This window comes from Mesorhizobium sp. M0751, assembly GCF_040320265.1.
GTDB lineage: Bacteria > Pseudomonadota > Alphaproteobacteria > Rhizobiales > Rhizobiaceae > Mesorhizobium.
In genome coordinates this window covers 56,331-111,158 of sequence record NZ_JAMYPH010000021.1, presented here as the reverse complement: position 1 = coordinate 111,158, position 54,828 = coordinate 56,331, and the positions used below count along the sequence as shown (strand labels likewise).

58 protein-coding genes (1 of these 58 cut by a window edge) are annotated in these 54,828 nt (G+C 63.4%); 26 read left to right on the top strand and 32 right to left on the bottom strand.

Annotation, left to right across the window (positions count from 1 at the left end):
- Positions 1 to 4, bottom strand: the beginning of a protein-coding gene (locus tag NKI19_RS26755) for a transporter substrate-binding domain-containing protein (protein WP_352468079.1). Its footprint begins 794 nt before the window's first position; 4 of the gene's 798 nt are visible here — the first part of the coding sequence; its start codon is at positions 2 to 4; the stop codon falls past the left edge of the window.
- Positions 5 to 269: 265 nt separating this feature from the next.
- Complete coding sequence (gene rplS, locus NKI19_RS26750; protein ID WP_254817835.1) at positions 270 to 809, bottom strand: 50S ribosomal protein L19; 540 nt, start codon at positions 807 to 809, stop codon at positions 270 to 272.
- Positions 810 to 1,164: 355 nt separating this feature from the next.
- Between rplS and NKI19_RS26745 the strand changes: the two genes are divergently transcribed.
- On the top strand, positions 1,165 to 1,917 hold the full coding sequence (locus NKI19_RS26745; protein WP_352493212.1) for a sulfite exporter TauE/SafE family protein: 753 nt from the start codon (positions 1,165 to 1,167) through the stop codon (positions 1,915 to 1,917).
- Here NKI19_RS26745 and trmD read toward each other — a convergent pair.
- Together trmD and rimM are read right to left on the bottom strand one after the other, a co-directional pair.
- On the bottom strand, positions 1,899 to 2,597 hold the full coding sequence (gene trmD / locus NKI19_RS26740; protein WP_352493211.1) for a tRNA (guanosine(37)-N1)-methyltransferase TrmD: 699 nt from the start codon (positions 2,595 to 2,597) through the stop codon (positions 1,899 to 1,901). The genes NKI19_RS26745 and trmD overlap by 19 nt on opposite strands.
- Positions 2,594 to 3,193, bottom strand: coding sequence for a ribosome maturation factor RimM (gene rimM, locus NKI19_RS26735; protein WP_352493210.1), 600 nt, complete (start codon positions 3,191 to 3,193; stop codon positions 2,594 to 2,596). Before rimM ends, trmD begins: the two co-directional genes overlap by 4 nt.
- Positions 3,194 to 3,322: 129 nt before the next feature.
- Here rimM and NKI19_RS26730 point away from each other — a divergent pair, with 129 nt between their 5' ends.
- Both NKI19_RS26730 and NKI19_RS26725 read left to right on the top strand, forming a co-directional pair.
- The gene (locus NKI19_RS26730) at positions 3,323 to 4,261 is read left to right on the top strand and encodes a tyrosine recombinase XerC (RefSeq protein WP_254817838.1); all 939 of its coding nucleotides are present in this window, start codon (positions 3,323 to 3,325) and stop codon (positions 4,259 to 4,261) included.
- A gap of 85 nt (positions 4,262 to 4,346) precedes the next feature.
- Complete coding sequence (locus NKI19_RS26725) at positions 4,347 to 5,414, top strand: TraB/GumN family protein (RefSeq protein WP_352493209.1); 1,068 nt, start codon at positions 4,347 to 4,349, stop codon at positions 5,412 to 5,414.
- 754 nt (positions 5,415 to 6,168) lie between these two features.
- On the opposite strand, the gene lpdA is transcribed toward NKI19_RS26725, so the two are convergent.
- From lpdA to mdh, 11 genes are all read right to left on the bottom strand, one after another.
- On the bottom strand, positions 6,169 to 7,575 hold the full coding sequence (gene lpdA / locus NKI19_RS26720) for a dihydrolipoyl dehydrogenase (RefSeq protein WP_352493208.1): 1,407 nt from the start codon (positions 7,573 to 7,575) through the stop codon (positions 6,169 to 6,171).
- A gap of 18 nt (positions 7,576 to 7,593) precedes the next feature.
- Positions 7,594 to 8,349, bottom strand: coding sequence for an SDR family oxidoreductase (locus NKI19_RS26715; RefSeq protein WP_352493207.1), 756 nt, complete (start codon positions 8,347 to 8,349; stop codon positions 7,594 to 7,596).
- Positions 8,346 to 8,855: a hypothetical protein gene (locus NKI19_RS26710; protein WP_352493216.1), complete on the bottom strand. Its 510-nt coding sequence runs from the start codon at positions 8,853 to 8,855 to the stop codon at positions 8,346 to 8,348. The genes NKI19_RS26715 and NKI19_RS26710 overlap by 4 nt, the downstream gene beginning before the upstream one ends.
- A gap of 41 nt (positions 8,856 to 8,896) precedes the next feature.
- Positions 8,897 to 10,192: a 2-oxoglutarate dehydrogenase complex dihydrolipoyllysine-residue succinyltransferase gene (gene odhB / locus NKI19_RS26705; protein ID WP_352493206.1), complete on the bottom strand. Its 1,296-nt coding sequence runs from the start codon at positions 10,190 to 10,192 to the stop codon at positions 8,897 to 8,899.
- Between the two features lie 29 nt (positions 10,193 to 10,221).
- Entirely contained in the window at positions 10,222 to 13,209 is a 2,988-nt protein-coding gene (locus NKI19_RS26700) for a 2-oxoglutarate dehydrogenase E1 component (protein ID WP_352493205.1), read from the bottom strand.
- Between the two features lie 150 nt (positions 13,210 to 13,359).
- Positions 13,360 to 14,262 carry a succinate--CoA ligase subunit alpha gene (gene sucD / locus NKI19_RS26695; protein ID WP_352493204.1) on the bottom strand — a complete coding sequence of 301 codons (903 nt, stop codon included), beginning with the start codon at positions 14,260 to 14,262 and terminating at the stop codon, positions 13,360 to 13,362.
- Between the two features lie 12 nt (positions 14,263 to 14,274).
- Positions 14,275 to 14,772: a DUF1579 family protein gene (locus NKI19_RS26690; protein ID WP_352493203.1), complete on the bottom strand. Its 498-nt coding sequence runs from the start codon at positions 14,770 to 14,772 to the stop codon at positions 14,275 to 14,277.
- Positions 14,773 to 14,774: 2 nt separating this feature from the next.
- Positions 14,775 to 15,146 carry a cupin domain-containing protein gene (locus NKI19_RS26685; protein WP_352493202.1) on the bottom strand — a complete coding sequence of 124 codons (372 nt, stop codon included), beginning with the start codon at positions 15,144 to 15,146 and terminating at the stop codon, positions 14,775 to 14,777.
- A gap of 4 nt (positions 15,147 to 15,150) precedes the next feature.
- Complete coding sequence (locus tag NKI19_RS26680) at positions 15,151 to 15,705, bottom strand: hypothetical protein (RefSeq protein WP_352493201.1); 555 nt, start codon at positions 15,703 to 15,705, stop codon at positions 15,151 to 15,153.
- A 10-nt stretch (positions 15,706 to 15,715) separates the two neighbouring features.
- Positions 15,716 to 16,909 (bottom strand): ADP-forming succinate--CoA ligase subunit beta, encoded by a 1,194-nt coding sequence (sucC, locus tag NKI19_RS26675; RefSeq protein ID WP_352493200.1) that lies wholly within the window; start codon positions 16,907 to 16,909, stop codon positions 15,716 to 15,718.
- Positions 16,910 to 16,950: 41 nt separating this feature from the next.
- Complete coding sequence (gene mdh, locus NKI19_RS26670) at positions 16,951 to 17,919, bottom strand: malate dehydrogenase (protein WP_292660644.1); 969 nt, start codon at positions 17,917 to 17,919, stop codon at positions 16,951 to 16,953.
- Between the two features lie 232 nt (positions 17,920 to 18,151).
- Here mdh and NKI19_RS26665 point away from each other — a divergent pair, with 232 nt between their 5' ends.
- Positions 18,152 to 18,580: a GNAT family N-acetyltransferase gene (locus NKI19_RS26665; protein WP_352493199.1), complete on the top strand. Its 429-nt coding sequence runs from the start codon at positions 18,152 to 18,154 to the stop codon at positions 18,578 to 18,580.
- A 31-nt stretch (positions 18,581 to 18,611) separates the two neighbouring features.
- On the opposite strand, the gene zapE is transcribed toward NKI19_RS26665, so the two are convergent.
- Together zapE and NKI19_RS26655 are read right to left on the bottom strand one after the other, a co-directional pair.
- Positions 18,612 to 19,814 (bottom strand): cell division protein ZapE, encoded by a 1,203-nt coding sequence (zapE, locus tag NKI19_RS26660; RefSeq protein WP_352493198.1) that lies wholly within the window; start codon positions 19,812 to 19,814, stop codon positions 18,612 to 18,614.
- A 144-nt stretch (positions 19,815 to 19,958) separates the two neighbouring features.
- Positions 19,959 to 20,498, bottom strand: a complete 540-nt coding sequence (locus tag NKI19_RS26655; RefSeq protein ID WP_352493197.1) for a protease inhibitor Inh/omp19 family protein — start codon at positions 20,496 to 20,498, stop codon at positions 19,959 to 19,961.
- Positions 20,499 to 20,801: 303 nt separating this feature from the next.
- On the opposite strand from NKI19_RS26655, the gene NKI19_RS26650 reads away from it, so the two are divergent.
- The 8 genes from NKI19_RS26650 (at position 20,802) to NKI19_RS26615 (ending at position 28,287) form a co-directional block, all read left to right on the top strand.
- Complete coding sequence (locus NKI19_RS26650; RefSeq protein WP_352567358.1) at positions 20,802 to 21,812, top strand: MBL fold metallo-hydrolase; 1,011 nt, start codon at positions 20,802 to 20,804, stop codon at positions 21,810 to 21,812.
- A gap of 64 nt (positions 21,813 to 21,876) precedes the next feature.
- Entirely contained in the window at positions 21,877 to 22,038 is a 162-nt protein-coding gene (locus NKI19_RS26645) for a DUF1328 family protein (protein ID WP_031195454.1), read from the top strand.
- Between the two features lie 282 nt (positions 22,039 to 22,320).
- Positions 22,321 to 23,205: a diaminopimelate epimerase gene (gene dapF, locus NKI19_RS26640; RefSeq protein WP_352567356.1), complete on the top strand. Its 885-nt coding sequence runs from the start codon at positions 22,321 to 22,323 to the stop codon at positions 23,203 to 23,205.
- Complete coding sequence (gene mtaB / locus NKI19_RS26635; RefSeq protein ID WP_352567354.1) at positions 23,205 to 24,506, top strand: tRNA (N(6)-L-threonylcarbamoyladenosine(37)-C(2))-methylthiotransferase MtaB; 1,302 nt, start codon at positions 23,205 to 23,207, stop codon at positions 24,504 to 24,506. Before dapF ends, mtaB begins: the two co-directional genes overlap by 1 nt.
- Before the next feature lie 11 nt (positions 24,507 to 24,517).
- Positions 24,518 to 26,284 carry a signal recognition particle-docking protein FtsY gene (ftsY, locus tag NKI19_RS26630; protein WP_352567352.1) on the top strand — a complete coding sequence of 589 codons (1,767 nt, stop codon included), beginning with the start codon at positions 24,518 to 24,520 and terminating at the stop codon, positions 26,282 to 26,284.
- A 60-nt stretch (positions 26,285 to 26,344) separates the two neighbouring features.
- Entirely contained in the window at positions 26,345 to 27,010 is a 666-nt protein-coding gene (locus NKI19_RS26625; protein ID WP_352567364.1) for a septation protein A, read from the top strand.
- A gap of 82 nt (positions 27,011 to 27,092) precedes the next feature.
- Positions 27,093 to 27,713, top strand: coding sequence for a pyridoxamine 5'-phosphate oxidase family protein (locus NKI19_RS26620; RefSeq protein WP_352567350.1), 621 nt, complete (start codon positions 27,093 to 27,095; stop codon positions 27,711 to 27,713).
- Between the two features lie 40 nt (positions 27,714 to 27,753).
- On the top strand, positions 27,754 to 28,287 hold the full coding sequence (locus tag NKI19_RS26615) for an NADPH-dependent FMN reductase (RefSeq protein WP_352567362.1): 534 nt from the start codon (positions 27,754 to 27,756) through the stop codon (positions 28,285 to 28,287).
- Between the two features lie 282 nt (positions 28,288 to 28,569).
- Here the strand turns inward: NKI19_RS26615 and NKI19_RS26610 are convergent, their stop codons facing one another.
- Positions 28,570 to 28,779: a tautomerase family protein gene (locus NKI19_RS26610; RefSeq protein ID WP_254817859.1), complete on the bottom strand. Its 210-nt coding sequence runs from the start codon at positions 28,777 to 28,779 to the stop codon at positions 28,570 to 28,572.
- Between the two features lie 32 nt (positions 28,780 to 28,811).
- On the bottom strand, positions 28,812 to 29,729 hold the full coding sequence (locus NKI19_RS26605; protein WP_352567348.1) for an SMP-30/gluconolactonase/LRE family protein: 918 nt from the start codon (positions 29,727 to 29,729) through the stop codon (positions 28,812 to 28,814).
- Between the two features lie 264 nt (positions 29,730 to 29,993).
- Between NKI19_RS26605 and NKI19_RS26600 the strand changes: the two genes are divergently transcribed.
- Complete coding sequence (locus NKI19_RS26600; RefSeq protein WP_023721879.1) at positions 29,994 to 30,161, top strand: hypothetical protein; 168 nt, start codon at positions 29,994 to 29,996, stop codon at positions 30,159 to 30,161.
- Positions 30,162 to 30,177: 16 nt separating this feature from the next.
- Here NKI19_RS26600 and NKI19_RS26595 read toward each other — a convergent pair whose 3' ends face one another.
- The 5 genes from NKI19_RS26595 to ccmA all read right to left on the bottom strand — a co-directional run bounded on the left by NKI19_RS26595 (position 30,178) and on the right by ccmA (position 33,423).
- The gene (locus NKI19_RS26595) at positions 30,178 to 31,221 is read right to left on the bottom strand and encodes a DUF2332 domain-containing protein (RefSeq protein ID WP_352567346.1); all 1,044 of its coding nucleotides are present in this window, start codon (positions 31,219 to 31,221) and stop codon (positions 30,178 to 30,180) included.
- Between the two features lie 15 nt (positions 31,222 to 31,236).
- Positions 31,237 to 31,812, bottom strand: coding sequence for a DsbE family thiol:disulfide interchange protein (locus NKI19_RS26590; protein WP_352567344.1), 576 nt, complete (start codon positions 31,810 to 31,812; stop codon positions 31,237 to 31,239).
- The gene (ccmD, locus tag NKI19_RS26585) at positions 31,809 to 31,976 is read right to left on the bottom strand and encodes a heme exporter protein CcmD (RefSeq protein ID WP_352567342.1); all 168 of its coding nucleotides are present in this window, start codon (positions 31,974 to 31,976) and stop codon (positions 31,809 to 31,811) included. The genes NKI19_RS26590 and ccmD overlap by 4 nt, the downstream gene beginning before the upstream one ends.
- 126 nt (positions 31,977 to 32,102) lie before the next feature.
- A complete protein-coding gene (gene ccmB / locus NKI19_RS26580) occupies positions 32,103 to 32,768 on the bottom strand; it encodes a heme exporter protein CcmB (RefSeq protein ID WP_352567340.1) in 666 nt (221 codons plus the stop codon).
- Positions 32,769 to 32,814: 46 nt separating this feature from the next.
- On the bottom strand, positions 32,815 to 33,423 hold the full coding sequence (gene ccmA, locus NKI19_RS26575; protein WP_352567338.1) for a heme ABC exporter ATP-binding protein CcmA: 609 nt from the start codon (positions 33,421 to 33,423) through the stop codon (positions 32,815 to 32,817).
- A gap of 282 nt (positions 33,424 to 33,705) precedes the next feature.
- Between ccmA and acnA the strand changes: the two genes are divergently transcribed.
- Entirely contained in the window at positions 33,706 to 36,396 is a 2,691-nt protein-coding gene (gene acnA / locus NKI19_RS26570; protein ID WP_352567336.1) for an aconitate hydratase AcnA, read from the top strand.
- Positions 36,397 to 36,507: 111 nt separating this feature from the next.
- On the opposite strand, the gene NKI19_RS26565 is transcribed toward acnA, so the two are convergent.
- Positions 36,508 to 37,170: a ceramidase domain-containing protein gene (locus NKI19_RS26565; RefSeq protein WP_352491651.1), complete on the bottom strand. Its 663-nt coding sequence runs from the start codon at positions 37,168 to 37,170 to the stop codon at positions 36,508 to 36,510.
- Positions 37,171 to 37,345: 175 nt separating this feature from the next.
- Between NKI19_RS26565 and NKI19_RS26560 the strand changes: the two genes are divergently transcribed.
- Together NKI19_RS26560 and NKI19_RS26555 are read left to right on the top strand one after the other, a co-directional pair.
- Entirely contained in the window at positions 37,346 to 38,095 is a 750-nt protein-coding gene (locus NKI19_RS26560) for a DUF1223 domain-containing protein (RefSeq protein WP_352491652.1), read from the top strand.
- Between the two features lie 602 nt (positions 38,096 to 38,697).
- Positions 38,698 to 39,084, top strand: coding sequence for a DUF2794 domain-containing protein (locus NKI19_RS26555; protein ID WP_031212724.1), 387 nt, complete (start codon positions 38,698 to 38,700; stop codon positions 39,082 to 39,084).
- 4 nt (positions 39,085 to 39,088) lie between these two features.
- On the opposite strand, the gene NKI19_RS26550 is transcribed toward NKI19_RS26555, so the two are convergent.
- The 4 genes from NKI19_RS26550 to NKI19_RS26535 form a co-directional block, all read right to left on the bottom strand.
- Positions 39,089 to 39,658: a GNAT family N-acetyltransferase gene (locus NKI19_RS26550; RefSeq protein ID WP_352491653.1), complete on the bottom strand. Its 570-nt coding sequence runs from the start codon at positions 39,656 to 39,658 to the stop codon at positions 39,089 to 39,091.
- 167 nt (positions 39,659 to 39,825) lie between these two features.
- Entirely contained in the window at positions 39,826 to 40,605 is a 780-nt protein-coding gene (locus NKI19_RS26545; protein ID WP_352491654.1) for a Bax inhibitor-1/YccA family protein, read from the bottom strand.
- A 219-nt stretch (positions 40,606 to 40,824) separates the two neighbouring features.
- Entirely contained in the window at positions 40,825 to 43,374 is a 2,550-nt protein-coding gene (locus NKI19_RS26540; RefSeq protein WP_352491655.1) for an ABC transporter permease, read from the bottom strand.
- The gene (locus NKI19_RS26535; RefSeq protein ID WP_352491656.1) at positions 43,374 to 44,084 is read right to left on the bottom strand and encodes an ABC transporter ATP-binding protein; all 711 of its coding nucleotides are present in this window, start codon (positions 44,082 to 44,084) and stop codon (positions 43,374 to 43,376) included. The genes NKI19_RS26540 and NKI19_RS26535 overlap by 1 nt, the downstream gene beginning before the upstream one ends.
- Positions 44,085 to 44,191: 107 nt before the next feature.
- Here NKI19_RS26535 and NKI19_RS26530 point away from each other — a divergent pair, with 107 nt between their 5' ends.
- The 4 genes from NKI19_RS26530 to NKI19_RS26515 all read left to right on the top strand — a co-directional run bounded on the left by NKI19_RS26530 (position 44,192) and on the right by NKI19_RS26515 (position 46,328).
- The gene (locus NKI19_RS26530) at positions 44,192 to 44,836 is read left to right on the top strand and encodes an arylesterase (protein ID WP_352566660.1); all 645 of its coding nucleotides are present in this window, start codon (positions 44,192 to 44,194) and stop codon (positions 44,834 to 44,836) included.
- A 137-nt stretch (positions 44,837 to 44,973) separates the two neighbouring features.
- Positions 44,974 to 45,570, top strand: a complete 597-nt coding sequence (gene thpR / locus NKI19_RS26525) for an RNA 2',3'-cyclic phosphodiesterase (protein ID WP_352566662.1) — start codon at positions 44,974 to 44,976, stop codon at positions 45,568 to 45,570.
- A gap of 6 nt (positions 45,571 to 45,576) precedes the next feature.
- Complete coding sequence (locus tag NKI19_RS26520; RefSeq protein WP_352491659.1) at positions 45,577 to 45,873, top strand: 4a-hydroxytetrahydrobiopterin dehydratase; 297 nt, start codon at positions 45,577 to 45,579, stop codon at positions 45,871 to 45,873.
- A gap of 92 nt (positions 45,874 to 45,965) precedes the next feature.
- Positions 45,966 to 46,328, top strand: coding sequence for a YkvA family protein (locus NKI19_RS26515; RefSeq protein ID WP_352491660.1), 363 nt, complete (start codon positions 45,966 to 45,968; stop codon positions 46,326 to 46,328).
- 45 nt (positions 46,329 to 46,373) lie between these two features.
- On the opposite strand, the gene NKI19_RS26510 is transcribed toward NKI19_RS26515, so the two are convergent.
- Positions 46,374 to 46,982, bottom strand: a complete 609-nt coding sequence (locus NKI19_RS26510) for a methyltransferase family protein (protein WP_352491661.1) — start codon at positions 46,980 to 46,982, stop codon at positions 46,374 to 46,376.
- A gap of 363 nt (positions 46,983 to 47,345) precedes the next feature.
- Between NKI19_RS26510 and NKI19_RS26505 the strand changes: the two genes are divergently transcribed.
- From NKI19_RS26505 to NKI19_RS26495, 3 genes are all read left to right on the top strand, one after another.
- Positions 47,346 to 47,852 (top strand): invasion associated locus B family protein, encoded by a 507-nt coding sequence (locus NKI19_RS26505; protein ID WP_023721899.1) that lies wholly within the window; start codon positions 47,346 to 47,348, stop codon positions 47,850 to 47,852.
- A gap of 340 nt (positions 47,853 to 48,192) precedes the next feature.
- Positions 48,193 to 49,425: a dual-specificity RNA methyltransferase RlmN gene (rlmN, locus tag NKI19_RS26500; RefSeq protein ID WP_352491662.1), complete on the top strand. Its 1,233-nt coding sequence runs from the start codon at positions 48,193 to 48,195 to the stop codon at positions 49,423 to 49,425.
- Positions 49,422 to 49,874 carry a hypothetical protein gene (locus NKI19_RS26495; RefSeq protein WP_352491663.1) on the top strand — a complete coding sequence of 151 codons (453 nt, stop codon included), beginning with the start codon at positions 49,422 to 49,424 and terminating at the stop codon, positions 49,872 to 49,874. The genes rlmN and NKI19_RS26495 overlap by 4 nt, the downstream gene beginning before the upstream one ends.
- A 46-nt stretch (positions 49,875 to 49,920) precedes the next feature.
- Here the strand turns inward: NKI19_RS26495 and NKI19_RS26490 are convergent, their stop codons facing one another.
- Positions 49,921 to 50,562, bottom strand: a complete 642-nt coding sequence (locus tag NKI19_RS26490; RefSeq protein ID WP_352491664.1) for a LysE family translocator — start codon at positions 50,560 to 50,562, stop codon at positions 49,921 to 49,923.
- A gap of 168 nt (positions 50,563 to 50,730) precedes the next feature.
- On the opposite strand from NKI19_RS26490, the gene NKI19_RS26485 reads away from it, so the two are divergent.
- Positions 50,731 to 51,954, top strand: coding sequence for an argininosuccinate synthase (locus NKI19_RS26485; RefSeq protein ID WP_352491665.1), 1,224 nt, complete (start codon positions 50,731 to 50,733; stop codon positions 51,952 to 51,954).
- 166 nt (positions 51,955 to 52,120) lie between these two features.
- Positions 52,121 to 52,432 (top strand): hypothetical protein, encoded by a 312-nt coding sequence (locus NKI19_RS26480; protein ID WP_352491666.1) that lies wholly within the window; start codon positions 52,121 to 52,123, stop codon positions 52,430 to 52,432.
- Positions 52,433 to 52,555: 123 nt separating this feature from the next.
- On the opposite strand, the gene NKI19_RS26475 is transcribed toward NKI19_RS26480, so the two are convergent.
- A complete protein-coding gene (locus NKI19_RS26475; RefSeq protein WP_352491737.1) occupies positions 52,556 to 53,356 on the bottom strand; it encodes a lytic murein transglycosylase in 801 nt (266 codons plus the stop codon).
- 185 nt (positions 53,357 to 53,541) lie between these two features.
- Here NKI19_RS26475 and NKI19_RS26470 point away from each other — a divergent pair, with 185 nt between their 5' ends.
- Positions 53,542 to 54,789 carry a flavin monoamine oxidase family protein gene (locus NKI19_RS26470; protein ID WP_352566664.1) on the top strand — a complete coding sequence of 416 codons (1,248 nt, stop codon included), beginning with the start codon at positions 53,542 to 53,544 and terminating at the stop codon, positions 54,787 to 54,789.
- The last annotated feature ends 39 nt before the right edge of the window (positions 54,790 to 54,828 follow it).

The window sequence follows — 54,828 nt, the reverse complement described above, 5'->3', positions numbered from 1 at the left end:
TCATAACGATGCTCCCCAGGAACTGAACCGCCTCGATCGGCCGAGGCATGCAGGAAATCCGGCGCCGACTTTAGCTTTCCGCCGGCGCCTTGCAAGCCGCTCCGATGCGGCGTTCGGCACGAAAATGGATTCCAATGCTTTCAAGGAAGGCATTACGGAACGATCCGTTTCGATAGCGGACCGACGTGGCCCGGCAAAATCGACTCCGCCTCGCGAAACAAAAAGACGGCCGAAGCCGCCTTTCCGAAAACATGGGTTTTGAAGACGCCTTATTCGGCGGCAGCTGCTTCCGCGGCCTTGGCAGCCTCGTCGGCGGCCTTCTTCTCGGCGGCGTCCTGCGCGGCCTTCTCGGCGGCCAGCGCCTGGGCGGCGGCCACCTTCTCGGCCTCGATGCGCGCCTTCTCGGCGTTCAGCGCATCGCGCTCTTCGTCGTTGAGCTTGCGGGCGCGCACACCGGTGTTTTCCGAAATGCGGGCCGACTTGCCGCGACGGTCACGCAGATAGTACAGCTTGGCGCGACGCACCTTGCCGCGGCGCACGATCTCGACGCCCTCGACCATCGGCGAATAGACCGGGAACACACGCTCCACGCCTTCGCCGTAGGAGATCTTGCGGACGGTGAAGTTTTCCTGGAAGCCGGCGCCGGCGCGGGCGATGACGACGCCCTCATAGGCCTGGACGCGGGTGCGGGTGCCCTCGGTCACACGGACCTGGACGCGCACGGTGTCGCCGGGCTGGAATTCGGGAAGCTTGCGCTTGGCTTCGATCTTGGCGGCCTGCTCGGCCTCGAGCTGACGGAGGATGTCCATCTCAATAATCCACTTCTTGTTCTTCCGACAGTCAGAGCGTCCGACACTCGCCTTGCAGTCGCATCGACCGCTCGGCTATGCCCTTCGTTCGGGAACGTCTGTTCGAGAACATCGGGCAGGGGCGACTACACCGTCACTGTTGACGGGTCCGGGAGAATTTTCTTCCGGTTCGGCGCGCACATACAGCTATTTCGGCGCTTTGTCACGCCTTCGCCGTCTCTTTTTTGGCGCTGCTTCTTTTTGGCTGGCGCCGCTGTGGCAATCCCGTGATCGCTTGTGGTCCAGGGGGTTGCGCCCGCGCGTCAAGCTTTCTAAGCCGGAAGATAAGCATTTTCCTCCAGCGACGACACCCCTCATGCCAATCTTGGACGCGGTCCTGCTCTTTCTCGCCGGCTTTCTGTCAGGCGCCGTCAATGCCGTTGCCGGCGGCGGTACGTTCATAACCTTTGGCGCCATGACCCTGGCTGGCCTGCCGCCGATCGTTGCCAATGCGACATCGTCGGTGACGCAATTTCCTGGCTACATCACCTCGACGCTCGCCTATTGGCACGACATCAAGCATTTCTGGCGCGGCGCACTGCTGCTCAGCCTCATTTCGGCTCTCGGTGCGCTGTCTGGCGCGCTCATCCTTCTGGGGCTCGACAACCCGGCGTTCCGCGCCCTGGTGCCGTGGCTGCTGCTGGCGGCAACCGCGTTGTTCGCTGCCGGGCCATGGCTGAAGCCGGCGCCCAAGCCGGAGCATGAGGCCGCGGTGGGTTCGCTGGTCGGGTCGCTGGCGCAGTTCGCCACCGCCGTCTATGGCGGCTTCTTCGGCGCCGGCATGGGGGTCATGATGCTGGCGACGCTCGGCCTCACCCAGTCCGGCGACTATCACCGGCTGAACGCACTGAAGAACATGCTGGCCGTGGTCATCGCTGCGGTCGCCATCCTGGTCTTTGTCTCCGGCGGCGTCATCGCCTGGCTGCAGGCGATCATCATGATCCCGGGTGGCGCGCTGGGCGGCTATGCCGGTGTCTGGATCGCCAGGCGCGTGCCGCAGAACGCCGTGCGCGGCTTCGTCATCGCGGTCGGCCTGTTCCTGGCTTTCTACTATTTTGACAAGGGCTGAGCGGCTAAAAGATCGGGCCTTCGCTCTTTCGTCAGCCTCTCCGCTTCGGCCCGCCGCCACGCCGCGATCTTCCTGTGATTGCCCGAAATCAGCACTTCGGGAATCGGCCGGCCCTCGAACTCCTGCGGCCGCGTATAATGCGGATGTTCGAGCAGGCCGTCTTCAAAACTCTCTTCCTCGCCCGATACCGCGTTGCCCATGACTCCGGGCAGCAGGCGCACCACGGCATCGAGCAGCACGAGTGCCGCCGGCTCGCCGCCGGACAGGATGAAGTCGCCGATCGAAACTTCCTCGAGGCCGCGCGCCTCGATGACCCGCTGGTCGACGCCTTCGAAGCGGCCGCAGACGATCACCGCACCCGGCCCAGCGGCGAGCTCGCGCACACGGCGCTGCGTCAGCGGCTTGCCGCGAGGGCTCATCAGCAGGCGCGGGCGTGGATCGCCTGCCGGCGAGGCATGGTCGACGGCGCTGGCCAGCACGTCTGCCCGCATCACCATGCCGGCGCCGCCGCCTGCCGGTGTATCATCGACGGTACGGTGACGATCGCTGGCGAAGTCGCGGATCTGGATTGTTTTGAGCGACCAGATGCCGGTCTCGAGCGCGCGGCCGGCCAGCGACAGGCCAAGCGCGCCGGGAAACATCTCGGGATAGAGCGTCAGCACCGAAGCCGAAAAACTCACCGGTTGCCTCCGGCGTCCCTCGGCCCGCGCGGCCTGCCCTTGGGGTCGAAACCGTCGTCACCGGCAGGCTCGCCGTCCTCGTCCTCGACCAACCCTGCGGCGGCTGGATCAACACGGACAAAGCCGCCGGCGATCGACACTTCCGGAACGGCGGCCTGCGTGAACGGAATGAGCACGCCTTTGCGCCCGGCAAGCGTCACGTCGAGAATGTCGCCGCCGCCGAAATTGTGCACGGCAACGACCTTGCCGACGACCGCGCCGGTGTCGTCCTTGACCTCCAGTCCGACGAGGTCGGCATGGTAGAATTCATCCTCTTCGCCCTCATCAGGCAACACGGAACGGTCGACGAACAATTCGGTGCCGGCAAGCGCCTCGGCGGCATTGCGGTCGTTGACGCCTTTGAACCGCACCACCACCACCGTGTTGGCAGGCCTGATGTCGACGATCTGGAAGGCGCGGCCATCCCTGGCGTAGAGCGGACCGTAATCGGCCAGCGCCAGCGGGTCGCCGGTAAAGCTCTTGACGCGCAATTCACCCTTGATGCCATGCGCGGCACCGATCACGGCCATCTGGACGGGGTTTTGTGGCTTGCTCATCTGCGGAAAATCCTTTGCCTTGCTCTAACCCCAGCCCGTCGTCATTTCAATGACGCCGCTCTTCACCGCTTCCTAACCCGGCTGCCGGAAGATGGCCCAGAACTGGAAAAACGGAACTGGAAGAGCGCAATGCAGGAATTCCTCATACCGGCGAAACCCGATCTTCAGGCGGCGCGCGAGGCCTGGCTGAAGATGCTGGCGCGAGAACGCCGACTGTCGCCCGAAACCGTCGAGGCTTATGAACGCGACACGCGCCAGTTCCTGCATTTCCTGACCGGCCATTGCGGCGGCTCGCCCGGCATCTCCGACATCGCCGATCTGCGCCCCGCCGATTTGCGCGGCTTTCTCGCTGCCCGCCGTGCTGAGGGCGCCGGCGCCCGCACGCTCGGGCGCGGGCTGGCTGGCATCCGCTCGCTGCTGCGTTTCCTGGAACGGCGTGGCCTCGCCAATGCGGCCGGTGCGGCAGCCTTGCGCGCGCCGCGGCAGCCGAAATCGCTGCCCAAGCCGCTGACCGCAAGCGATGCAAAACACGTTGTCTCGGTGGAAGGCCAGCTGGCGGAGGAGCCATGGATCGCCGCCCGCAACGCCGCCGTGCTGACCCTACTCTATGGATCGGGTCTGCGCATTTCCGAGGCGCTCGGCCTGTCGGGCGCCGATCTGTCCTCACCTGGTGATACCGTGCTGCGCGTCACCGGCAAGGGTGGCAAGACCCGGCTGGTGCCGGTGCTGCCGGTGGCGCTGCGGGCGATTGCCGAATACCGCCGCTTGTGTCCCTGGCATCTCGATCCCAAAGGCCTGCTGTTTCGCGGTGCCCGCGGCGGGCCGCTGAACCCGGCGATCGTTCAGCGCGACATGGCCAAGCTGCGCTCGGCGCTCAACCTGCCCGACACGGCGACGCCGCATGCGCTGCGCCATTCCTTCGCCACGCATCTGCTTGGGCGCGGCGGCGACCTGCGCACCATTCAGGAGTTGCTCGGCCATGCCAGCCTGTCGACGACGCAGATATACACCGGTGTCGACACGGCCAGGCTGCTCGAGATTTACGAAGCAGCTCATCCGCGTGCGTGATGGACGCTTGAATCGGTGGCCATCTCGCAACAATTTTGATGCGCCGATTAACCGTTTTGCCGCTTTTTGCGCCTAGAACCGCAGCATGAAACGCCTCATCGCCATCGCCGACCGCGCAACCCATGTTTCGCTGAAGCTGCTTGTCGCGCTCAACGCCCTGTTTTTCCTCTCCTTCCTCATCATCGCGCTGCTCGCCGCGGGCAAGGCACGCGCCGAGACCTCGGCCTGCGCCGGTAGCGATATGCTGAGCGCGCTGCAAAAGGACGACCCGGCTGCCTACCGCAAGATCGAGGCGGACGCGGCAGCGACACCGAACGGCAAGGGCTTGCTGTGGAAGCTCGAAAAATCAGGCGAAAAACCGTCTTTCCTGTTCGGCACCATGCACGTTACCGACCCGCGCGTCACCACGCTGCCGCCCGCCGCGCAGAAGGCATTCGATGCGGCTGGCACCGTCGTCATCGAGACCACCGAAGTGCTCGACAAGCAGAAGATGATGGCCACACTGCTGAAAGAGCCGGATCTGATGATGTTCACCGACAAGACGACGCTTTCGTCGCTGCTGTCGCCGGAGGATGCGGCGGTGGTCAACAAGGCGCTCGATACGCGTGGCATCCCGCCAGCGACCGTCGCCAAGATGAAGCCCTGGTTGCTGTCGGCGATGGTGGCGCTGCCTGCATGCGAAGTCGCCCGCCAGGCTGGCGGTGCGCCGGTGCTCGACGTCAAGCTTGCCAAGGACGCCGAGGCTTCGGGCAAATCAGTCGAGGGGCTGGAGACACTCGCCGACCAGCTGCGCGCCATGGCTTCGCTGCCGATCGCCTTTCACCTGAAGGGGCTGGTCGACACGCTGAAGCTTGGCGACAAGGTGAACGACGTCAACGAAACCATGATCGTGCTTTACCGGCGTGGCGACACTGGCATGTACGTACCGCTGTTTCGGGCCGTCATCCCCGAACAGGTCGACGGCCAATCGGGTTACGCCGAATTCGAGCAGACCATGATCACCAGCCGCAACAAGGTGATGGTCGATCGTGCCGCGCCGATCCTCGCCCACGGCAATGTCTTCATGGCGGTCGGCGCCATGCACCTTCCCGGAGCGCAAGGCTTGGTCGAGGGTTTCCGCAAGGCCGGCTATACTGTGACCGCCGTCAACTGAACGACACGGCGGAGTTGCACACCGAATCATTGCCAAGCCTGGGTCAGTCCTGATTCCTGGCGCGACGGCGGACCGGCCGCGCTTCGTGCCAAGAAACTGAAAAAGGTTCGGTTTGGCTCGATCGAACCCCATTTTGCGGTGGAAATGCATGCCTGCAAGCGATTCCGGATCAGAATTGCCCTGTTTTCGGCGTTTTCAACGCCTAATGTGAAACCGATTCAACGATTGTACGTTGATGGCTATTACTTGATGTTTTTCATCCACGGAGGACACTTTTATGGCGAACACACCCAATCCGAACGACCCATTCACCTCGCCGGGCTCCGCACGGCCAAGCGGCGGCGGCAGCGGCTGGCTGATTGCCCTGGTCGTCGTTATCCTGGCAATTGTCGCCTATTATGTTTTTGGAAGACGTAGCGAGGCACCTGCGCCTGCCGAACCGCCCGCAGCCAGCACACCGGCCCCGGCGCCTGCACCCGCCGAGCCGATGAAGCCAGCCGAACCGGCTCCTGCGCCAGCTCCGGCAACACCCGCTCCGGCTCCCGCTCCGGCAGAACCTGCACCCGCTCCGGCCCCTGCGCCAGCCCCGGCACCAGCACCTGCGCCGGCACCAGCACCGGCCCCTCAGTGATCAGACTGCCGACTTAATATATGAAATATATGAACGGCCCGCTGAAAGGCGGGCCGTTTTGTTTTTGGGAGCAATCGCGGATGTTTCGGCCAATCTCCAAGGTTTGCGATTCTCCGCGTTTGCTCAGATATGGATGGGCTTGAAGAACGTCGCCAATGCCGCCTCCTTTACCGCCTCCGACATTGTCGGATGGGCGTGACAGGTGCGGGCTAGGTCTTCCGACGAGCCGCCAAACTCCATCAGCACGGCCGCCTCGTGGATCATCTCGCCGGCGCCGAAGCCGACGATGTGGACGCCGAGCACACGGTCGCTGGCCTTGTCGGCCAGGATCTTCACAAAGCCGTCGGTGTGCAGCATGGCGCGCGCCCGGCCGTTGGCGCTGAACGGAAATTTTCCGGCCTTGTAGTCGATGCCGGCCTTCTTCAATTCTTCTTCGGTCTTGCCGACCGAGGCGATTTCCGGCGTGGTGTAGACGACGCTCGGAATCACGTCATAGTTCACATGACCGGCCTGGCCGGCGATGGTTTCGGCCACCGCCACGCCCTCGTCTTCGGCCTTGTGGGCAAGCATCGGCCCGGCGATGACATCGCCGATGGCGTAGATGCCAGGCACGTTGGTTCTGAGATGGCCGTCGGTCTTGACCCGACCGCGCTCATCGACGTCGACGCCGGCCTCCTTCAGCCCGAGAGCGTCCGAATAGGCCCGTCGTCCCGTCGCAATCAGCACCGCGTCCGCCTCGATCGTCTCGGCCGCTCCGCCTTTGACCGGCTCGAAGGTGACCGTCACCCCCTTCTTGGCCTTGGCGACGCCGGTCACCTTGGCGCCCAGCCTGAACTCAAAGCCCTGCTTCGACAGCAGGCGCTGGAATTGCTTGGAGACCTCGCCATCCATGCCGCCCAGGATAGTGTCGAGGAACTCGACCACGGTGACCTTGGCGCCGAGCCGCGCCCATACCGAGCCGAGCTCCAGACCGATGACACCGCCGCCGACCACCACCAGATGGCCCGGCACCTTGTCCAGCGACAGCGCGCCGGTCGACGAGATGATCACCTTCTCGTCGAAATCGACCTTGACGCCGGGAATGCCGGCGACGTCGGAGCCGGTGGCGATGACGATGTTCTTGGTCTCGATCTCCTCGACCTTGCCGTCATCGGAGGTCACCGACACCTTGCCGGCCGCAACTACCTTGCCGGTGCCACGAAAACTGTCGATCTTGTTCTTCTTGAACAGGAAGGCGACGCCATTGACGTTGGCCGTCACTGTCGCATCCTTGTGCGCCATCATCTTCCCAAGGTTGAGCTTGGGCGCGCCGATCTCGACGCCGAGCGCGTCGAAGGAATGGCCGGCCTCGGCAAACATCTCGGACGCATGCAGCAGCGCCTTCGACGGGATGCAGCCGATGTTGAGGCAGGTACCGCCGAAGGTCGGGTTCTTTTCGACCACCGCCGTCTTCAGACCGAGCTGCGCCGCCTTGATGGCGCAGACATAGCCGCCTGGTCCCGATCCGATGATAACGACGTCATAGGCCATGATACTGTCCCTTTTGCTTTAGCGGCCGCCGCCGATTTCCAGATTGGCGCCTGTTGTGTAGGACGCCTCGTCCGACAGCAGCCAGAGAATTGCGGCTGCGACTTCCTCGGCGGTGCCGACGCGCTGCATGGGCACCACCTTGCGCATTCTCTCGGCGCGATCCGGCTGCCCGCCGGAGGCATGAATTTCTGTGTCGATGATGCCCGGGCTGACCGCATTGACACGAATGCCTTCGCCGGCCACTTCGCGGGCAAGCCCGATGGTGAAGGAATCGAGCGCGCCCTTCGAGGCGGCGTAGTCGACATATTGGCCCGGCCCGCCAAGCCTTGCCGCGATCGAAGAAACATTGACGATCGCGCCGCCCTTGCCGCCATGCCTGGTCGACATCCGCTTCACCGCCTCGCGGGCGCAAAGCATCGGTGCGATCACATTGATGCGCATCATGCGCTCCAGCCTTGCAGCGCTCAGCTCGTCGACGCGCGCGCTCTGGTCGACCACGCCGGCATTGTTGACGAGCGCGTCGAGCCGACCGAAACGGGCATCGACAGCCTCAAACATCGCCAACACGTCCCTCTCGCTGCCGACATCGCCCTTGACAGCGAAGGCTTCTCCGCCAGCGGCCTCGATGTCGGCGACCACCGTTTCGGCTGCTTTTGCATTCGACACGTAATTGACCGCAATGCGATAGCCGGCCTTGGCGGCAAGCCTGCATGTAGCGGCGCCGATGCCGCGGCTGCCGCCGGTCACCAGCAGGATTTTTCCGCTCGCGCTCATTCCTGACATCCTTTCAGGGCAAAGACGTCCCAGGGCACCTTGGAAAAGCCGTTGGCGCCATAGGCCGCCGACATCTGCAACGACGCTCCCAGATCGGGAAGAATCAGCTTCTTCGGCGCATCCTTTCCTTCGCCCGGCAGCAACGCGATATTGCCCTGGTCGTCGGCAGTGTAGATGACGCCCTCCCACACGGTGCAGGCGGCGAGCTCGTCGCCGGTGACGTCGCCGGCCGGGCATTTGTACATCAGCGAGCCATGCGGCCGCGCCACGCCCTCGGTCCACATGACGATGCCGTCGAGCACGACGCCCTTGTCGAGCACCATCTTGAAGCTGTTGCTGACGGCAGCCGACTCGCCGGTCGGCCTGAAATCGATCTCGGCGGCGTTCTCGGGATCGCCATAGACGGCGAGCTCGAGCGGGCAGGCGGCAAGGGCGGCGGAGACCGCCTGTACGCCAACCGCGCAGATCGTGACAAACAATCCAGACTGGAAACGAGAGGAATTCATCCGACGGCGCAGATCCATGCTCCGGCTCACGTGGGCCGCCCCTAGAGGTCGAGCACCAGCCGCTCAGGATCCTCCAGACTTTCCTTGACCCGCACTAGGAAGGTCACCGCTTCCTTGCCGTCGACGATGCGGTGGTCGTAGGACAGCGCCAGATACATCATCGGACGGATGACGATCTGCCCGCCGACCACCATCGGCCGCTCCTGGATCTTGTGCATGCCCAAAATGCCCGACTGCGGCGCATTGAGGATCGGCGTCGACATCAGCGACCCGTAAACGCCACCGTTGGAAATCGTGAACGTGCCGCCTTGCATATCCGCAACCGACAGCTTGCCGTCGCGCGCCGCAAGCCCCAGCCTGCCGATTTCCTTTTCGATTTCGGCGATGGACATCTGGTCGGCATTGCGCACAACCGGCACGACGAGACCTTTCTCGGTGCCGACGGCAACGCCGATATGGGCGTAGTTCTTGAAGATGATGTCGGTGCCGTCGATCTCGGCATTGACCGACGGTATCTCCTTCAGCGCATGGGTGACCGCCTTGGTGAAAAAGCCCATGAAGCCGAGCTTCACGCCGTGCTTCTTCTCGAACACGTCCTTGTATTTGCTCCTCAGCGCCATCACCGCGCTCATGTCGACCTCGTTGAAGGTGGTCAGCATGGCGGCGGTCGATTGCGCTTCCTTGAGGCGGCGCGCGATGGTCTGGCGCAGCTTGGTCATGCGCACGCGCTCCTCGCGCGACGCATCGTCGGCCGGGGACGGCGCGCGCGCGGCGACAGGTGCCGGTACAGGCGCTGCCTTTGGCATTTCGGCCGGCTGCGACGGCGCGCCCCTGGCGATCAGGTCGAGCACGTCGCCTTTCAGCACCTGGCCGCGCTTGCCCGAGCCCGACACCTGGTCGACCGCGAGATTGTGCTCGGCCAGCAGCTTTGCCGCCGACGGCGCCGGCGGCATGGTGCGTGTCTCGATCGCGCCGGCGTCGCCGGCGATCTTGGCCGTCTCGGCAGCGGCCTGCTTGACGCTCGAGGCCGCAGTCGGAGCCGAGGCCTGCGACACCGCCTCCTGCTTCGTTGCCGGGGCGGCGGCAGCATCGGCTGCTCCGCCTGCCGAAATCGTGCCGAGCAGTGCGCCGACGCCGACCGTCTCGCCTTCCTTGACGGCGATCTCGGCGAGCGTGCCCGCGGCGGCGGCCGGCACTTCCACCGTCACCTTGTCGGTTTCGAGCTCGACCAGCGGCTCATCGGCGGCGATCGCGTCGCCGACCTTCTTGAACCATTTGCCGATGGTCGCCTCGGTGACGGATTCACCAAGTGTCGGGACGCGGATTTCGGTTGCCATTGTGCCTGTCCGTTTCTTTCGGTTCTGTTCTATTCACCAAGCGCGTCGTCGAGCAACGCGGCAAGCTGGGCGAGATGCTTCGACATCAATCCGGTCGCCGGCGAAGCGGCGGCCGGCCGGCCGGTATAGCGCACCCGCTGATGCTTGGCGTCGATATGCGCCAGTACCCATTCGAGATACGGATCGATGAACGACCAGGCGCCCATGTTCTTGGGCTCCTCCTGGCACCACACCATCTCGGCATTGCGGAAGCGCGACAGTTCGGTGATCAGCGCCTTGGCCGGGAACGGATAGAGCTGCTCGACGCGCAGCAAATAGATGTCGTTGATGCCGCGCTTCTCGCGCTCCTCGTAGAGGTCGTAGTAGACCTTGCCCGAACAGAGCACGACACGGCGGATCTTCGAATCCTTGGTGAGCTTGATGGCCTGGCCCGACAGCAGCTGGGCATCGTCCCACAACAGCCGGTGAAAGGCGCTTTCGCCCGACATCTCCGGCAGCGTCGACACGGCCCGCTTGTGGCGCAGCAGCGACTTCGGCGTCATCAGGATCAGCGGCTTGCGGAAGTCCCGCTTCAATTGCCGGCGCAAGATGTGGAAGTAGTTGGCCGGCGTCGTGACGTTGGCGACCTGCATGTTGTCTTCGGCGCAAAGCTGCAGAAAGCGCTCGAGCCGGGCCGACGAGTGCTCCGGCCCCTGGCCTTCATAGCCGTGCGGCAGCAGGCAGACGAGGCCCGACATTCTGAGCCATTTGCGCTCGCCCGACGAGATGAACTGGTCGAACACCACCTGGGCGCCGTTGGCGAAGTCGCCGAACTGCGCTTCCCACAGCGTCAGTGCCTTCGGCTCGGCCAGCGAGTAGCCATATTCGAAGCCGAGCACGGCCTCTTCCGACAGCATCGAGTTGATGACCTCGAAACCGGCCTGGGCCGCAGACAGATTGTTGAGCGGGATGTAGCGTGTCTCGTCGCGCTGGTCGTAGAGCACGGAATGGCGCTGCGAGAAGGTACCGCGCTCCGAATCCTGTCCGGACAGCCGGATCGGATTGCCGTCGAGCAGGATGGCGCCGAAGGCCAGCGCCTCGGCCGTCGACCAGTCGATGCCTTCGCCGGACTCGATCGCCTGACGGCGGTTGTCGAGGAAGCGGATGATCGTCCTGTGCGCCTCGAAATCCTTCGGCACCTCGGTCAGTCTCTTGCCGATCTCTTTCAGCGTCTTGACTGGAACGGCGGTCTTGCCGCGCCGCTGTTCGTCCTGATTGTCGGCCGAGCGCAGGCCGGACCACGCGCCGTCCAGCCAGTCCGCCTTGTTCGGCTTGTAATGCTGGCCGACCTCGAATTCCTGCTCGAGATGCGCCCGCCAATCGGCCTTCATCTTCTCGAACTCGGCCTGGGTGATATGGCCTTCGGAAATCAGCCGGTCGGCATAGATCTGCACCGTCGTCTTCTGGTTGCGGATCTTGCGATACATGATCGGCTGGGTGAAGGCGGGCTCGTCGCCCTCATTGTGGCCGAAGCGGCGGTAGCAGAACATGTCCACCACGACAGGCTTGTGGAACTTCATGCGGAATTCGATCGCCACCTTGGTGGCATGGACCACGGCTTCCGGATCGTCGCCATTGACGTGGAAGATCGGCGCCTCGATCATCTTGGCCACGTCGGACGGATAGGGCGACGAACGCGAAAAGCGCGGGTTGGTGGTGAAGCCGATCTGGTTGTTGATGATGAAATGCAGCGTGCCGGCGACGCGGTGGCCGCGCAGGCCGGACAGGCCGAGGATTTCGGCAATCACGCCCTGGCCGGCAAAGGCGGCGTCGCCATGCAGCAGCAGCGGCAGCACCTTGGCGCGCTCTTCCAGCGGAACGATCTCCTCGCGGCTGCGGCCGAACAGATAGTCCTGCTTGGCGCGCGCCTTACCCATCACCACCGGGTCTACGATTTCCAGATGCGAAGGATTGGCAGTCAGCGACAGATGCACCTTGTTGCCGTCGAACTCGCGATCCGACGAGGCACCGAGATGGTACTTCACGTCGCCCGAGCCTTCGACCTCGTCGGGCGCGGCCGACCCGCCCTTGAACTCATGGAAAATGGCACGGTGCGGCTTGGCCATCACCTGCGACAGCACGTTCAGCCGGCCGCGATGCGCCATGCCGAGCACGATCTCCTTCATGCCGAGCTGGCCGCCGCGCTTGATGATCTGCTCCAGCGCCGGGATCAGCGATTCGCCGCCATCGAGGCCGAAGCGCTTGGTGCCCTTGTACTTGACGTCGATGAACTGCTCGAAGCCTTCCGCCTCGACCAGCTTCTGCAGGATCGCCTTCTTGCCGGCGGCGGTGAAGGAGATCTCCTTGTCGGTGCCCTCGATGCGCGCCTGGATCCAGGCCTTCTCCTCGGGATCGGAAATATGCATGAATTCGACGCCGAGCGTCGAGCAATAGGTCCGGGTCAGGATATCGAGCATTTGCCGGATGGTGCCGAATTCCAGCCCGAGCACATTGTCGAGGAAGATCGGCCGGTCGTAGTCGGCTTCGGTGAAGCCGTAATTCTCCGGCGACAGCTCGTTATAATCCTCGAGCGGCTTGGCGATGCCGAGCGGATCGAGATTGGCGTGCAGGTGGCCGCGCATGCGGAAGGCGCGGATCATCATGATGGCTCGGACGGAATCGCGCGTCGCCTGATGTACGTCGGCGTCGGAAAGCGCTGCACCGTTGCCGACCGCCCTGTCCTTGACCTTCTTTTCGATGTGCTTTTCGACCAGGCCCCAATTGCCGTCCAGCGCCGAGACCAACTCGCCATTGGCCTGCATCGGCCATGAGGGCTTGGCCCAAGAGGCGCCCTTGGCATTCTTGCGCACGTCGCCGGCGTCGTCCTTCAGCGCCGCGAAGAAGTCCTGCCATTCGGGATCGACCGAAGCGGGATCGTCCTCATAGGCGGCATAAAGCGCGTCGATATAATCGGCATTGCCGCCATAGAGGAAAGAGGTAAGCGAAAATTGGTCGTTGGCCTGATCTTGTCTTGCCATTTTTGTCCGCGGAGCCGCGCTCCGTCTCCTGTTTTTTGGAGGGGAGTAGGGCAGTAGGGGAGTAAGGCGGTAGGGAAAGCTGGCGGTTGCCGCGCTCGGTCCCGTTCTTCCTATTCCCCTACTGCCATACTGCCCTACTCCCTTACTGCCTTATCCTTTGATCGCCTCGACCAGCGTCGTGCCGAGCCGGGCCGGCGACGGCGACACCTTGATGCCGGCCGATTCCATCGCCGCGATCTTGTCTTCCGCGCCGCCCTTGCCGCCGGAGATGACCGCGCCCGCATGGCCCATGGTGCGGCCCGCCGGCGCGGTGCGCCCGGCGATGAAGCCTGCCATCGGCTTGCTGCGGCCGCGCTTTGCCTCGTCTTTGAGGAACTGCGCGGCGTCTTCCTCGGCCGAACCGCCGATCTCACCGATCATGATGATCGACTTGGTCTCGTCGTCGGCGAGGAACATCTCCAGCACGTCGATGAACTCCGTGCCTTTGACCGGATCGCCGCCGATGCCGACGGCGGTGGTCTGGCCGAGGCCGACATTGGTGGTCTGGAACACCGCCTCATAGGTAAGCGTTCCCGAGCGCGAAACAACGCCGACCGAGCCCTTGCGGAAGATGTTGCCGGGCATGATGCCGATCTTGCATTGGTCCGGGGTCAGCACGCCGGGACAGTTCGGCCCAATCAACCGCGATGTCGAGCGGTCGAGCCGTGCCTTGACCTTGATCATGTCCATCACCGGTATGCCCTCGGTGATGCAGACGATCAGCGGGATCTCGGCCTCGATCGCTTCCAGGATCGCTTCGGCGGCACCCGCCGGCGGCACGTAGACGACCGAAGCGTTGGCGCCGGTCTTGGCCTTGCCTTCGGCAACCGTGCCGAAGATCGGCAGCGTCTCGCCCTTGGCGCCGGTCCAGGCTTCGCCGCCCTTCTTGGGGTGGATGCCGCCGACCATATTTGTGCCGTGATAGGCCAGCGCCTGCTCGGTGTGGAACGTGCCGGTCTTTCCGGTCAGGCCCTGCACCAGCACCTTGGTGTTCTTGTCGACGAGAATGGACATGGTGGTCCTTTTCTAAAAACCGTTGATCGAGGATGGCGAGACGCGCCGGTAGACGCCGCTCACCATGTCTTGCCAGCTATCGCTGCCGGCAGGTTTGAAATGCAGTCGCATGAGGTAGGTGTCGGCATCGTCAAAAATATACGTCACGCGCGCCGCGCCACGCGGCGACGACCGATCCAGAACCAATTCGCTGCCGTTCCAAGCGCCGGTGGCGGGCGACGCCGGCACGAACCCCATCGAGTCGAACTGATGCATGGTGACGAGGCTGTTCTGCTGATCGAAGCCGAACACATTGTGCGAGCCGAACGAAACCGTGCCGTCGCGGCGCTGGCGATAGCGCTGCACCACGAACAGGCCGCCGAATTGCGCCTCGGCCAGCACTTCCGAAGCCGCCGTGCCGGGGTCGGCCCACTGAGTGCCCGAAATCTCCTCCTCGCCACGCCAGGCACCGACCAGCGCCTGCAGGCGCTGGTGATCGGCTGAGAGGGAGGAGAACGGTGCCGCGTTCATGGTCAGAGCCGCTTCAGCTCGGTGACGGTGAGGTCACTCTTGGCATTGCCGGTGTTGAGCGTCGTCGCCGGCTCGAACATCAGCACGACAGGTTCTTCGCTCAGCGAGCGCGGACGGTGCTCGACGGCGCGCGGCACGACGATGAAATCGCCGCTGCCAAGCTCCACCGTGCCGTCGCGGAAATCGATGGCGATGCGGCCGCGCAGCACCAGGAAGGCCTCGTCCTCGTTGTCATGCGCGTGCCAATCGAAGACTTCGCCGAACTTGGCAACCTTGGCCTGGCTGTCGTTGACGTCGCCGGCAATGTGCGGATCGAACACCTTGGCGATCTTCGCGTCCGCCGCCTCGACGAGATTGATCTTGCGCGGAGGCACAGGCCTATTCCTCTTCCAACATCGAATGCGGCGAATTGATCCCGAAACGAAAAGCACCGGTGAACCTGCCATTCACCGGTGGATCACCGAGTGCCTCGACAAAAAAGCATTTGCTGCCGTTTCTGGGCGCGGTACATTCGTTGCTGACGAAAGCTCGCACGTAATTCTGATCCGAAAAGTCGCCTAAAATCTCTTCTTTAGGGATTTCCCTCAAACCCTGCGACTGAGCATAAGCATCGAATTCCGACATCCGATCCGTGCTTCCAAACACTTGGCAAATATCGATGGCAGATCGATTTGCTTCCGATCCTGCAGGTTTGAAGGTAACAAACGGCATCGAGAAGTCTGCCCCGCCGCGAGTGTAAGCCCTTCTTCCTGAATCGCTCGGATCAATCGAAAATCCGTTCGCAATGGCCAACTGCTCGCCCTTCAGCAAATCCCCATTCGATGCGATGCAGATGTTCTTGTAGAGAAGAACAGCATCCACAATCTCTTCCGCATGCGACGGAACGGCCGTGCAGCCGAACACAATTGCGCACAGAAGTTGAGGCGAGATCATCGGCTACCCCTCAGCCCTTCACCGCCGCGACAATCTTCTTGGCTGCGTCATCGAGGTCATCGGCCGACACCACGTTCAGCCCGCTGTCGTTGATGATCTTCTTGCCGAGCTCGGCGTTGGTGCCTTCCAGCCGCACCACCAGCGGCACTTGCAGGCCAACCTCCTTGACCGCGGCGATAACGCCTTCGGCGATGATGTCGCACTTCATGATGCCACCGAAGATGTTGATCAGGATGCCCTTGACCGCCGGATCCTTGGTGATGATCTTGAACGCCGCCGTCACCTTCTCTTTCGACGCGCCGCCGCCGACATCGAGGAAGTTGGCCGGCTCGGCGCCATAAAGCTTGATGATGTCCATCGTTGCCATGGCGAGGCCGGCGCCGTTGACCATGCAGCCGATATTGCCGTCGAGCGCGACATAGGCGAGGTCGTATTTCGACGCCTCGATCTCCTTCTCGTCCTCTTCGGTGGTGTCGCGCAATTCAAGCACGTCCGGGTGACGGAACAGCGCGTTGTTGTCGAACGACACTTTTGCGTCGAGCACGCGCAGCCGGCCGCTCTTCATGACGATCAGCGGATTGACCTCGAGCAGGCTCATGTCCTTCTCGACAAATGCCTTGTAGAGGATCGGAAACAGGGTCGCGCCATCCTTGGCGGCGTCGCCGTCGAGCCTCAGTGCGGCGTTGAGCTTCTTCACATCGTCGGCCGTCACGCCCTTTTCCGGGTCGATGGCGACGGTGATGATCTTTTCCGGCGTGTCGTGGGCGACCGCCTCGATGTCCATACCGCCCTCGGTCGAGACGACAAAGGCGACGCGCCCGACCGAGCGGTCGACCAGGATCGACAGATAGAGCTCGCGTTCGATGTCGGCGCCGTCCTCGATATAGAGCCGGTTGACCTGCTTGCCGGCCGGGCCGGTCTGCTTGGTGACCAGCGTATGGCCGAGCATCTCCTTGGCGTTGGCGACGACCTCGGCTACCGACTTCGCCAGCCTGACGCCGCCCTTGGCATCGGGGCCGAGCTCCTTGAACTTGCCCTTGCCGCGGCCGCCGGCATGGATCTGGCTCTTGACCACATAGAGCGGGCCGGGCAGCGCCTTGGCGGCGGCTTCCGCCTCGCTCGCCTTGAACACCGGCACGCCCTCGGCCACGGGTGCGCCAAAGCCTTTCAGCAGCGCCTTGCCCTGATATTCATGGATATTCATGCGCTATGTCTCCAGCTTGCTTGGCGGGCTTGGTTACCGGCTTACTTGGCCGCGAGATGCGGAGCGATCTTGACGCAGGCGTCGCACAGGCCCTGCACCGCGGCGACCGAACTGTCGAACATCTTCTGCTCGCTTTTCGCGAGCTCGATCTCGATGATCCGCTCGACGCCGCCGGCGCCGATCACCACGGGAACGCCGACATAGGTGTTCTTGACGCCATATTGGCCGGAGAGGTACGCCGCACAGGGCAGCACCCGCTTCTTGTCCTTGAGATAGGCTTCGGCCATGGCGATGGCCGAGGCGGCCGGCGCATAGAAGGCAGAGCCCGTCTTGAGCAGGCCGACGATCTCGGCGCCGCCGTCGCGGGTACGCTGCACGATCTGGTCGAGCCGCTCCTTCGAGGTCCAGCCCATCTTGATGAGGTCGGGCAGCGGGATGCCGGCAACCGTCGAATAGCGGATCATCGGCACCATGGAATCGCCATGGCCGCCAAGCACGAAGGCGGTGACATCCTCGACCGAGACCTTGAATTCCTCGGCCAGGAAATAACGGAAGCGCGAACTGTCGAGCACCCCGGCCATGCCGACGACATGGCTCTTGGGCAGGCCGGAAAACTTCTGCAGCGCCCAGACCATGGCGTCGAGCGGATTGGTGATGCAGATGACGAAGGCTTTCGGCGCGTATTTCTTGAGGCCGGCGCCGACCTGCTCCATCACCTTCAGATTGATGCCCAGAAGATCGTCGCGGCTCATGCCGGGCTTGCGCGGCACGCCGGCGGTGACGATGCAGACGTCGGCGCCCTCGATGCCGGCATAGTCGTTGACGCCGGTCAGCCTGGAGTCGAACCCATCGACCGGCGACGACTGCGCGATGTCCAGCCCCTTGCCTTGCGGGATGCCTTCGGCGATATCGAACAGCACGACGTCGCCGAGATCCTTGAGGCCGACCATGTGGGCGAGGGTGCCGCCGATCATGCCCGAGCCGATGAGCGCTATCTTGTTGCGTGCCATGTCAGGATGTTTTCCCTTTGACTATGACGGCGCCCAAATCCTTGACGATTTGATGACGGCGTCGGAGGAAGAGGCCGGAATGCTGCGGAACCGCGAAATTCGCCGCACGCAATAGCCCCGGCCGCACAAAAATTCAAACGATTATTTTGGAGTGAGTAATTTCAATCGGTTAGAAACAACGGGAATTACGTAAACGTCAAAGTTCTGAAGCCGACTAGAGGAATTCTACACAATGGCACTGGAAATCAGAAGGCTGTTTCCTGGCGATGACGCCCTTGTGATGCGGGTCGCCGACGAAGTCTTCGACGAGCCGGTCAGGCCGGATCGGCTCTCCGCCTATCTCATGGAGGCCGGTCATTTCATGGTCGTGGCCCTCGCCGACGGCATCGTCGTTGGCCAATGCGCAGCTGTCGTCCACCGCCACCCGGACAAGGTGAGCGAACTCTACATAGACGAAGTCGGTGTGGCGCCGGCCTTTCAACGCCAGGGCATTGCGACGAGGATGCTCGGCGCCATGTTCGCACTCGGTCGCGAGCATGGCTGTGAGGAGGCGTGGGTCGGCACCGAGCCGGACAATGTCGCTGCTCACGCACTTTACGAGTCGCGGAAGGAGCCGCATGGGCCGGCGGAGGGGTTCGTCATGTATGTTTATCGATTATAGGCGCCGGCATCGCCCCCTTCTGTACTATCCCTCACGCCTGAGCCTGCCGTGCCTCCGCCGATGATCCCTGCGCCCTCTGCCTCTCCGCCCAGTCCTCCAGCCAGTCGTGGCTCTGCATCTCGATCAGCCGCGATGCGGTGCGCTCGAACTCGAAGACTTCGTTGCCGCGCTTGGCCGTATAGAGCTGCGCCGGCGGTGCCGCGGCGCTCATCACCAGCCGTACATGATGATCGTAGAGCGTATCGACCAGCAGGATGAAGCGCTTGGCTTCGTTGCGCTTGCCTTCGCCGAGCACCGGCACATGGTCGATGAAGATGGTCGAGAAACGGCTGGCAATGGCAAGATAGTCGCGGGCGCCGAGCGGCCTCTCGCAGAGATCGGCGAACGAAAACCGCGCCGCCTCGCCGGCAGCACGCGGCACCACGACGTGCCGGCCCTTCACCGTCAGCATCGTCTCGGCCGTCGGCCTGCCATGCGTCATCACCGCCCACGCGTCGTCGAGCGCATGGTCGGCGGCGGCATCGGCCGGGGTGACGTAGACCGGCATGCGGCTAAGCTTGTCGAGGCGGTAATCCTTGTCGGCGTCAAGCGCCAGCACCTGCGCGTGGCGCTCCAGGATAGCGACAAACGGCAAGAACAACTGGCGGTTCAGACCGTCGCGGTAGAGATCCTGCGACGCGACATTGGAGGTGGCGACCAGCACCACGCCATTGGCAAACAACGCCGAAAACAACCTGGACAGGATCATCGCATCGGCGATGTCGGTGACGGAGAACTCGTCGAAGCACAGCACCCAGGCTTGCTCGGCCAGCGCGCGCGCCACCGGCGGGATCGGGTCGTCCTCCTTGGCCGTGCCGTTTTTGCGAGCCTGCCGGTGCTTCTGGATGCGGTCCTGCACGTCGGCCATGAAGTCGTTGAAATGCACCCGGCGCTTGCGCCGCACCGGCAGCAGCTCGAAAAACATGTCCATCAGCATGGTCTTGCCGCGGCCGACGCCGCCATGGATATAGAGGCCCTTGACCGCCTCGTGCACCTCGCGCTTGCGGGCGAACAGCCACCCCAGCGCGCTTGATTTCTGCGCCAGCCGCTTTGCCGATATTTCGTCGATCAGCCGGTCGAGCGCAGCGGCGATCCGCTCCTGCGCCGGATCGCGCCCGATGGCGCCCGTCTCGACCAGATGGTCGTAGCGCTGCTTGACGGTCGCATGGGTCTGGAGGCCGTCACGCAGATGCATCGGTCACGTCGTTCCGGAGCAATCCCAAGAAAAGTGTGTAACGGTTTTCTGTCCGGAATTGCGTAAAAAACAAAAGAGAGCAATCCCAAGAAAAGTGTGTAGCGGTTTTCCGTCCGGAATTGCGTAACAATGGGGGCCGTTCTCTTACCTTGTAAGCGAGATCGGCAGGCCGTTGGAAGTCTGGCCGTCGAATTTCTCGCCGCCCGAGGAATAAAGCCGTGCCAGCGTGCCGCCGTTCTCGTCATAGAGCGTCAGCTGTTTGCCGGCGACGTTCCAGGATTTGATGCCGTCGAGCGGCGCCGGGCAATGCAGCGGTCCGGCGCGGTAGCCCGACCCGAATTTGGTCTGCGGCGTCGCCACCTGACAGCTCTGGCCGGACACGCTTGCCTTCCACACGCCGGCGACGCTGGACGCGGTGAGGTCGGCCGCACCGGCCGGCGCCGTCCCGTCGGGCGGCAGCGAGGCGACCTGGGTGTTCTGCGGCGCGGTCGGAAATTTCGACGGATCGGCCGGGCCGGGTGTTGCCGGCGGCGGCAGCTGGTTTGCGGTCACCTTGCCGGCGGGCGCAGCTTCCAGCGGCGCCGGCTGCTGCTCGTCCATTGATGTGAACCGTGAGGTTGAACAGCCGCTCGCAACGAGCGCGGCCAACGATACGGCCAGCAGGCCGGTTTTCGAAAATTTCATTCTTCAACCTCCGTCGGATCCGGCTGGGAATGCCGTCCGCGCAATGTCCCCCTCACCAAGATGGAGAAGGTGGCGAAATTTCAACCCGATATGGTTAAAATACGGTTTGCGCCGCTAATGTTGCAAATTTGTCGCAAAATGCGCATTGCCTGAATTGCGTTACGCCTTGGCCGTTTGGCCGGCACCTCTGGTTGATGCGATACGGCGCGCTGGCGCCAGATCCCTGGCGGTCACCTCAAATGCTTGTGCGGGCCGGCGCCGGCATTATCTCTTGGCGATCAGCAACTGCAGGGAGCCGATTTCTTGGCCGCGAGAAAGAGAGCCGCCAACCGCTATTACAGCGGGCCGACCAGCGATCATTTCGACGGCACCTTGTTCTTCAATCCCGACGGGCGGCCGCCGGGTCGCTTTGCCGATCTGTTGAAATGGCAATTGAGCCGCGAACGCTCGAAATGGCCGGCGGCGGATCCGAGCCCGTTTCCACCGGCAAGACCGGTCGAGCGCATCGATGGTTCTACGCTGCGCCTCACCATGGTCGGTCATTCCTCGCTGCTCGTCCAGACAGCCGGCCTGAACATCCTGACCGACCCGGTCTGGTCGCGACGCGTCTCGCCGCTCTCCTTCGCCGGTCCGAGACGCGTCAATCCACCGGGCATCGCCTTTTCGCATTTGCCGCCCATCGACCTCGTGCTGGTCAGCCACAACCATTACGACCATCTCGACCTCGCCACCCTGAAGCGCCTGAAGACAAGACACGACCCGCTGCTGCTGACGCCGCTCGGCAACGACACGATCATCGGCGCTGCCGTGCCCCGTATGCGGCTTTCGGCGCATGACTGGGGCGACCGGGTCGATATCGGCGATGGCGTCACCGTCCATGTCGAGCCGGTGCACCACTGGTCGGCCCGCGGTACCCGCGACCGGCGCATGGCGCTGTGGGCGGGTTTCGTCGTCGAGACACCCGGCGCAAAGATCTGTTTCGCCGGCGATACCGGCTTCCACGGCGGCATCAACTATCGGCTGATGGCGCAAAAGCACGGCGGCTTCCGCCTCGCCATCCTGCCGATCGGCGCCTACGAGCCGCGCTGGTTCATGGCGCCGCATCACCAGGATCCGGAGGAGGCGGTGCAAGGCATGCTGTTGTGCAACGCTTCCTATGCCGCCGGCTGTCACTGGGGCACGTTCCGGCTCACCAACGAGCCGATCGACGAGCCGCCCAGAAAGCTCGGCGAAGCGCTCGATGCTGCCGGCCTGCCGCGGCAACGTTTTCGCGCCTTGCGGCCGGGCGAGGTCTGGGACGTGCCGGAGGTCTAGCCCGGCGGAACCTAAGCATCACATAGACGTTTGTAGGTGTTCTGTCGGCTGCGAGGTGTCTCTCATGATCAGGTGGATCATCATTCTTTTGATTATCGCGGCCGCGGCGAGCCTGCTCGGCATGCCGGCACTGGCCGGAGCCGCCGCTACCGGCGCACGCATCCTCATCGGTATCGTGCTGATCATCTTCCTGCTGATCGTGCTTGGCGTCTTCGCGGTGACGTGAAACTAAGGTGTGTTGAGATTCAGGTCAGGCCGCGCCGAGAATTGTGGTTTCCGAGAACCGGAGCGGAGCGTACTTTTGGGTACGTGAGCACCGGCCTACGCCGGCCGTAGCCTTAACTGCCACGACCGCTCATGAGTGCTTCGGCCGGCGAAGGCCGGAAGCGCAGGGAACTGCCATTCGCAGGCCGGCATCACCTGAATATCGACACAGCTTAAGCCGCGCTGGTAATTTCTGCCGCTATCCGCCATATAGGCGCCAAACCGGCAAGAGACCTTTCGATCGATGGCAAGCGCGGCCCCTTTCGCCAAGATGAACGGCATCGGCAACGAAATCATCGTTGCCGATATGCGCGGCCGTGCCGATCGCGTGACGCCTGCGGCAGCCATCGCGCTTAATGCCGATGCGGCGACCAGGTTCGACCAGATCATGGCGATCCACGACCCCAGGACGCCGGGCACCGCCTTTTTTATCGACATCTTGAATTCCGACGGAACCAGCGCGCAAGCCTGCGGCAACGGCATGCGCTGTGTCGTCCAGGCGCTCGCCGCCGAGACCGGCGAGAAGACATTTGCTTTTGAAACAGTCGCCGGCATCCTCAATGCCGAGGAACATGCCGACGGAACGATCTCGGTCGACATGGGCAAGCCGCGCTTCGGCTGGCAGGACATCCCGCTGGCCGAGGAGTTTCGCGATACCCGCATGATCGAACTGCAGATCGGCCCGATCGATGCGCCGGTACTGCATTCGCCTTCGGTCGTCTCGATGGGCAATCCGCACGCTATCTTCTGGGTCGACCGCGACGTCTGGTCCTACGAGCTCGAGCGCTTCGGCCCGCTGCTCGAAAACCACCCGATCTTCCCCGAGCGCGCCAACATCACCATCGCGCAGGTGACTTCGCCGGAGACCATGGCCATCCGCACCTGGGAGCGCGGCGCCGGCCTGACCAAGGCCTGCGGCTCGGCCGCGTGCGCTGCCGTGGTCGCTGCGGCCCGCACCCGGCGCACCGGCCGCAGCGTCACGCTGATGACGCCCGGCGGCGGCTTGCTGCATGTCCTGTGGCGCGACGACGACCACGTCATCCTCACCGGTGCCGCCGAATGGGAATTTTCCGGCAGCTTCGATCCGTCGACCGGGGCGTGGGCGCGCGACACCGAAAGCGCCGCCTGATGGCTCCTTCTGGTAACAAGGGTATCGAGGTCGTCACCTTCGGCTGCCGGCTGAACACCTATGAATCCGAGGTGATGCGACGCGAAGCCGAAAGTGCGGGCCTCGGCGGCCTCGAAGGCGGCGCCATCATCTTCAACACCTGCGCCGTCACCGGCGAGGCGGTGCGCCAGGCCAAGCAGTCGATCAGAAAAGCCCGCCGTGAGAACCCGGCCGCCCGCATCATCGTCACCGGCTGCGCCGCGCAGACCGGCCCGCAGGATTTCGTCGCCATGGACGAGGTCGATCTCGTCCTCGGCAATGAGGAGAAGCTCAGGGCGCATTCCTATCGCGCGCTGCCGGATTTCGGCGTCAACGACACTGAGAAGGCGCGCGTTAACGATATTTTTTCGGTGCGCGAAACGGCCGCCCACATGGTCGACGCCATCGAGGGCCGGGCACGCGCTTTTGTCCAGGTGCAGAACGGCTGCGACCACCGCTGCACCTTCTGCATCATTCCTTACGGTCGCGGCAATTCGCGCTCGGTGCCGATGGGCGCCGTGGTCGAGCAGGTCAAGCGACTCGTCGGCAATGGTTATGCCGAGATCGTGCTGACCGGCGTCGACATGACGAGTTTCGGCGCCGATCTGCCGGGCGCACCGAAGCTCGGCAAATTGGTCAAGACCATCCTGAAGCAGGTGCCAGATGTGAAACGCCTGCGGCTTTCCTCCATCGATTCGATCGAGGCCGACGACGATCTGCTGGACGCTATAGCCACCGAGCCGAAGCTGATGCCGCATCTGCATCTGTCGCTGCAATCGGGCGACGACATGATCCTGAAGCGGATGAAGCGCCGGCACAGCCGCGACCAGTCGATCCGCTTTTGCGAGGATGTGCGCAAACTGCGCCCGGGCATTGTTTTCGGCGCCGACATCATCGCCGGCTTCCCGACCGAGACGGACGCCATGTTCGAAAATTCGCTGGAGATCGTCGAGGAATGCGGCCTGACGCATCTCCACGTCTTCCCGTTTTCGCCGCGCCAGGGCACGCCCGCCGCGCGCATGCCGCAGCTCCGCCGCGACGTCGTCAAGCAACGCGCGGCACGCCTGCGCGCCGCCGGCGAGGCCGCCTATCGCCGCCATCTTGCCTCGCTCGCTGGAACGCATCAGTCTATCCTGGTCGAGCGCGACGGGCTCGGCCGCACCGAAGGGTTTACGCTGGCCGCGGTCTCTGCCGGCACGCCGGGCGACATCGTCGAGGCTGATATCGCCGGCGATGACGGTATCAGACTGATCGCCGCGCCGCTTGCCGCCCGCGCCGCCTGAGAGCGCAAGACATGGCTGGGTTTTTCAAGAAGATATTTTCGTTCGGTAAGAAGGAAGTCGTCGAGGAGCGGCCCGACGAGGCCGCACCGCTGCCGCCGATCAAATGGGATGAACTGGAAGCGCTGAAGCCGGCCGCCGAGCAGGCCGTCCCGGAGTTTTTGAAACGCGAAGAGCCGCGGCCCGAGGCCGAGGCCGCAGCTCCGCCGCCAGTCGAACCAGAGTTGCCTCCGGCACCGCAACCGGCGCCCGCGGAAGAGCCGAAGCCCGAACCACCGCCGACCATTCCACCCGAGCCAGAGATCCAGCCGGAACCGCAAACGCCTGCTGAGGAAGCCGAGGAGATCCGAGCCGGACCCGTCGCTTCCGAGCCAGTTCCTGAGCCGGAGCAGCCGGAGATCGTTCAGCCCGAGCCTCTGTCCACGGAAGCTGGCGCTGCCCCTCATCCGCCTGCCGGCACCTTCTCCCCGTACAGTGACGGGGAGAAGGGGGCTGATCGTCACGCCGAGCCTCCTTTTGAAAGTGGCGAGGAAAAAGCTCCGACGCTGACGCCTCCCTCTCCCCGTCTCTTACGGGGAGAGGGTAAGGGTGAGGGGCAGCGCGAACCTCTGCAAGACGCGGCACCCGCGGCCGAAGTCACGCCACCAGCACCCGCAGCGCCCGAAGCGCCACCGGCCGAAATCCCGCCTCCGATCCGCCAGCCCGCGCCGGTCGAGGCGAAGCCGGTCCTCGCCGAGATCGCACCCGAGCCAGAAGCCGTTCCGCAACCATCGCCAGAGCCAAAGCCCGCCCCCGGCAAGGTGACCGTAACCAAGAAGGTCGAGCAGAAGGCCGAGCCGCAGAAGGCGCCCGAACCGGCGCCGAGGCGTTCCTGGTTCCAGCGCATGCGAGACGGGCTTGCCCGCTCTTCCCGGGAGTTGTCGGGCAACATCGCCGGCGTCTTCACCAAGCGCAAGCTCGACGAGGACACGCTGCAGGACCTGGAGGATGTGCTGATCCGCGCCGATCTCGGCATGGAGACGGCTTTGCGCGTAACCGACGCGCTCTCCGCCAGCCGCTACGGCAAGGACGTCTCCGACACCGAAGTCCGCGCCATCATGGCGGCCGAGGTGGAGAAGGTGCTGACCCATGTCGCCATGCCGCTGGAGCTGGACCTCAGCCATAAGCCGCATGTCATCCTGGTTGTCGGCGTCAACGGCACCGGCAAGACCACGACCATCGGCAAGCTGGCGGCAAAGCTCACCGATGGCGGCCTTTCGGTGATGCTCGCCGCCGGCGACACCTTTCGCGCCGCCGCGATCGAGCAGCTGAAGATCTGGGGCGAGCGTACCAACTCGCCGGTCATTGCCTCGAAGCTCGGCGCCGATGCCGCCGGCCTCGCCTATGACGCCTTCGAGCGCGCGAAGGAGGCCGGCTCCGACGTGCTGATCATCGACACCGCCGGGCGGCTGCAGAACAAGACCGAGCTGATGGCGGAGCTGGAAAAGATCGTCCGGGTGCTGGGCAAGCTCGATCCGGAAGCGCCGCACACCGTGCTGCAGACGGTCGATGCCACCACCGGCCAGAACGCGCTCAACCAGGTCGAGATCTTCCGCAATGTCGCCGGTGTCAATGGCCTGGTGATGACCAAGCTGGACGGCACGGCGCGCGGCGGTATTCTGGTGGGGATCGCGGCAAAGCACAAATTGCCGGTCTATTTCATCGGCGTCGGCGAACAGGTCGACGACCTCGAACCCTTTTCCGCAAGCGAATTCGCCAGGGCGATCGCTGGCGTGGCTTGACGAGCATGATCCCGAAAAGTTGGAGGCTTTTTGGATTGGATCATGCGTAAGAAGGACGCTATGAACCCACCCATCCTCGAAGGCGACCCGTCCGATCCGCGCCGCAAGGCGTTGAACCCCGGCCTGAAATTCCTGCTCGAACTCGGGCCTGGTCTGGTGTTCTTTTTCACCACCATCCGCGGCGCGTGGCTTGTCGGGAAGTTTCCGATCCTCGGCCATATCGGCGAGCCTATCCTGATTGCCACAGCGTTCTTCATGGTGGCGACGGCGCTGTCGCTCAGCGTTTCGTGGATTTTGACGCGCAGCTGGCCGATCATGCCGTTGGTCTCGGCCATCGTCGTGTTTGTGTTTGGCGCGCTGGCGCTGTGGCTGCAGGACAAGACCTTCGCTTTCATGAAGCCGACAATCATCAACAGCCTGTTCGGCATCACGCTACTTGGCGGGTTGGCGTTTGGCAGATCGCTGTTGGGCTATGTCTTTGATTCCGCCTTCAATCTCGACGCCGAAGGCTGGCGCAAGCTCACTTTCCGATGGGGGCTCTTCTTCCTTTTTCTGGCTGCCCTGAACGAGGTTGTGTGGCGCAACTTTTCTGAGGAAGCCTGGCTTTATTTCAAGGTCTGGGGCACGATTCCCATTACCCTTGTCTTCACCTTGAGCCAAATGCCGTTGATCCTGCGCCATTCGCTCGACGACAAGGCCGGCAAGGAAGAGAAGGCCGGCAAATAGAGCAATTCCAGGAAAGTGTGTAGCGGTTTTCCGTCCGTAATTACGTCAGAACGTAATTGCGTCAGAATAAGAGGAGAGGGGCATGGAATTCATCGCCACGCGCGACGAGTTGAGGACGGTCTACAAGACGCCTCGGCCGACCGACGGCTCGATCCGCAAGGAGCTGAAGGCATTGGACGGCCACTGCCGTTCCTTCATCGGCAAGAGCCCCTTCGTGCTGATCGGCTCGTCCGACGGCGCCGGCAATGCCGATGTGACGCCCAAGGGCGACAGGCCGGGCTTCGTAACAGTGCTCGACGAGAAGACCATCGCCATCCCCGACCGGCCCGGCAACAACCGGCTCGACACGCTTGAAAACATCCTTCTCAATCCCTCGGTCGGGCTGCTCTTCCTCATTCCCGGCATGAACGAAACGCTGCGTGTCAATGGCGATGCCCGCATCACCGTCGATGCGGCATTGCGTGAGCGGCTGGCGGTCGACGGCAAGGCACCGCAAAGCGTCGTCGTGGTGACGGTCAAGGCTGCCTACATGTATTGCGCCAAGGCCTTCATGCGCTCCGAACTGTGGAAGCCGGAGAGCTGGTACGACCGCGCGACGCTGCCAACGCTCGGCCAGATCCTGCGCGACCAGCTGGCGCTCGCCGATTCGGCCGAGACGACCGACCGCTGGTTGGACGAGGAATACAGGAAGGCCATGTGGTAGTGTGCCCGGCAACGAATCGCCCAGGCCGGTCTCCATTCCTTTGCTCAACATCCTCGCCATCTCCGGCAGCCTGCGCGCCGCCTCGACCAATTCGGCCCTGGTCGCAGCACTCGCGCAAAACGCGCCGCCGGACTGTCACGTCGCCGCCTATGACGGGCTTGGCCGGCTGCCGATTTTCAACCCCGACGATGAAGGCGAGCGGACGCCGCCGCAAGCAGCGGCGCTGATCGACGCGGTCACCGCCGCTGACGGCGTCATCGTCTCCTGCCCGGAATATGCCCACGGTGTGCCAGGCGGCCTGAAGAACGCGCTCGACTGGCTGGTGTCGCGCGATGCAGCCGTCGGCAAGCCGGCCATGCTGGTCCACGCCTCGCCGCGCTCGCTGTTTGCCCGCGCCGCACTGGCCGAGGTCATGCGGACAATGTCTTTTGCGCTCTATGAGGAGGCAGCACTCGAAATAGCGCTGCTCGGCAAGAGACCGCCGGAGGTGGAGGAAATCCTGGCGGAACCGGCAAGTAGGCAGACAATGCGCGATGCCCTATCCGCCTTCGCGGAGTTCATCCGCTCGCGGTGAACGCCGGACCGTACTTTCGTCATCCTAGGGCGGAGCAAGGAGCGAAGCGACGCGGCGCAGACCCTAGGATCCATGCCGTGACATTCGTCGGAGATGCAGCGGTTCGGGAAGGCCGCCAGAGGCCTGACGTTGGACATTACACCGGCGCGCTGCACAACAGAATCGCACCGCCGTTCTACTGGTAGGTCACGGCATGGATCCCAGGGTCTCCGCGACGGAGCTTCGCTCCTGCTCCGCCCTGGGATGACGACGCTAGGGGCTGCGGCCCATCTGTGCCGTGAACTATCCCTTGCCCCTCCGCGTCTCGACGTCGGTCTCGCCGACGAACCAGTCGCGTGCAGCGACCTCCTCGAAGACCACCCAGACATCATTGTTGGTCAGGCCGGTGACGCCGGTGATGGCCGCCGTCACCTGGGCGGCGATCGCGGCCTTTTTGCCGGCCGGGTCATCGGCAATCACCTCCTTGACCAGGCGGATATTCACGAATGGCATGGTTCCCTCCCTTGCATATGCTTGGCGGCCGCTCAAAATGTTTTGGCGCCGTTGACCATGAGCCGGACCATGTAAAGCGAGGTCGTGCCGGCGATGTAGAGGCAGTTCAGCTTGTTGCCGCCGAACACGCAATTGGCAACGACTTCCGGCACCTTGACCTTGCCGATCAGCGTCCCGTCGGGATCGTAGCAATGGATGCCGTCGGCGGCGCTGGTCCAGATGCGGCCGTCCGCATCCAGCCTGAAACCGTCGAACAGGCCGGCGGTGCAGTCGGCAAAGACCTTTTCGCCTGAGACCTTCTTGCCGCCCTGGCCGACATTGAACACCCGGATGTGCGCCGGGTTCTGTGCACCATGCGTGCGGCCGGTGTCGGCGACATAGAGCTTGCTCTCGTCGAACGAGAAGGCGAGCCCGTTGGGCCTGACCATGTCGGTGATCACCGCCTCGGTCTCGCCGGTGCCGGGATCGACCCGGTAGACATGGCAGGCGCCGATCTCGCTTTCGGCCTTGTCGCCCTCGTAATCGGTATCGATGCCGTAGCTCGGATCGGTGAACCAGATCGACCCGTCGGACTTGACCACGGCGTCATTGGGCGAGTTCAGCCGCTTGCCGCGCCATTTGTCGGCGATGGTGACGACCGACCCGTCATGCTCGGTGCGACTGACGCGGCGGCCGGAATGTTCGCAAGTGACCAGCCGGCCTTGCCGGTCGACGGTGTTGCCGTTGGAATTGCCGGACGGCTGACGGAACACGCTGACGCTGCCGTCGGTCTCGTCGTAACGCAGCATGCGATTGTTCGGGATGTCGGACCAGACCACATAGCGCCCGGCCGCAAACCAGGCCGGTCCTTCCGCCCATCGGCAGCCGGTAAACAGCCTGTTGACCTGTGCATTGCCGTTGAATAGCCGCGAAAAGCGCGGATCGAGAACTTCGTAGAATTCGCTGGCCATGGTTCCTCCCGGTAGCAATCGCTTGGCAAGCCGCGATCAAGCCAGCCCACGATCGATATGGCAAGATCGATGATGCGTCAGAAGCGTTATGGAAGCGAATGCCGGCCCGGACGGCAGGGTCACATCCCGTTAACCGGCTATGCGCCCAGCGCAATGGTGCATTGCAACATCTTATTTTTGCAACGCACCATAACTATGTCATGCTCCGTATCGATCAAGGGAGGAACAACTGGCCGCGAAATGCGGCGCAAAAGGAAACTCGCTATGATCATCGACAGCCTCATGAGCCGCGCTCGCGCCAGCATCGCCAAGCGCCGGCATTACAACCGCCTCGTCGCCGAAATCGACAGCTTCAGCAGCCGCGACCTCGCCGACATGCGCGCCGACCGCAGCGAAATGCTCTATCAGGTTCACAAGCAGATCTACGGCTGAGGCGAACGCGATCGGCTCAGCCGATCCATTCGATCCAGCGGCCGTGGTAATCGCAATGGGCCAGACGGCGCGTCTCGCCGCCGGGCCACAGAGTGAGGCTGAGTACCGCCCAATTGTTTGTGGGATCGCGCGGTTCCATCCTCAGCCTTGCGATAGGCGCAGCGGCCGTGGCCTGTCTGCCCGCCTGCTCCAGCGTAGCGATGATGGCATCCTTGGTCGCCCGCGGCAGGTACTGCCACATGATCGAATGATAGAGCACGAAGGCGCTGCCCTGCTGCCCTACGGCCAGTGCCCTCTCGACAAACTCCGCTGCATCCGCTTTGACAAGCAGCGGCGGAAATTTCTCGGCAAGTGACAGCGCGGCGTCGAGCCGGGCCAGCCGCGCTGCCTGATCGGCCCAGACGTAAGACCGAAGCCGTAACCGCGCCGCTGCGTCGGCGACGTTCACCGGCGCGATGTCGCAGCCGGCGCGATGGCGGACGTTGATCGCTCCACCAAGCGGAACAGCGAGGCCGCGTACCTCCGGCGCCAACCGGACGGGGGAGGCCTGGTCGCCCCACTCGGCATCGCCATAGCGATAGTGAAAGCTGTCGAACAGGAGATTGAGCCCAGCGCTGGCGCCGATCTCACACAGATCCAGCGGCAAACCGGTTTCGCGCGCGACCGTCAGAAATCCTGGCAGCAGCATCGCCGACCGGGCGATCTCATTCGTCTGCGGGGCGCCGGCGAGGCCAGCGACGATCCGCTCGTCGGATCGCGTAATTGCTTCCGGCAGCACCGCCGCGATCTCATCTTCGCTTGTCTGGTTGGGCGGATAGATCAGTGCCAGTCGTTCATCGACACCGGTCAGGACCAACGCATGCAGCGCGCCGCAGAGCCGCAATGCGAGGGCGTCGGCGCGCGCGTCGCCCGGCCAGCCGAGCACCGCCTGCCCGGTCTTGGTGTTTGCGTCGAGAACCTTGGCCATCGCACGGCATAAATTCGCGGTGAACGGCGAGCCAAGTCCATCGCAGCCTTTCGCCTGAGCCAGAAAATGATCGCGGATGTCTCGTTCGTCCATCGCGTTTTCCGGTCCTCAGCCCGGTGCCGTCAGCGCCTTCTCGATCTCCGGCAACAGCAGCGTCCGCGCCGAGTCCGGCGTCAGCGGCCCTACGTGCTTGTAGGCGATCTTGCCATCCTTGCCGATGACGAAGGTCTCCGGCACGCCGTAGACACCCCAGTCGATCGCCGTGCGTCCGGCCTGGTCGACGCCGATCGCCTGGAATGGATTGCCGAGATCGCCAAGGAACCGACGGGCGTTTTCCGGCTGGTCCTTGTAGTTCAGCGCCGCCATGACGAAGCGTCTGTCCTGCGACAGCGCCAGCAGCACCGGATGCTCTTCGCGGCACGGCGCGCACCAGGACGCGAAGACGTTGACCAGCGTCACCTTGCCGGCGAACTGTCTTGAATCGAGGCCCGGTAAATTGGTGCCCTCGAGCGCCGGCAGGTTGGTCTGCGGCGCCGGCAGGCCGATCAGCGCCGACGGCACTTCCGAAACGTCGCGCCCGGACAAAAGCTGAGCCAGGAACAATCCCGCCAGCCCGAGAAAGACCAGCAGCGGCAGCAGCACGATCAGGCGGCGGCGCGCCGGTGTTTGCGTTTCCGTGCTCATGATTTTGCTGCCTTATCGGAGCGCCGGCGCACGCCAGACGCCTCCAGCTCGGCGAGCTCTCGCTTGCGGCCGCGCTGGTCGAGCAGAATCCAGCCGATCAGCCCGCCCAGCACCACGGCCGTGATCGCATAGGCGGCGGTGACATAAAGCGCGTGTACGCTCATGCTTTTCGCTCCGCGGCGCTTTCCAACCGGTCCGTCTCGCCTTGTTCCGACATGTCTTCTCTTAACGCCGCGCCACCGGCTCCGCAATTGTTCGCCGCGCCGCAGGCATGAGCTGAAGCCAACACATCAGTCCGTTCCGTGCCGAAGCGCCAGCGCCGCTGCCACCGGCCCGAGCACCGCAAGAAAAAAGGTCAGCGCGGCGAGAATGAGGAAGGGCTGCAGAAAAGGATCGGGATCCGCCACCGCGCCATAGCTTGCAGATACGCCGAAGATCAGCACGGGAATGGTCAGCGGCAGCACCAGCACAGAGATCAGCAGCCCGCCGCGCGGCAGCGCCACCGCCACCGCGGCACCGGCAGCACCGATGAAGGTGATCGCCGGCGTGCCGACCAGAAGCGTCAGCGCCGTGGCGCCGATGCCGGCCGGCTCCATGTTCATGAACAGGCCGAGCAGGGGAGCGGCGATGACCAGCGGCAGCACGCTTCCCGCCCAATGCGCCAGGCATTTCATCAGCACGGTCAGGGCCAGCAGGTGCCGGTCGTTGCCAAGCACCAGAAGATCGAGCGAGCCGTCTTCGCGGTCGGCCTGGAACAGCCGGTCGAGGCCGAGCAGGCAGGCCAGCAAGGCTGATATCCAGAGAATCGCTGGCCCGATGCGGGCCAGCAGCCTCAGGTCGGGACCGACGCCGAAGGGGATGGTCGCGATGACGGCGAGAAAGAAAATCACGCCGGTAAGCGCCCCGCCGCCGGCGCGGATACTCAGGCGGATGTCGCGGAGGAAGAGGGCTAGCATGATGTGAGATGCCTTCGCCCAGGCACCCCCCTCTGTGCTGCCGGCATCACCCAACCATCCCCATCACAAGCTCCCTCGCCCCCTCGATCCCCAGCGGCAGATGCGTCGCCGCAACCACGATCCCCCCACTCTCGAGGTGCTTCCCCATCAATTCGCTGAATCTCTCCTCCGAAGCCTTGTCCAGCCCTGCAGTCGGCTCGTCCAGCAGCCACAATGGCCGGTGGCTGACCAGCAGTTTTGCAATCGCCGCACGCCGGCGCTGGCCGGTCGAGAGATAGCCGAACGGCAGATGGCCGATGCCGCCCAGCCCGACGGTCTCCAGCGCCTCTTCAACACCCGCGGAACCGGCGCCCGAAAAATCGCGCCAGAAGCACAGGTTTTCCATAACGCTCAGCGCCGTCTTCATCGCGTTGAGGTGGCCGAGATAGTGACAGGCCGAGGCGGCCGACGGAAAGTCCTCGCCACCACCTTCGAACCGCACACGGCCTGCCGCCACCGGCAACAGCCCGGCGATGATCCTGAGCAGCGTCGATTTGCCGGCGCCGTTCGGCCCGGAAACGACCAGCGCCTGACCAGCCCCCAGCGCGAATTCGATGCCGGAAAATACCGTCTCGCCGCCGCGTTCGCCGCCCAGATTTTCGGCGATCAGCCGCATCCGTTCCCCTTCGCCGAAAGTTCAGGTGCGGCTTCGGTGCGCCGCAGCAAAAATGGCAATTCCGTGTCTAGAACTATTCCAGAAAATTCTCTATATCCGCATCATCCGTGCCAGCGGTCGGCACGGGAACCGAATTTGCGCCGAACCAGCGCGCGTGCCGCCTTGAACGGCCCGGACGCTTGGGAACGGATAGCGGAAATGGCCGTACCCGCACCTTTGCGCGTGACTTGCATGCCCACTGGCGTCCGTTCCCTCCCGGCAACCGACAGTTAGGGATCGCACGTGTCCAAATCACTCGACAGCTTCAATTGCCGCCGCACGCTGACCGCCGGCGGCACCGAGTACATCTACTATGACCTTGTCGAGGCCGAAAAGAACGGCCTCACCGGCATTGCCCAATTGCCCTATTCGATGAAGGTGCTGCTGGAGAACCTGCTGCGCAACGAGGACGGCCGTTCCGTCACCAAGGAGAGCATCCAGGCGGTCGCCGGCTGGCTGACCGACCGGGGCACTGCCGGCGTCGAGATCGCCTATCGCCCGGCTCGCGTGCTGATGCAGGATTTCACCGGCGTTCCGGCCGTGGTCGACCTTGCCGCCATGCGCGACGCCATGGCCTCGCTCGGCGGCGATCCGCAAAAGATCAATCCGCTGGTGCCTGTCGATCTGGTCATCGACCACTCGGTCATCGTCGATGAATTCGGCACGCCGCTGGCTTTCGCCCGCAATGTCGAGCTTGAGTACGAGCGCAACGAGGAACGCTACAAATTCCTGAAATGGGGCCAGCAGGCGTTCCGCAATTTCCGCGTCGTGCCGCCCGGCACCGGCATCTGCCATCAGGTCAACCTCGAATATCTCGGCCAGGTGGTGTGGACCAACAGCGAAGACGGCGAAACCACCGCCTATCCCGACACCTGCGTCGGCACCGATTCGCACACCACCATGATCAACGGTCTTGGCGTGCTCGGCTGGGGCGTCGGCGGCATCGAGGCCGAGGCCGCGATGCTCGGCCAGCCGGTCTCCATGCTGCTGCCGGAAGTCATCGGCTTTCGCCTCACCGGCAGGCTGAGGGAAGGCGTCACCGCCACCGACCTGGTGCTCACCGTCACGCAGATGCTGCGCAAGAAGGGCGTCGTCGGCAAATTCGTCGAATTCTTCGGGCCGGGCCTGTCCAACATGACGCTGGCCGACCGCGCCACCATCGGCAACATGGCACCGGAATATGGCGCCACCTGCGGCTTTTTCCCGGTCGACAGCGAAACCATCCGTTACCTCACAATGTCCGGTCGCGACGAAAGCCGCATCGCCCTGGTCGAGGCTTATTCGAAGGCGCAAGGCTTGTGGCGCGATAGCGGCTCGGCCGATCCGGTCTTCACCGACCTGCTCGAGCTCGATCTCGGCAGTGTCGTGCCGTCGATGGCCGGCCCGAAGCGGCCGGAAGGCCGGGTCGCGCTTGAAGACATTCCGGCCGGCTTCGCCAAGGCCATGGAGACCGAATACAGGAAGGCCGCCGAAATCGACAAGCGCTATGCCGTCGAGGGCACGGATTACGATCTTGGCCATGGCGATGTCGTCATCGCCGCAATCACCTCCTGCACCAACACCTCGAACCCGAGCGTGCTGATCGGCGCCGGGCTGTTGGCGCGTAACGCCAACCGGCTCGGCCTCAAGCAGAAGCCGTGGGTCAAGACCTCATTGGCGCCGGGCAGCCAGGTCGTCGCCGAATATCTCGAGAAGTCCGGCCTGCAGAAGGAGCTCGACCAGATCGGCTTCAACCTGGTCGGCTTCGGCTGCACCACCTGCATCGGCAATTCCGGCCCGTTGCCGGCGCCGATCTCCAGGACCATCAACGATAAGGGCTTGATTGCTGCGGCAGTCTTGTCCGGCAACCGCAATTTCGAAGGCCGCGTCTCGCCCGACGTGCAGGCGAACTATCTCGCCTCGCCGCCGCTGGTCGTCGCCCACGCGCTGGCCGGGACCGTGACCAAGGATCTGACCACCGAGCCGCTCGGCGAGGATCGCAACGGCAATCCGGTCTATCTCAAGGACATCTGGCCGAGTTCGGCCGAGATCCAGGAATTTATCGAAAAGAACGTCACGCGCGAATTGTTCGCCCGCAAATATGCCGACGTCTTCAAGGGCGACGAGTACTGGCAGAACGTCAAGGCGCCGGAAGGTCAGACCTATGCCTGGGACGACAATTCGACCTATGTGCAGAACCCACCCTATTTCGCCGGCATGAAGTCAGGCTTCGGCAAGATCGGCGATATCAAGGGCGCGCGTGTGCTCGGCTTGTTCGGCGACAAGATCACCACCGACCACATTTCGCCGGCCGGTTCGATCAAGGCGGCCTCGCCGGCCGGCAAGTACCTCACCGACCACGGCGTCGGCGTCGCCGATTTCAACCAGTACGGCACGCGCCGCGGCAACCACGAGGTGATGATGCGTGGCACCTTCGCCAATATCCGCATCCGCAACCATATGCTGGGCGAGAACGGCCGCGAGGGCGGCTACACCATCCATTACCCCTCGAAAGAAGAGGAATCGATCTACGACGCCGCGATGCGCTACAAGAAGGAAGGCGTGCCGCTGGTCATCTTCGCCGGCGTCGAATATGGCAACGGCTCGTCACGCGACTGGGCGGCCAAAGGTACGAATCTGCTCGGTGTCCGCGCGGTCATCGCCCAGTCCTTCGAGCGCATCCACCGCTCCAACCTTGTCGGCATGGGCGTGATCCCCTTCGTCTTCGAGGAAGGCACCTCATGGGCCTCGCTCAACCTCAAGGGCGACGAACTGGTCGAGATCGACGGATTGAGCAACATCAAGCCGCGGCAGAAGATGATCGCCAGGATCACCTATGGCGACGGCAGCGTCAAAGAAGTTCCGATCATCTGCCGCATCGATACGCTGGACGAGCTCGATTACTTCAAGAATGGCGGCATCCTGCAATACGTGCTGCGCGATTTGGCAGCTTAGTAGGGGAGTAAGGGAGTAGGGCAGTAAGGGAGTAGGGAAGAGAACACCTACTGCCCTACTGCCCTACTGCCCTACTGCCCTACTGCCCTACTGCCCTACTGCCCTACTGCCCTACTTTGGCTTTCCAAACCGCGCTGTCGCCGCCAGCAGCACGCCGAGCATCAGTCCGTTCAATATGTGCCACAGGAAATGCGTGCCGAGCGGAAAGCCGCCGCAGACCAGCGGATCGATCATCCTGCAGATGACCGACACGACGAAGATCGCCGAACCCGCCAGATTGTACCAGCCGGCGCGATTGCCGCTGGCCGCCACCCAGGCGCCGAAGAAGGCGAGCGCCAGAAAAGGCGGCAGATAGCCGGTCGTCCCGTTCGACGCCTGGCGCAGCCAGTCGGGCACGGCGAAGGTAAGCACCCCGGCGGCGGCATAGAAGGCGACGAAGATGACGATCGCCTTGCCCCATTTCATGCAGAGAAAACGTCTCAGGTTGAACAGCGTGTAGGCCAGCGTGAACCCTGCAATGGGCAGCACGTCGGCCAGGATCATTGCCCTTGTGGCAAAGGTGTGGAACAGCGACGAGCCGACGCCGATCGCCACCACCCACCAGGCCAGCACTTCGGCGAAGGTGCCGGTGCCGCGCTTGCGCACCTGCCAGACACCCCATAGCCCGGCGGCAAAGAAAGCCAGATTGCTCAGCGCATTGAGCGGTTCGGCCCAGAATTCCGGCCCCGTCCGTTCGCAATAGAGGTCGACCGGCGCCAGGAGAGATTGCCACATGCTGATTGCCGCCCGAATCGATTCCATCGTGAAGTGCAAGTCCACCTATTGCGCCCTTGCCAGCGCTTGCAACGGCAAAATTTCACCGCAACGTGACTTCCCGTTGACTGCCGCTTCTGCCACATATTTCGACAACCAGAACAAAGCCGGCGTCACCGGCGGGATCGGAACGGCCATGCCATCTCGAAGACCATTGCGGCTTGCGGCCCTTGCGCTGGCCCTCTCGGCGTTTGCCGGCAGGGCCCTTGCCGAGCCAACCGACAAGCCATTAGGCGTCGTCGAGCTCTTCACCAGCCAGGGATGCAACTCCTGTCCGCCAGCCGACGAATTCTTCGCCGAGCTTGCCGCCAAGGAGGACATCGTCGCGCTCGCCTATCATGTCGATTATTGGGATTACCTCGGCTGGCAGGACACGCTGAGCCGCAAGGAAAATACCGAGCGGCAATACGAGTATATGCGCGCCTTCGGCAGTCGTTCCGTCTACACCCCGCAAGCCGTCATAAACGGCCGCAGCCATGTCAACGGCGCCAGCCGCAAGGAAGTCGACGGCGCGCTGGCCCGCATGGAGAGGGTCGGCGAAGGCATGCGGGTCGGCATCAAGGTCAGCCGGACCAGCGATCGCGTCATGATCGATGCCGGCGACGCCGTGGCCGGCCCCGCCGACGCGCATGTCGTCATCGTCTATTTCAACCCGCCACAGACGATAAAGATCGGCAAGGGTGAAAACAGCGGCCGCAGCATGACCTACTGGAACGCCGTCTCCAGCATCCAGACCGCCGGCATGTGGCACGGCAAGGCGCAGCGCTACGAACTGCCAATGAGCGAGATCGCCAAGAAGGGCGGCTGCGCCGTGCTGCTGCAGTCGGTCGGCAAGGACGGCATGCCCGGTCCGATCCTGGGTGCAGCCTTTATCCGCAAGCCTTAGACAGAGCGCTCTCCCTTCTCCCTTTGTGGGAGAAGGTGTCGCCGAAGGCGACGGATGAGGGGTGTTCGAGGGAACGCCAACGCCTCACTCCGTCCAACACCCCTCAACCGTCTCGGCGCTTCGCGCCGATCCACCTTCTCCCACAACAAGGGGAGAAGGGATAACCGCTCTCAAGCCTCCGACGACAGCCTATCTGGATGGATCGCACCGCCGCGGCGGCCGGCCAATAAAAAACCGGCGTCAGCTTGCTTCTGACGCCGGTCATTTAGGTTTTGGGATCGTCGCACCCGATCTTTCCAAGGAAAAACCGAGGTTGGTTCGATCCGACGCAGACCCGTGGGCGGGGGGCTTGGGGTTTACGAGCCGGTGCCGGACCGAACCGTCTCAGGCAACACTGGTAAATTCGTCGGACATTGGGGCATGAGCACGGATAAAAAAAGGCAGGATTGTGGCGAAGCATCACCAATTCCAACAGGCGTTTCGCAAACGTGACTGGACGCTGGAGAAACCGCGCGGTGCTGGCCTTGCCCGGCCGGGCCTTGCAATTCGGCAACGAAAGCGCCAACTTTGGTCGGCGTACGATTCATTGCGAGGATCCAGGCATGACTGATCGCAGCAGCGGGACGGAGGATGGGGACGCATCCGCAATATTGATCCCGCTGCATGAGGCAAGACGCGAACGCCTCGACCAGCCGGTGCGGTTCGACCGCCGCGAACTGGACCAGATCCTCAGGCTTTACGGCCGTATGGTTGCCGCCAATGAGTGGCGCGACTATGCCATCGACCATCTCGCCGACCGCGCCGTTTTTTCCGTCTTCCGCCGCACCAGCGAAGTGCCGCTTTTCCAGATCGTCAAGGATCCGAAGCTGGCGCGTCGGCAAGGCGCGTTCGCCGTCATCGCCGCCGGCGGGCGCATCCTCAAGCGCGGCCAGGAGCTCGGCCGGGTGCTTGGCGTGTTCGACCGAACGCTGAAGCTGGTCGAGGCGTAACCCTTTATTTTTGCTGGCGGAACTTCCGCTCGGGCAGCGATTGCGGATCGGGCGGGATCGACGCCCCGCCATTGATCGGCAGCTGCATGAACACCGTGTCGAGCCAACGCCCATGCTTGTAGCCGGAGCCTTCGAGGCGGCCGGAATGACGGAAGCCGAGCTTCTCGTGCAACCGTACCGAGGCGCTGTCGGGCCTGCCGTCGCCGATCACCGCGATGATCTGGCGAAAGCCCGCCGCCTTGGCCGCCTCGATCAGCCCTTGCATCAGGAGCAGCCCGACGCCTTGCCCTTTGGCCGCGGGCGCGACATAGACGGAATCCTCAACGACGAAGCGGTAGGCCGGGCGTGGCCGGAACGCTCCGGCATAGGCATAGCCGAGCACGCCGCCGGCCTTTTCCGCAACGAGATAGGGAAAGCCGCCCGCCATCAGGTTGTCGAATCGCGCGCCCATCTCGGCGCGGCTTGGTGGCTCGAGTTCATAGCTCGCCGTGCCATTCGTCACCGCGTCGGCATAGATTTCCGTGATCCGGTCGAGATCGGCCGACGTCGCGGCCCGTAACGTGATGCTGCTCATATTTTATGCAAGTCGTTCATCTGCCTTATATCAAAGCAAAAGCCGGCACAAAAGAAAAGGGCGGCTGTTGGGCCGCCCTTTCCAAACTCGCTGGTCCAGTCAGACCATGATCCCGAAAAGTCGAAACCGGTTCTCGGAAAAGACCATGGTCGGCAAAGAACGCCGTATTAGCGACGGTCGCCCATGAACTGCAGCAGGAACATGAACAGGTTGATGAAATCGAGATAGAGCCTCAATGCGCCCATAATCGCCTTGCGGCCGGCGACATCAGTCTCGTCGCCCTCGAAGTACATCTCCTTGATGTTCTGCGTGTCGTAAGCGGTGAGGCCTGCGAAGATCAGCACGCCGATCGCCGAAACGGCGAAGGAAAGCGCCGACGACTGCAGGAAGATGTTGATCACCATCGCGATGATCAGGCCGACCAGGCCCATGACCAGGAACGAACCGAACGCGGAAAGGTCGCGCTTGGTCGTGTAGCCGTAGAGCGACAGCCCGCCAAAGGCGGCGGCGGTGGCGAAGAAGGTCTGCGAGATACTGGCGGTGGTGTAGACCAGGAAGATCGACGACAGCGACAGGCCGACGAGGCCGGCGTAGACCCAGAACGTCGTCTGCGCGGCCGAAACGGTCATCGACTGGACGCGGAACGATAGGAACATCACCGCTGCCAGCGGGGCAAAGATCACCAGCCATTTCAGCGGCGAGCCGAAGATCGCGTAGCCGAACGAGGTCAGCATCTCGCCGCTTGGCAACGTCGCGACCGCCGAGGCGGGATCGCTGGTGGTGGCCAGCATGATTGTGCCGACCGCGGCAAGGCCGGTGATGAGGAGGCCAAGCCCCATCAGATTGTAGACCTTGATCATGTAGGCGCGCAGGCCCTGGTCGATGGCAGCATCGACGCCGGCGCCGGGCACGGCGCGCGTCTGATAATTGCGAACGGGATCAGCCATGGAAATCCTCATATTGCTTCTGCCCCGTCCGGTGTCAGGTCCTTTTGAACCCAGGCGCCGCTGGCGGGGCTCCAGCATGCCTGCGCCGAAATATGATGGTTCTTGGCGTAAAGGACAAGACCGTAACCAAGCGTAATGCTCCGTGAAGTGCCGGAGATACGGTTTTATTGGCCTTCCCGCCCGGAACATTAACGAGATTTAATCAAAACCGGCTCTGGTTCAAAGATTCCGCAGCACCGGCGCCGCCTTATGGCCCAGCACCCGCCACGTGCCGGCAAGGCCGATACCGACCGTGACCACCAGTGAAAAGCCGATGGTCGCCACCGCCACCTCGGGCATGAAGTGGGATGGCAGCGTCATGATGCGCGTGACGACGAACCACGCCGCCACACCGCCCGCTGCCAGCGCGAACATCGCAGTGGCAAGGCCGATCAGCATGTATTCCAGTGAAAACGCCGCGATCAGAGTTTTCCTGGTCGCACCCAGGGTCTTCAGCACCACCGCGTCGTGGATGCGGGCCCGGTTGCTCGCGGCGAGCGCCCCGGCCAGCACCAGCACCGAGGCGATCAACGCCACGCCCGCTGCTGCCCTGATTGCTGTGCCGAGCTGCGCCACCAGCCGGTTGACGATGTCGAGCGCGTCCTTGACCCTGACCGTCGTCACCGCGGGAAAGGCACGCGTGACGGCATTGAGAAGATGCGCATCGTCGGCCGCCGATGCATTCGTCTCGGTCAGCGTCGCCAACCAGCCATGCGGCGCACCGGCGAATGTGTTGGGCGAGAACACCATGACGAAATTGATGCCCATGGTTTCCCATTCGACTTGGCGGAAATTGGCGATCTTCGCCGTGATGTTACGGCCGAGCACGTTGACGGTGATGGTGTCGCCGAGCTTCAGCCCGATCTCTTTGCCTTCCTCGGCGGAAAACGAGACCAGCGGCGCGCCGGCATAGTTCTCCGGCCACCAGCTGCCCTCGGTCAGCGTCGCATTCTCCGGCAGCTTTGCGTCATAGGTCAGGCCCCGATCGCCGCGCAGTACCCAGGCGCCTTCGGCCGGAACCTTGACCTTGTCGACATCGACGCCGTTGAGCGCCATTACCCGGCCGCGCAGCATCGGCACCTTGATCAGCCTGCCCTGCGGCGCCTCTTTGCCGACCAGCGCGGAGAAGGCATCGACGTCGCCGCTCTGGATATCGACGAAGAAGAAGTTCGGTGCCCTTTCCGGCAGGCTGCCGGAGATCTGCCGCCTCAGATTGCCGTCGATCAGCGCCAAGGTGACCAGGAGCGTCAGCCCGAGGCCAAGCGACAGCACCACGGACGGCGTCAAGGCGCCAGGCCGATGGATGTTGCCGATGGCGAGCCTGAGCGCGGTCGAGCGCACGCGCGGGCTTTTCTTCGCCGCCCACTGCACCAGCGTGCCGACGACACGCAGCACCAGGAACGAAAAGATCGTGGCGCCGACGAAGATCGAGGCAATATGGCGGTCGCCGGAAAACAGGATCGCCAGCACCGCGAGCAGCAACGCGATGGCCATTGCCGCGGCGATATAGAGCGGGCGGGGAAAACCGCGGCCCTCGAAACCCATTTCGCGAAACAGCGCCGTTGCCGGCACGTCGCGGGCACGGCCGAGCGGCAGCAAGGCGAAAGCCAGCGTCACCAGCAGTCCGAACAGCGCCGCCATGCCGAGCGCGCCGGGGTAGAACCCGCCTTCCGCCGGTACCGGAATGACCGACTGCAGTGCCGCGCTGGCCGCGAACGGCATCAGCGCGCCAAGCACAAGGCCCAGCGTGATGCCGAGGGCGGCGATCATCAGGATCTGCACCAGGTAGACGGCAAAGACGAACCCTCCCGAAGCCCCCAGGCTCTTGAAGGTGGCGATGACGCCGCGCTTGCCGTCGAGATAGGCCCGCACCGCATTGGCCACGCCGACGCCGCCGACCACCAGCGCCGTCAGCCCAACCAGCGTAAGGAATTGCGAAAACCGCTCGATATTCGACGACAGCGCCGGCGCTGCGTTGCCGCGCGTGCGGATCGACCAGCCGGCCTGCGGGAACTGGTTTGCCGCCTGCTCCTGGATCGCCTTGATCTGTGCCTCAGTGGTGCCGCCTGGCAGGCGGACCTTATAGGCGTTCTCGACCAGGCTGCCCGGCTGGATCAGGCCGGAAGCGGCAAGCCCGTCGGTCGACATCATCAGCCGCGGCGCAAAACCGAAGCCATCCGACACCGCATCCGGCTCGTTGACCAGCCTGGCGCGCAGCTCGAATGTCGCGCTGCCGACCTTCAGCCGGTCACCGATGCCAAGGTTCAGCCGCTCGAACAAGAGATCCGGGGCGGCGGCGCCGAAGACGCCGGATTTTTCGCCGAACAGATCCTCTCGCGACAGCACCGGCTCGGTCTCCAGCGCGCCATAGAGCGGATAGGCGCCGTCGACCGCCTTGGCCTCGACCAGCGCCTGGTCGGAGCCGTCCTCGAGCCTCGCCATCGAGCGCATGTTGGCACTGTGCGAAACCGTGCCAAGCCGGTCGAGGAAGCTGCGTTCGGCTCTGGTAAGATCGCGCTGGTTGAGCTGGAAGCGGAGATCGCCGCCGAGCAGCGTCTGGCCCTGGTCGGCAACACCGGCGGAAATCGCTTGCGCCACCGAATTGACGCCGCCGATTGCCGCGACGCCGAGCGCGATGCAGGCAAGGAAGATCAGGAAGCCGGACAGCCCGCCACGCATTTCTCGCAGCGAAAACCGAAAGGCGAGCCTCAGCGTTTGCGACAGCGGCATCAGGCGGTCACCTTGCCGGCCCTGGTGGCCGGCTCAGGCGCGTCCTCGATCAGCCCCGACCGCATCGACACCTGGCGCGAGCAGCGCGCCGCGAGTACCGGGTCATGTGTGACCAGCACCAGCGTCATGCCGCGTTCGGCCGCCTTGGCAAACAGCAGGTCGGCGACGTGCCGCCCCGTCGCCTGGTCGAGATTGCCGGTCGGCTCATCGGCGATCAGGATGCGCGGCGCCGGCGCCAGCGCCCGGGCGATCGCCACGCGCTGCTGCTCGCCGCCAGACAATTCGCCGGGGTAATGGGTGACGCGATCGCTGAGACCGACCGCCGCCAGCTCGCGCGCCGCCACGCCGAACGGATCGGCATGGCCGGCAAGCTCCAGCGGGACGGCGACGTTTTCCAGCGCCGTCATATTCGGGATGAGGTGGAAAGACTGGAACACGATACCGATGTTTCGTCCCCGAAACGATGCGATCTGGTCTTCGCTTTTGCCGTTGAGCAGCTCGCCGGCGACTCGTACCGTGCCCGAATCGACCCTTTCAAGCCCAGCCAAAACCATCAGCAATGTCGACTTTCCCGAACCTGAAGGCCCAACGATGCCCATCACTTCGCCGCCCGCCACATCGAGGCTGACGCCCTTCAGCACATGAACCGAGGAGGCACCTTCGCCGAGCGTCAGCGATACGTCTTTCAGCGAAATGACGGCTTCTTCCAAAATCAAATCGTCCTATATGGGGGATGAAGGCTAGAGCATCCGATGCTCGACAAAGACGAAAACCTGCCTTCGCCAACAGATGTTCCTCGTCATATGGGGCCTGCCGCATGGCTTTCAAACACACCTTTGCCGCAGCCTTCGCCCTTTTCCTCGCCATTTGCGGCGCCATTTCGTCGGCGCGCGCCGAACCCTTCACCATTGTCGGTTTCGGCGACAGCTTGATGGCGGGTTATGGCCTCGGGCCAGGTCAGGGCTTCACCGAAAAGCTGCAGGCGGCGCTTCGCGCCAAGGGCTACGATGTCACGGTCGCCAATGCCGGCGTCTCCGGCGATACGACGAGCGGCGGCCTGTCACGGCTCGACTGGTCGGTGCCGGACGGCACGCAACTGGTCATCCTGGAGCTCGGCGCCAACGACATGCTGCGCGGCGTTTCGCCCGCAATAGCGGAAAAAAACCTGGACGCCATGCTGGCAAAACTGAAGCAGCGCAAGATCGCGGTGTTGCTTGCCGGCATGCGCGCGGCGCCCAATCTCGGCGCCGACTACCAGAAGGCGTTCGACGCAATCTTTCCGCGATTGGCTGAAAAATACGGCGTGCCGCTCTATCCTTTCTTTCTCGAGGGCGTTGCCGGCCAATCCGTCCTGCAACTCGAGGACGGCCTTCATCCAAGTGCCCGAGGCGTCGACCGCATCGTCGAGGGTATCCTGCCCAGTGTGGAGAAGGCCATTGCAACGGTGCGGGGTAATTCCTGAAGGCGAGGGTTCGCCGCCGCACCACATTCCGCAGGGGAAGCTTTTAGGCAGCCCTGCGACCAACAAACCGCTTGCCCCGTTCGAATATCGATGATTCGCTAGGGGCAAGAGTTCGATTCGAGGACAGGAGGCTTCCCATGCCGCGTCTTTTTGCCGCCCTCGAAATACCGCGTGATGCCGCTCTTTCGCTGTCCCTGCTCAGGGGCGGCCTGCCCGGAGCCCGCTGGATCGACGTCGAAAACTATCATCTGACGCTGCGCTTCATCGGCGATGTCGAGGGCCATGTCGCCGACGAAATCGCCAACGCGCTCGACCGTGTTCACCGCGCCTCCTTCCCGCTGACGCTGTCCGGCGTCGGCGCCTTCGGCCAGAAGAAGCCGCATGCGGTGTGGGCCGGGGTCGCCGCTTCGCCCGATCTTTCCGCATTGCAGGCCGAGATCGAGCGCATCTGCCAGCGGCTCGGCATCCCGGCCGACCCGCGCAAGTTCATGCCGCATGTGACGCTGGCCCGCCTGCGCAATTCGAGCCCGCTCGACGTCGCCCAGTATCTGTCGGCACGCGGCAATTTTTCGACGCTGCCGTTCCGGGTCGGCCGCTTCGTGCTGATGTCGTCGCGCGACTCGGTCGGCGGCGGGCCTTACGTCGTCGAGGAGGCCTGGCCGCTTTCAGGTGCCGACAACCGCGTCGTCAGCCGTTTGGTCGGCGCCGCCGACGCTTCGCGGATTATGCGGTAGACGGACATGGCCAGGGAGAAACTAGCAAAAGAAGCGATCCGCGCCGAACTTACCGGCCTCGAAGGCTGGTCGCTGGCCAAGGATGGCGGCTCGATCACCCGCAGCTTCACCTTCAAGAATTTCTCCGAAGCCTTTGCCTTCATGACCCGCGTCGCCCTGGCGGCGGAGAAGATGGACCACCACCCCGACTGGTCGAACGTCTACAAGACTGTAAACGTGACCCTCAACACGCACGACGCCGGCGGCCTGACGGCACTGGATTTCGAGCTGGCCAGGAAGATGAACCGCTATTTCGGCGGCTGAGACTATCTGCACCTTGCAGCGAGGTTCGGCTTTCACCACATTTTGCCTCGCGGTCACGCGTGAAGTCACGCTACGGCCGCAAGGAGAGGTTGATGGCGCAAAAATCCGGTTTTGATTTCTTCGGCCTCGGCAGCAAGCCGGGCAATGAGAGCGAAGTACGCGAAAAGTTCTGGCGTACGGCGAAGAAGGCTGCCCGGCAGATCCCGTTCATGGAAGAGGTGGTCGCCGCCTATTACTGCGCCATGGACAAGAAGACGCCGCTGCGCACCAAAGGCACATTGCTGGCTGCGCTCGGCTATTTCGTGCTGCCGACGGACGTCATCCCCGATTTCATCCTTGGGCTAGGCTTCACCGACGACATCGCCGTCCTGACCGCCGCGATTGCCGCCGTCAGCGCCCACATCACGCCGGCGCATCGGCTCGCCGCCAGGCAGGCCATCGCCGACAAGAGCTGAGCCGGTGCGGCGCAAAAAATCGCGCGAGAACCGACTTTCCGGCCGTCAAACCCACCGCCGCACCCGCGCCTTGTAGGCGCGATAGGCATCTCCGAACTTCCGCTCGAGATAGCGCTCTTCCGGCGCGATGACGCCGGTATTGATCACCCCCAGCAGGGGGATGACGAGCGCGATAGCCCAAAGACTTCCGGCCGCGACGCCGAGGCCCAGATAGATGAGGGTTGTTCCCAGATAGAACGGGTTTCTGGTCCGCCGATAGATCCCGTCGACGACCAGCGCCGTCGTTGGCAAGGTCGGTGGTATGTTGGTTCCAGCGGCCTGAAAGCGGCCCGCCGCCATAAAGATGAGCACGAAGCCGCACACCGCGAGCACGGCGCCGGCCAGATAGCGGGCGAGCGCCTGCCCGGCCATGACCGGGAGCGGCACGAGCACCTCGAGCACGGTTGCCGCCACCAGGAAGCCGAGGAAGATCAAAGGCGGCAGCGCAATGACCCCCGCCACGTCGGGCGCGCCCGACGTGCCCGCCACCTCTCCGCCATCCGACCGGGGCACCGCGCCGCTGGCCGCCGCGCGGACGGCGACACGAATGCCGAACACGATCGCCAGGACGACTGTGCCGCCCGCCAGGATCAGCCCTGTCTCGGAAATGGCCATGGCCAAATCTCCCGTAAGCCGCCAGGGAGGGGCACCCTGGCCGAGTGCCGTGGCGGCGAACGCAGACATGGTAGCGCCTGCAGGGAAATTCGTCACGTACCTCAGAAAAGCGAGAACCGCTGCAGGACCTAGCTGCTTGAAAAGTCAAACTCTTGCCGTTTTCGTGGCCTCCAAGTCGCGGCAGGGACATTGCGCCAGCCGCTTTTTTCGAGCGGCAGCGCGAAGACGGCGGCGGTTTCCTGGCGTGAACATCCTTTTCTCAGGGGAAATTCACCGTTTGGTAACCCAGATTAAATCAAAATGAAGCGACGGGCAGGACGCCGGGCCGGCCTGCCGCCGCACCAGTGGAATACGGGAAAAGCGATGCGCGGATTGATTGCTATAGTTTCCAGCCTGGCCCTGGTGGCCTTGACGGCGCCCGCGCTGGCGCAGTCGGCAACCAAGATCGGCCAGCATAATGCCTGGGGCACCTACAGTTATCAGGCGTCGGGCGGCGGCAAGGTCTGCTATGTCCTGACGGTGCCAACCGACAAGCAGCCGCCGACGCTCGATCACGGCGACATGTTCTTCTTCGTCAGCCAGCGGCCGGGGCAGCAAGTGTCCTACGAGCCGCAATTCATCGCCGGCTACACCTTCCAGGAAGGTTCCAAGGCCACCGTTACCATCGACAAGAAGTCTTTTTCGATGTTCACGCGCGGCAAGTCGGCCTGGGTCGAGAACGCCGCCGAGGAGCCGGTGCTGATCGCCGCGATGAAGACCGGCACCGACATGAAGGTGTCGGCCAAGTCCGGCCGCGGCAACACCACCACCTACGTCTTCTCGCTGAAGGGCATCTCGGCGGCGCTGGCCTCGATCGCCAAGTGCAAGTAGGCTAGAGCCGGAAGACCGACCTTTTAGGCGTTGACGCCTCCCCTCATTGCCCTGCCGGGCACTTCTCCCGGCATAGTGACGGGGAGAAGGAGCGTCGCATAGAAGTTTTCGCCGATTGCCGGCGTTGCAGGAATGGCGCTGACGTCGCCGCCGGATGAGGGGCAGCGCCGAGGTCGCCAATTTGGTTGTGTCCAACGCAAAATTGAACGCCAGCCTTTTCTGAAGCCCTGCCCTTGCTTGCGCACCCGGCATGACTCCGCCGCTAACCTGTGCTATGCGCCGCGCTTCATTTCGGGCACGATGCTGTATTCGGCCGCAAATCGCTTATATTGGCGCAACAATGACCCTTTCATTCGATCTTACCGCCGAAGGCGCGCGTGACGCGTTGCGCACCCGCACGGCGCCTGAAAAGCCCTCGCTGATCGGCTTGACGCGCGCCGAACTTGGGGCTGCCCTTGTCGCTGCCGGCATCGTGCCGGAGCGCCAGGCGAAAATGCGCGCCCAGCAGCTCTGGCATTGGATCTATGTGCGCGGCGTTTCCGATTTTGCCGGCATGTTCAACATTTCCAAGGATCTGCGCGCCGCGCTCGACAGGCATTTCACCGTTGCCAGGCCCGAGATCGTCGAGGAGCAGATTTCCTCCGACGGCACGCGCAAATGGCTGTTCCGCTTTCCGCCGCGCGGCGCCGGCCGGCCGGTCGAGATCGAGACCGTCTACATTCCCGAAGAAGGCCGCGGCACCCTCTGCATCTCGTCGCAGGTCGGCTGCACCCTGACCTGCTCCTTCTGCCACACCGGCACGCAGAAGCTGGTGCGCAACCTGACCGCCGAGGAAATCCTCGCCCAGCTTTTGACCGCCCGCGATCGGCTCGGCGATTTCCCCGACCGCGATACGCCGGACGGCGCCATCGTGCCGGCCGAGGGCCGGAAAGTGTCCAACGTCGTCATGATGGGCATGGGCGAGCCGCTCTACAATTTCGAGGCGGTGAAGAAGGCGCTGCTGATCGCATCCGACGGCGACGGGCTTTCCCTGTCGAAGAGGCGCATCACGCTCTCGACATCGGGCGTCGTGCCCGAGATCTTCCGCACCGGCGAGGAGATCGGCGTCATGCTGGCGATCTCGCTGCACGCCACCAACGACGATCTGCGCGACCTTTTGGTGCCGATCAACAAGAAATATCCGCTGAACGAGCTGATCGCTGCCTGCCATGCCTATCCCGGCCTGTCCAACGCCAAGCGGATCACCTTCGAATATGTGATGCTGAAGGACGTCAATGATTCCATCGAGGACGCTAAGGCGCTGGTCAAGCTGCTCAAGGGCATTCCGGCCAAGATCAATCTGATCCCGTTCAATCCGTGGCCAGGCACCAACTACCAGTGCTCGGACTGGGAAACGATCGAGAAATTCGCCGACTACATCAACAATGCCGGCTATGCCTCGCCGATCCGCACGCCGCGCGGCCGCGACATCCTCGCCGCCTGCGGCCAGCTCAAGTCGGACTCCGAGCGCATGCGCAAGGTCGACCGGCTGGCGCTGGAAGCGATGATGATCGCGGGGCACGGCGAGGCGTGACCCGCCTCGTCGCCTATCTCATCCGCTTCGCCGTCATCCTTGTCGGCTATGGCGTTGCTTCGCTGGCGGCAAGCGCCTTCCTTAACATCATGTTCCTGGCGTCTCTTGGGCTGATGACGGACGAGACGCAACCGGCGGCGCAGGCTTCGCTATGGTTTTCAATCCCCTTCGTCGCGCTGTTCGTCGCCTATTTTGCCTTTATGCCGGCCGCCATCGCCATCCTAGTCTCCGAGATCCTTGGCCGGCGTGACTGGCTGTTCTATGCGCTGGCGGGTGCTGTGGTCTCGGCGGTCTTCCTTGGCTTCGTTCACCAGACGGCCGATGCCAATTTCGAGGTTACCAATACCAGCGTCATGCTAGCGGTGATCGGCTGCGGCATGATCGGCGGAATTTTCTACTGGCTGAGCGCCGGGCGCTCGGCCGGAAGCTGGCGCCAGATCAGCGCATGACCCCGAACCAAAGGTTCGGAAAGGATCATGCGCAAAATGAAAGTACCTATTTCGCCTGGGCCGTCAGGATCTTGAGCGCGAAGGCCGAAAAAACTCCGGCAAAGAGATAGTCGACAACGCGCGTCACGCGCGGGCTGGATTTCATCGCGGCCGAGAACTTTTCCGCCGCCAGCACCATCGGCGCCGTCACCGGGATCGCCAGCACGACGAACATCGCGCCGAGGAAGAACAGCTTTCCCGGCGCGTTGGGATCATGCGCGGAGACGAATTGCGGCAGGAAGGTCATGAAGAACAGGATGATCTTCGGGTTGAGCAGATTGACCCCGAGCCCCGCCGCCCAGCTGCGGAACAGCGAGATCTGCGGCCCGCTCTTCTTCTCCGGCGAAAACGCCGACCCTTTTGTGATCGCCTGCCAGGCCAGGAAGACCAGATAGCCGGCGCCGAAAATCTTCAGCACGAAGAACGCCATCGGCGAGGCGACGATCAGCGCCGAGACGCCGACCACCACCAGCGTGGTGTGGATCAGCGTGCCGCACAATGCGCCGGCCATCGAGGCAAAGCCGGTGGCGCGGCCCTGGCTCAGCGTGCGCGACACGAACAGCGTCATATCAGGCCCAGGCGTGATCGCCAGGATCAAGGTGGCGATGGAGAACTGGATCAGCGTGGTGGTGTCGGGAATGAAGGACATGGCTCGTCTCGGTGCGGCAAAAGACGGCGCAGCCATACCGCAAGAGCCGTATTCTCGCCAGCCTCTGGGAGATGCAGCATCTGGTCCAGGCATCGTTCGTCCCTTGCGCTGGCCTAAAACGCCGTGATACCTCGCCCGCGAAGAACCCCTGTCGCGGAACCGCCCACCATGTCGAAAGCAAAAGCCGTCAAGAAAGTCGTGCTCGCCTATTCCGGCGGCCTTGACACCTCGATCATCCTGAAATGGCTGCAGACCGAGCTCGGCGCCGAGGTCGTCACCTTCACCGCCGATCTAGGCCAGGGTGGCGAACTGGAGCCGGCTAGGCGCAAAGCCGAGATGATGGGCATCAAGGATATCCGCATCGTCGATGTCCGCGAGGAATTCGTATCCGATTTCGTCTTTCCGATGTTCCGCGCCAACGCTGTCTATGAAGGCACGTATCTGCTCGGCACCTCGATCGCCCGGCCGTTGATCTCCAAGCACCTTGTCGAGATCGCCAGGGAGACCGGCGCCGATGCGATCGCCCATGGCGCCACCGGCAAGGGCAACGACCAGGTGCGTTTCGAGCTCTCCGCCTATGCACTCAATCCCGACATCAAGGTCATCGCGCCCTGGCGCGACTGGTCGTTCAAGTCACGCACCGATCTCATCAATTTCGCCGAGCAGCACCAGATCCCGGTGCCGAAGGACAAGAAGGGCGATGCGCCTTTCTCGGTCGACGCTAACCTGCTGCATTCGTCTTCCGAGGGCAAGGTGCTGGAAGACCCATGGAGCGAGCCGCCAGAATTCGTCCACCAGCGCACCATCTCGCCGATGGATGCGCCGGATGAGGTCACCGAGATCGAGATCGAATTCCTCAAGGGCGACCCGGTTGCGCTCAACGGCAAGAAACTGTCGCCGGCAACGATGCTGGCGACGCTGAACGATCTCGGCCGCGACAACGGCATTGGCAGGCTAGATCTGGTCGAGAACCGTTTCGTCGGCATGAAATCGCGCGGCGTCTACGAGACCCCCGGCGGCACCATTCTGATATCGGCCCACCGGGCGATCGAATCGATCACGCTCGACCGCGGAGCCGCCCATCTCAAGGACGAGTTCATGCCGCGCTATGCCGAGCTCATCTACAACGGCTTCTGGTTCGCGCCCGAGCGGCTGATGCTGCAGGCCATGATCGACAAGAGCCAGGAAGACGTCGAAGGCACGGTGCGGCTGAAGCTCTACAAGGGCAACGTCATTGTCACCGGCCGCAAGTCGAGGAAGACGCTCTATTCCGACGCGCTGGTCACCTTCGAGGACGACCGCGGCGCCTACGATCAGAAGGATGCCGAAGGCTTCATCCGCCTCAACGCGCTCAGGCTGCGCACGCTGGCGGCGCGTAGTCGTAAAGGCTAAGTATAAATAATGTCGGAAATGATCTGGGTTTCGCGGATATATGTAAATACAATGCTAATGTAGTTTCAGCTAATTATAACAGCCAAAGTTATGGTAGCCCAAGCCTTTTCTGCTTGACCTCCCGGTCGGATTACCGAACTGTCGTTTCGGGCACTGGGGGATTAACATGAGAATTGGCTTTTTAGTTCTGTCAGCGATGATCGCTGCGTTGGCCGGTTGTCAGACCGGACAAGATCCTGCGACGACGACGGGTCCCGAGGCAGCATTCGACCGATGCGTGAGCAAGATGGCGATAACAAACGTCTCTGCCAAGCATGAAATCGCTGCTTTCATGGGCGTTTCAATGGAACGCATGCCGGCTCTCTTTTGTCGACGGCTGGTCAATGCAGCGGTCAGCGGCCGAATCACCTTCTCCGACATCAACAGCCTTCAGCTTAATCAATCCACCGACATCTGGAACGTCATCAAGGGCAGGTGACCAACCGGACGTGGCCTGCCACACGGGTTTGTTTCCGAGAACGATCAATCTGGCCGCGAAATGCTCTGGAGATCGAAAAAAGCCCGGCGCGTGGCCGGGCTTTCTGCCGATTAGATTTTTCTATCAGTCGGCATCGATCGCCGTGGCCATGCGGGCGATGGCCTGTTGATAGACGCTCGCCGAATTCCAGCCAGCAATTGCGCCGATATTTGCCTGCGCGCTGGCGCCCGGCCGCCAACCATGACCCTTGAGGAAGTTGGCGGTAGAAGCCAACGCAGTGGCCTTGTCGCGCAGGTTTTTGTTGCCTACGCCATACGTCAAAACATTTCCGGGCAGGAACTGCGTGTGGCCGATCTCGCCATGCGCGGCACCGACGGACGAGGCGCTCAACGCTCCGCGATCGACCAGCTTCAGGGCTGCAATGGCATGCGGGTAGAAGAACTCCGGACGGCGGCAGTCATAGGCCAGCGTCAAAATGGCAGAGACCGTGTTCTGGTTGCCCATGGCGGAACCGAAGCCCGTCTCCATGCCCCAGATGGCGAGCAACACACCCGGTGACACGCCGTAATTCTGTTCGATCTTGTCGAACAGCGCAGCATTCGCCTTCTTTAGCGCACGGCCCCTGGCGATGATTGCGGACGCGCCACGACGCTTCATGAAAGCCTCTACCGAGCCGCTGAAAGCCTTATGGATGGCGCGGTCGACGGAGATCGTCTTTGTCGCGTAGGTTGCGCGAGCCAGAGCGGCCAGACCCTTCGAGCCGACACCGTCGGCCTTCGCCTCCGCGGCGAACTCCGGTTTCCACGCCTCGAAGCCGGCGCCGCTCTTGCCACAGCTGGCCGCCGCCTGCGCGCCCGTCGCCAGCGCAAGCACCGCCACCACCGTGGCCACTACAAACATCTTCCCCTTGGCAAGAAATGCCATGCTGCTCTCCTGGTTGCCTGAATCACGTTCCCAATTGCGAACTTGCCTGCGAAACACCTGCTTGTCACTGCCCCGGCGCCACGCCGATGCACTCAATACAGCAGGAACCTCAAATCCACCACACTGGCGGACGCCCGGGAATTTGCCTACGATCAAGTAATTATTGTGGCGGGGACAGAATAAGCATGGAAGACGTTGATGTCGTGATCATCGGCGCCGGTTCAGCCGGGCTTTCGGCTGCCAAGACCCTGCGCGCCGCCGGTTTTTCCTTCAAATTGTTGGAAGCGATGAACCGCATTGGCGGCCGCGCCTGGACCAGCGACCAGCATTTCGGCGTGCCGTTCGACATCGGCTGCGCCTGGCTGCATGCCGCGGACCGCAATCCCTACTTTCCCGAGGCGAAGGCCGCCGCCTGGACGCTTCATCACCACGACATGAATGTCGATCATCTCTATTACCGCGAGCGAAAGGCAAGCGAAGCCGAAGAGGCCGCGATGAAGGTGGCCGACGCAAGGCTGTTCGAGCTGGTGGCGGCACATCAGGTGAGGGAAAGCGACGACGACCGCCTGTCGGCATTGCTCGCCAAGGGACACGCGCCGCGCGCCGCCGCAACCTTCGCCGGGCCGATGGATTTCGGCGCCTACGAGGACGAGATATCGATCCGCGACTTTCAGGCCGCCGCCGACCTCGATCCGAACTATTTCACCAGGGAAGGCTTCGGTACGCTGGTTGCCCGCTTCGGTGCCGATGTGCCGGTGGAACTGTCGACGCCGGTGCGCAAGATCGTCTGGGATGGGCCGGGCGTAGCCTGCGTCACCGATCGCGGTACCATCCGCGCCAAGGCGGTCATCGTCACTGCCTCGCCGGCAGTGCTCGCTTTCGAGGAGATTGCGTTCTCGCCTGCACTCCCCGATGCGCATTTCGCCGCCCTCTTCGACCTGCCGATGGGCATGCTGACCAAGCTGCCGGTCGAAATATCCGGTACCAGGCTCGGCCTGGAGCCGTTCGACGATTTGCTGATCGAGCGGTTGGCCCGGCACGACATCTACTTCCTCTGCTTTCCCTTCGATCTCGATTTGATGGTGGGTTTCGTCGGCGGCGATTTCGCTTGGGAGATGTCGGCGGCGGGCGAGGCGGCCGGCATCGACTTCGTCGTCGACCGGCTCTGCGGCATCTTTGGCGGCGACATACGAAAGCATGTCGGACGCGCAATGATGACCAATTGGGGCGCTGAACGGTTCGTGCGCGGCGCCTATGCGGCGGCGCGGCCCGGCCGCTGGCAAGCGCGAGCCACGCTGATGCAGCCGGTGGCGGAAAAGATCTTCTTCGCCGGCGAGCATTTGGCCGGTCCGCTGATGCAGACCTGCGGCGGCGCCAGATTGTCGGGCGAGGCAGTGGCCAAGGAGGTCGTCGCCCAGCTTGCGGCAAAATAGCATCTGCCGGCAGGAACGTGGGCAGCTGACAGGCGTTTG

Excerpts from the sequence above, each read along its gene's own strand:
- NKI19_RS26470 (WP_352566664.1), top strand. The coding sequence starts at position 53,542 with ATGGAAGACGTTGATGTCGTGATCATCGGCGCCGGTTCAGCCGGGCTT.
- mdh (WP_292660644.1), bottom strand. The coding sequence starts at position 17,919 with ATGGCACGCAACAAGATAGCGCTCATCGGCTCGGGCATGATCGGCGGC.
- NKI19_RS26540 (WP_352491655.1), bottom strand. The coding sequence starts at position 43,374 with ATGCCGCTGTCGCAAACGCTGAGGCTCGCCTTTCGGTTTTCGCTGCGA.
- NKI19_RS26730 (WP_254817838.1), top strand. The coding sequence starts at position 3,323 with ATGCAGGAATTCCTCATACCGGCGAAACCCGATCTTCAGGCGGCGCGC.
- NKI19_RS26745 (WP_352493212.1), top strand. The coding sequence starts at position 1,165 with ATGCCAATCTTGGACGCGGTCCTGCTCTTTCTCGCCGGCTTTCTGTCA.
- NKI19_RS26690 (WP_352493203.1), bottom strand. The coding sequence starts at position 14,772 with ATGAACGCGGCACCGTTCTCCTCCCTCTCAGCCGATCACCAGCGCCTG.
- mtaB (WP_352567354.1), top strand. The coding sequence starts at position 23,205 with ATGGCTCCTTCTGGTAACAAGGGTATCGAGGTCGTCACCTTCGGCTGC.
- odhB (WP_352493206.1), bottom strand. The coding sequence starts at position 10,192 with ATGGCAACCGAAATCCGCGTCCCGACACTTGGTGAATCCGTCACCGAG.
- rlmN (WP_352491662.1), top strand. The coding sequence starts at position 48,193 with ATGACCCTTTCATTCGATCTTACCGCCGAAGGCGCGCGTGACGCGTTG.
- NKI19_RS26600 (WP_023721879.1), top strand. The coding sequence starts at position 29,994 with ATGATCATCGACAGCCTCATGAGCCGCGCTCGCGCCAGCATCGCCAAG.
- ccmB (WP_352567340.1), bottom strand. The coding sequence starts at position 32,768 with ATGCTAGCCCTCTTCCTCCGCGACATCCGCCTGAGTATCCGCGCCGGC.
- NKI19_RS26555 (WP_031212724.1), top strand. The coding sequence starts at position 38,698 with ATGACTGATCGCAGCAGCGGGACGGAGGATGGGGACGCATCCGCAATA.
- NKI19_RS26565 (WP_352491651.1), bottom strand. The coding sequence starts at position 37,170 with ATGTGGCAATCTCTCCTGGCGCCGGTCGACCTCTATTGCGAACGGACG.
- NKI19_RS26655 (WP_352493197.1), bottom strand. The coding sequence starts at position 20,498 with ATGAAATTTTCGAAAACCGGCCTGCTGGCCGTATCGTTGGCCGCGCTC.
- NKI19_RS26680 (WP_352493201.1), bottom strand. The coding sequence starts at position 15,705 with ATGATCTCGCCTCAACTTCTGTGCGCAATTGTGTTCGGCTGCACGGCC.
- NKI19_RS26480 (WP_352491666.1), top strand. The coding sequence starts at position 52,121 with ATGAGAATTGGCTTTTTAGTTCTGTCAGCGATGATCGCTGCGTTGGCC.
- ccmA (WP_352567338.1), bottom strand. The coding sequence starts at position 33,423 with ATGCGGCTGATCGCCGAAAATCTGGGCGGCGAACGCGGCGGCGAGACG.
- NKI19_RS26520 (WP_352491659.1), top strand. The coding sequence starts at position 45,577 with ATGGCCAGGGAGAAACTAGCAAAAGAAGCGATCCGCGCCGAACTTACC.
- NKI19_RS26625 (WP_352567364.1), top strand. The coding sequence starts at position 26,345 with ATGAACCCACCCATCCTCGAAGGCGACCCGTCCGATCCGCGCCGCAAG.
- thpR (WP_352566662.1), top strand. The coding sequence starts at position 44,974 with ATGCCGCGTCTTTTTGCCGCCCTCGAAATACCGCGTGATGCCGCTCTT.
- NKI19_RS26605 (WP_352567348.1), bottom strand. The coding sequence starts at position 29,729 with ATGGCCAGCGAATTCTACGAAGTTCTCGATCCGCGCTTTTCGCGGCTA.
- NKI19_RS26510 (WP_352491661.1), bottom strand. The coding sequence starts at position 46,982 with ATGGCCATTTCCGAGACAGGGCTGATCCTGGCGGGCGGCACAGTCGTC.
- NKI19_RS26700 (WP_352493205.1), bottom strand. The coding sequence starts at position 13,209 with ATGGCAAGACAAGATCAGGCCAACGACCAATTTTCGCTTACCTCTTTC.
- ccmD (WP_352567342.1), bottom strand. The coding sequence starts at position 31,976 with ATGAGCGTACACGCGCTTTATGTCACCGCCGCCTATGCGATCACGGCC.
- NKI19_RS26550 (WP_352491653.1), bottom strand. The coding sequence starts at position 39,658 with ATGAGCAGCATCACGTTACGGGCCGCGACGTCGGCCGATCTCGACCGG.
- sucC (WP_352493200.1), bottom strand. The coding sequence starts at position 16,909 with ATGAATATCCATGAATATCAGGGCAAGGCGCTGCTGAAAGGCTTTGGC.
- NKI19_RS26665 (WP_352493199.1), top strand. The coding sequence starts at position 18,152 with ATGGCACTGGAAATCAGAAGGCTGTTTCCTGGCGATGACGCCCTTGTG.
- NKI19_RS26490 (WP_352491664.1), bottom strand. The coding sequence starts at position 50,562 with ATGTCCTTCATTCCCGACACCACCACGCTGATCCAGTTCTCCATCGCC.
- dapF (WP_352567356.1), top strand. The coding sequence starts at position 22,321 with ATGGCAAGCGCGGCCCCTTTCGCCAAGATGAACGGCATCGGCAACGAA.
- NKI19_RS26545 (WP_352491654.1), bottom strand. The coding sequence starts at position 40,605 with ATGGCTGATCCCGTTCGCAATTATCAGACGCGCGCCGTGCCCGGCGCC.
- NKI19_RS26715 (WP_352493207.1), bottom strand. The coding sequence starts at position 8,349 with ATGAGCGCGAGCGGAAAAATCCTGCTGGTGACCGGCGGCAGCCGCGGC.
- rimM (WP_352493210.1), bottom strand. The coding sequence starts at position 3,193 with ATGAGCAAGCCACAAAACCCCGTCCAGATGGCCGTGATCGGTGCCGCG.
- rplS (WP_254817835.1), bottom strand. The coding sequence starts at position 809 with ATGGACATCCTCCGTCAGCTCGAGGCCGAGCAGGCCGCCAAGATCGAA.
- NKI19_RS26725 (WP_352493209.1), top strand. The coding sequence starts at position 4,347 with ATGAAACGCCTCATCGCCATCGCCGACCGCGCAACCCATGTTTCGCTG.
- zapE (WP_352493198.1), bottom strand. The coding sequence starts at position 19,814 with ATGCATCTGCGTGACGGCCTCCAGACCCATGCGACCGTCAAGCAGCGC.
- NKI19_RS26515 (WP_352491660.1), top strand. The coding sequence starts at position 45,966 with ATGGCGCAAAAATCCGGTTTTGATTTCTTCGGCCTCGGCAGCAAGCCG.
- lpdA (WP_352493208.1), bottom strand. The coding sequence starts at position 7,575 with ATGGCCTATGACGTCGTTATCATCGGATCGGGACCAGGCGGCTATGTC.
- ftsY (WP_352567352.1), top strand. The coding sequence starts at position 24,518 with ATGGCTGGGTTTTTCAAGAAGATATTTTCGTTCGGTAAGAAGGAAGTC.
- NKI19_RS26595 (WP_352567346.1), bottom strand. The coding sequence starts at position 31,221 with ATGGACGAACGAGACATCCGCGATCATTTTCTGGCTCAGGCGAAAGGC.
- NKI19_RS26505 (WP_023721899.1), top strand. The coding sequence starts at position 47,346 with ATGCGCGGATTGATTGCTATAGTTTCCAGCCTGGCCCTGGTGGCCTTG.
- sucD (WP_352493204.1), bottom strand. The coding sequence starts at position 14,262 with ATGTCCATTCTCGTCGACAAGAACACCAAGGTGCTGGTGCAGGGCCTG.
- NKI19_RS26710 (WP_352493216.1), bottom strand. The coding sequence starts at position 8,855 with ATGAATTCCTCTCGTTTCCAGTCTGGATTGTTTGTCACGATCTGCGCG.
- NKI19_RS26590 (WP_352567344.1), bottom strand. The coding sequence starts at position 31,812 with ATGAGCACGGAAACGCAAACACCGGCGCGCCGCCGCCTGATCGTGCTG.
- NKI19_RS26485 (WP_352491665.1), top strand. The coding sequence starts at position 50,731 with ATGTCGAAAGCAAAAGCCGTCAAGAAAGTCGTGCTCGCCTATTCCGGC.
- NKI19_RS26530 (WP_352566660.1), top strand. The coding sequence starts at position 44,192 with ATGGCTTTCAAACACACCTTTGCCGCAGCCTTCGCCCTTTTCCTCGCC.
- NKI19_RS26620 (WP_352567350.1), top strand. The coding sequence starts at position 27,093 with ATGGAATTCATCGCCACGCGCGACGAGTTGAGGACGGTCTACAAGACG.
- NKI19_RS26560 (WP_352491652.1), top strand. The coding sequence starts at position 37,346 with ATGCCATCTCGAAGACCATTGCGGCTTGCGGCCCTTGCGCTGGCCCTC.
- NKI19_RS26645 (WP_031195454.1), top strand. The coding sequence starts at position 21,877 with ATGATCAGGTGGATCATCATTCTTTTGATTATCGCGGCCGCGGCGAGC.
- NKI19_RS26475 (WP_352491737.1), bottom strand. The coding sequence starts at position 53,356 with ATGGCATTTCTTGCCAAGGGGAAGATGTTTGTAGTGGCCACGGTGGTG.
- NKI19_RS26610 (WP_254817859.1), bottom strand. The coding sequence starts at position 28,779 with ATGCCATTCGTGAATATCCGCCTGGTCAAGGAGGTGATTGCCGATGAC.